We start from the raw sequence: 57,671 nt of genomic DNA, 5'->3' as shown, positions 1-57,671 counted from the left end.
ACTTCTCGTGCTTTTTTCTCATCTTTAACAACGGTTGCTTCATCACCCGCTTGTGGAACACCAGACAAACCTAAAACTTCAACTGGAATAGACGGACCAGCAGATTCGATTGGATTACCATTCTCATCACGCATTGCTCGAACACGTCCGTATTCAAGACCACAAAGTACGATATCACCCTGTTTCAGTTCGCCTTGCTGTACTAGAATAGATGCAACTGGGCCACGACCTTTATCAAGACGAGATTCAATAACAACACCAGATGCAGGACCCGTTGAAACAGCTGACAAATCTAACATTTCAGCTTGTAGTAAGATGCTATCTAATAATTCATCAACACCAGTACCTACTTTCGCAGATACGAATGAGAAGATATTTTCACCACCCCATTCTTCAGAAATAACATCGTGTTGAGAAAGTTCAGTTTTAACACGGTCAAAATCTGCACCTTCTTTATCGATTTTATTCACTGCAACCATTAGCGGAACACCCGCAGCTTTGGCATGTTGAATCGCTTCGATAGTTTGTGGCATAACACCATCATCCGCCGCTACTACTAGTACAACGATATCCGTTGCTTTAGCACCACGAGAACGCATCGACGTAAACGCCGCATGTCCAGGAGTATCTAGGAATGAAATCATACCTTTATCAGTATCTACATGGTAAGCACCGATATGCTGTGTAATACCACCTGCTTCACCGTCAGCAACTTTAGCGCGACGAATGTAATCTAGTAATGAAGTTTTACCGTGGTCAACGTGCCCCATGATAGTAACAACTGGCGCACGAGATGTTTTCTCACCACCTTGTTGTGCTTCAGCTAGTACTGATTCTTCTAACTCATTTTCTTTCGTTAGGATAACTTTGTGACCCATTTCTTCAGCTACAATAGTCGCTGTTTCTTGGTCGATAACTTGGTTGATAGTTGCCATAGCACCCATCTTCATCATTACCTTGATCACTTCAGTTGCTTTAACAGCCATTTTACTTGCTAGTTCTGCAACCGTAATCGTTTCACCAATTTTAACGTCACGTTCAACTTTAGCGGCTGGTTTTTCAAACGCTTGTTGTAATGCAGATGGCGTTGCTGTTGCACCTTTTTTACCACGACGATTATTACGGTTATTACGACGTGAGTAAGGTGTTTCAAGTGGTTTATCAGCAACCGCTTTCTTTTTCTTTTTACGGTGTGTTGGACCTTCCGCTTTAGCATCAACTGAATCTTCTGCAGCACGCGCTTCTGATGATGTAGTTACATGGTAATCTGCACCTTCAGCGGCTTTACGGTCTGCTTCTTCTTTAGCCCAACGTGCAGCATTTTCTTCAGCTAGTTTTTTAGCATTCTCAGCTTGTAGTACCGCTTCTTTTTCAATTTTAGCTAGCGCTTCTGTTTCTGCTTTCTTCTGCAGATCAGCTTCTTCTTTTTCAAGTTGCAGCTGTTCATCTGTTTTAGTTGACTTAGCAGCGGCTTGTTTTTGCTTATTTGCTACTGCAGCAGCTTTTGCTTTTGCTTCGGCTTCTTTCTTAGCTGCCATTTTTTCAGCTAATACTTTTTCAGCTTGTTCTTTTTTAGCATCAAGTTCAGCTTGAATTTTAGCTTCAGCCTCTACTTTTAATGCTTGCTCAGCAGCTCTTTCAGCTTGAATTTCTTCATCACTACGCTTTACAAAAGTACGTTTTTTGCGCACTTCAACATTGACAGCGTTTGATTGACCTTTAACATTTAACGTTGTTTTTGTTTTACGTTGTAAAGTCATTTTTTGTTTTTGTTCGCCACCGTGTTGCTTTTGCAAATAAGTAGTTAATTTTTCTTTTTCTTCAACACTCACTGAATCACTTGCTTTTTTAGTTATACCTGCATCGGCAAACTGTTTAACTAAAGTATCTTCAGATTTATTTAAGTCTTTAGCGAGGTCTTTTAATAGAATTTCTGACATTATTTATTTCTCCATACTGACGCTATTAAGCATCTTCACTAAACCAACAGATATTACGTGCAGCCATAATTAGCTCTGCTGCTTTTTCTGCATCTAGTTTTTCAATCTCTAGTAGATCATCAACAGCTTGCTCTGCTAAGTCTTCTAACGTAATTACACCTTTACTTGCTAATACAAATGCAAGGTGCGGCTCTAAGCCTTCAAGTGCTAATAAATCATCAGCTGGTTTTGCACCTTCTAAACTTTCTTCTTCAGCAAGTGCTTTTGTCGCTAATACATCTTTAGCTCGAGTACGTAACTCTTCAACCATCTCTTCATCAAAACCGTCAATCGCTAGTAACTCATCAGCTGGAACATAGGCAATTTCTTCTAGAGAACTAAAACCTTCTTCAACTAATACACCAGCAAAGTCTTCATCAACCTCTAATGCTGACGTAAATAATGAAATTACGCCATCCGCTTCAGCTTGATGCTTAGTTTTTAATTCCGCTACAGTCATTACATTTAATACCCAACCAGTCAGTTGTGATGCTAAACGAATATTTTGACCATTACGGCCAATTGCTTGTGCTAAGTTTTCTTCTTCTACAGCAATATCCATGCTGTGTGTATCTTCATCAACAACAATTGATGCTACTTCAGCCGGCGCCATTGCATTGATTGCAAATTGTGCTGGATTCTCATCCCAAAGGATAATATCAACACGCTCTCCGCCTAGCTCATTTGAAACCGCTTGTACACGTGCGCCACGCATACCTACGCAAGCACCGATTGGGTCGATACGTTGGTCATTTGATTTCACTGCAATTTTTGCACGTGAACCAGGATCGCGAGCAGCACCCATTAAGTCGATCATCTCTTCCGCAATTTCTGGCACTTCTAAGCGGAACAACTCAACTAATACTTCAGGTTGTGTACGTGTCATAAACAATTGAGCGCCACGAGCTTCAGGGCGAACAGCAAACAACAAACCACGTAAACGGTCACCTGGACGGAAATTTTCACGAGGTAGCATTTCATCACGGAAAATAACCGCTTCTGCATTGTTACCAAGATCTAATAAGATGCTATCACGTGTCATACGTTTAACAACACCAGTGATTAATTCACCTTCTTTTTCTGCATATTGTGCAACAACTTGTGCACGCTCAGCTTCACGTACTTTTTGTACGATAACTTGTTTTGCAGTTTGTGTTGTAATTCGGTCAAAAGTAACAGAATCAATTTCATCTTCAATAAATTCGCCAACTTGGATCTCAGGGCTATCATATTGAGCAGCTTCAAAAGTCATCTCTTTTGCGGGATTTTCCATTTCAGCATCTGACTCTAATACTAACCAACGACGGAAAGTATCAAAATGTCCAGTTTCACGATCAATGTCAACACGCACTTCAATTTCTAATTCGTACTTCTTCTTTGTTGCAATAGCCAGTGCACTTTCCAATGCTTCAAAAATCGCTTCTCTTGGTAAGCCTTTTTCATTTGAAACAGCTTCAACAACCAATAAAATTTCTTTATTATTCATTTTTAACGCCTTAATTAATCAAATTTCGGAACTATGTTCGCTTTTTGGATATTACTCAGCGCAAAACGCTCTTCTTTACCCTCTACTGCAATACAAATGATTTCACCATCGACATTGCTGATCACACCTTTCCATCTACGACGATTTTGAATCGGCATACGTAGTTGTATTTTTACTTCTTCACCTAAAAACGCAGCATATTGTGCCGCATTAAATAGTGGTCTTTCTAATCCCGGAGAAGATACTTCTAGTGTGTATTCGTTAGTGATTGGATCTTCAACATCCATAATAGCACTGACTTGGCGGCTTACAGCTGCACAGTCATCTACTAAAATACCTTCTTCTTGGTCAATATAAACACGTAATGTGGAGTGTTTACCCGCACGAACGTATTCAATGCCCACTAACTCATAGCCAAGATCTTCAACACTTGGCGCTAACATTTCAGTTAGACGCTCTTCTAAACTTGCCAAATCTATCCCCTTTCAGAAACAAAAAAAGGGCATATAGCCCTATTTCAAATAACAACTTATGTTTATTTTTGATAAACATAAGTTGTCAGTTAAACGTATTAAATACAAAATCAAATACGCAAATAACAAAAAAGCCCCAATAAATTGGAGCTTCATTCGTTTTGTTTGATTGAATCAAACAGATATTGCGATAGGAAACTACAATATCGAATGTGGTTCAGGGAGTTCAATTTAACAACTACGACCTTCGCCAGTGTTTTATTAAGAGTTGAGCCCGACGAGCTTTCCTTAAAACATACACTAAAATGTGGTTGCGAGAGCAGGATTTGAACCTACAAACTTCGCCAGTGTTTTATTAAGAGTTGAGCCCGATGAGCTTCTCTTAAAACATACACTAAAATGTGGTTGCGAGAGCAGGATTTGAACCTACGACCTTCGCCAGTGTTTTATTAAGAGTTGAGCCCGATGAGCTTTCCTTAAAACATACACTAAAATGTGGTTGCGAGAGCAGGATTTGAACCTACGACCTTCGGGTTATGAGCCCGACGAGCTACCAGACTGCTCCATCTCGCGTCCGAACTGATATTTAAATGTTTAATTAACATTTAAACTAAAACTTTATCTAAGTGAGAACACTTGTTACGAGAGCAGGATTTGAACCTACGACCTTCGCCTTTTCTTATAAAGAAGGAGCCCGACGAGCCAAATGACAGCTCCATCTCGCGTCCGAACTATTATTTAAATGTTTAATTAACATCTAAACTAAAACTTTATCTAAGTAAGAATACTTTTTATTTTCTATCACTCTGAAAACGAGGTCATTATATATAAAGTGTGATCTCAGTGCAATCTAAAATCTAATGTTTGGTGCGGATAGAGAGACTTGAACTCTCACGGCCTAAGCCACAGCCCCCTCAAGGCTGCGTGTCTACCAATTCCACCATATCCGCTTTAAAAATATTACTCAGGAATCTGAGTCGAGGTATCTACTTCAACAGGTACTTCTACAACTTCTTCAACAGCTAGGTTTGAAAAGTCATCATTTACAGATACTTTATGCGTAGAAAGGTTACCTAGTACTAAGCTTAATACAAAAAATGCTAATGCTAAGATACCCGTAGTACGGGTCATGAAGTTACCAGAACCACCTGCACCAAATACTGTATTAGAAGCGCCAGAGCCAAATGATGCACCCATGCCAGCTCCCTTACCTTGTTGGATTAAAACAAAACCAACTAAAATAATTGAAACAATTAAATAAACAACTAACAGTATTTCATACATATTTATATTACCTAATTTATCTTATTAAAACTTTATGCTCTCACAAAGAAGCGGACGAATACTACCCAATGCAAGTGCGGATCACAAGTGAATATTAATACAAATTAATAACTGTTGGTGCTTCTTTACAAAACCGCATAAAAAAGCATCAACATTTTCTATTTTAACAGTATTTAAAACAGACTTTATTATTTTGAGTTGTGTATACCCACTTAAATTTTTACTTTACTCGCTAATGATTTTGCATAAGCGATAACTTGCTCTTCACTTTCATCGGCTTCAACCATAACTCTAAATACAGGCTCGGTACCTGACTTTCTCAATAAGACACGACCACGGTTGCCTAATAACCCTTTGATACGAGACAGTTCTTCTAACACGTCTTTATCCTGTAACGGATCTATTTGATTATTATAGCGAACACTCTCAACAATCTGAGGATATTTACGTATACCTTGTCGTAAATCATGCAAATTCATTCGGCTACCTTGCATCGCACTGATCACTTGTAAACCAGAAACAATACCATCACCTGTTGCTAAATAATCGGCGCAAATAACATGACCTGATATTTCTGAACCAATACTCCAACCATTTTTTTTCATGAGTTCCATGACATGGCGATCACCCACATCAGAACGATCGAAAGGAATACCTAATGTTTTTAATGCTTGCTCCAAACCAAGGTTGGACATTATTGTGCCCACTGCCCCACCATTTAAAGTACCTTTACGTAATTTATCGCGTGCGATAATGTACAATATCTCATCGCCGTCAAGTACATACCCAGTATGGTCAACCATCATCACACGATCGCCGTCACCATCAAATGCGATACCAAAATCAGCTTTTTCGTTGATCACACGTTCAGCAATTGCAGCCATACTAGTAGCACCGCAATTTAAATTAATATTAATACCATTTGGCTGAACGCCCATGGTAATCACTTCTGCACCTAATTCACTGATCACTAACGGAGCAATATGATAGGTTGCGCCATTAGCACAATCGACAACAATTTTAAGACCACTTAAATCATACTGAGAAGGAAAAGTACTTTTACAAAACTCAATATAGCGACCTGCCGCATCATTAATACGATAAGCCTTCCCCATTTCGCTACAATCGACGCAAATTAATTCTTTATCAATTTCAGCTTCAATTTCTAACTCTACTTTTTCAGATAATTTAAGTCCTTCCTCAGAGAAGAATTTAATACCGTTATCATAATATGGATTATGAGAAGCACTAATTACGATGCCAGCAGTAGCACGGAAAGTATGTGTTAAGTAAGCAACAGCTGGGGTAGGCATCGGCCCCATTAAAACAGGAATAACACCTGCAGAAGTAAGCCCTGCTTGGAGTGCGGCTTCGAGCATATAACCTGAAATTCGCGGATCTTTACCAATTAATACTTTTTTATTACCAGATTTAGCTAAGACTCGGCCAACAGCCCAACCTAGCTTTAATGCAAATTCAGGGGTAATTAAAGATTCACCAACTTTGCCGCGAATACCATCAGTACCAAAATATTTTTTCTTCATTGAAAAGCTCTTATTATAATAAGTAATAGTAATTGCATCTTGAATTCAAGTAATAAGCACTCTAACTTTTTGCATTAAAAGTCTTAGTTTAAGGTGTAAACTGATACAAATGATTGAGTCACTTGTAAAACTTACAACCAAATCAAGTAATGTTAGTCAGTAAAATAGAGCATTTAATCGGTGTCATTGGCTAATACCAATAAGTTAATTAAAAGTATTTATCTGCTTTAATACTTTCATAACATCAACCGTCTCAGCAACATCATGAACCCGAATTATTTTTGAACCCTGCTGCATGGCAATCATTGCCCCAGCTAAGCTTCCTGCTAATCGCCCATTTATATCACGATTTAAAAGCTGTCCAAACATTGATTTACGAGAAACGCCTGTCAACACAGGAAAACCTAGCGCCATAAATTCCTGCGTAGCATTTAACAATTCAAAATTATGCTGTAAAGACTTTCCAAAACCAAAACCTAAATCGAGAATAATATTTTCAGCCTTAATACCAGCGTCAATACAGGTCTTGCTGCGGTCCATTAAAAATGTTTTTACTTCAGCAACTACATCTTGATAATCAGGTGCTGTTTGCATACTTCTTGGTTGTCCTTGCATATGCATTAAGCAAACAGGCACTCCAGCATCAACGGCAGCTTTTAACGCTCCCTCTTCTCGTAATGCCCGTATATCGTTGATGATATCAGCGCCCGCTTGGACAGCTTCCGTCATCACTTTTGCTTTGCTAGTATCAACAGAAATCCAGCAATTAAGTTCTTTTTTAATGGCATCAATGACAGGAATAACCCGTTCTAGCTCTTCATTTAATAAAACATCACTTGCACCAGGACGCGTTGATTCGCCGCCGATATCAATAATCGTTGCCCCCTGCTCAATCATCTCTTTAGCACGAGAAACAGCTTGTTCAATATGAGCATACTGTCCACCATCGGAAAATGAATCCGGTGTGACATTCAAAATACCCATTATTTGGGGGTATTCAAGGTTAAGTATTTTTTTACCGTTAGTTAATATCATTACAGTGTACTTTTATTAGCCAGAATTAAGATTAAAAAAAACCTAAGCAAGCTTAGGTTTTTTTAGAGAAATGAGACAATAAATACTTTATTTATTGTCTTTATCCTGATCAGTTACCGTGTCAGTTGTTTCCACCGTTTCTGGTTTTTCAACATCTGCAGGTTTTTCAAGATCAACATCTTTTTCAGTATCTACTTTCTTTTTCTCAGGTCTAACCATATTGATATTAGATTTTTCAGACTTATCCATATCAATTGTCGATTTCTCTGGTTTAACCATATCGATAGTCGATTTTTTCTCTTTAAGTGACTCAACTTCTTTTTCATCATCCCAATCACTTGGAGGACGAACAGTTACACGCGCCATTAAGTCATCAACTTGATTGGCATCGATAGTCTCATATTTCATTAATGCTTCTTTCATTGCATGTAAAATATCAATATTGTCACTTAATAACTTGAAAGCGCGTTTATAGTTAGTATCGATAAATAGTTTTACTTCATCATCAATCACTTTACCCGTTTCATGTGAGACAACATTAGAACGTAAGCTACCTTGTTCACCTGTTAATAGAATAGGTCCTAATTTCTCAGAGAAACCCCACTCCGTAACCATTGCTCGTGCAATAGCAGAGGCTTGTTTAATATCCTGTGACGCACCCGTTGATACTTTTTGTGCGCCATAAATAAGCTCTTCAGCAATACGACCACCATAGGCAACCGAAATACTACTTTCTAACTCATCTTTGTTTTGAGAAATTTGATCGCCTTCAGGCAAGAACTGAGTTACCCCTAAAGCACGTCCACGAGGAATAATCGTTACTTTATGAATTGGATGATGCTGTGGTACTAATTTAGCCACGATTGCATGTCCCGCTTCATGATAAGCAGTTGACTCTTTATCTTTAACTGTCATCACCAAACTACGACGTTCAGAGCCCATTAATATTTTATCACGCGCTTGTTCAAAGTCTTCTTTTGACACAGTGCGTTTGTTACCACGTGCAGCAAACAATGCAGCTTCATTAACTAAGTTAGCTAAATCGGCACCAGAGAAACCAGGTGTACCACGCGCTAAGACGGTTGCTTTCACATCTTCATCCAGCGGTATTTTACGCATATGCACTTTTAGAATTTGTTCACGACCACGTACATCTGGTAAACCAACAACAACTTGACGGTCAAAACGACCCGGACGTAATAAAGCTGCATCGAGTACATCTGGACGGTTCGTCGCAGCAACCACAATAATACCTTCATTACCTTCGAAACCATCCATTTCAACTAGCATTTGGTTTAATGTTTGCTCACGTTCATCATTACCACCACCCATACCAGCACCACGAGCACGACCGACTGCATCAATTTCATCGATAAAGATGATACAAGGTGCTGATTTTTTAGCTTGTTCAAACATGTCACGCACACGAGATGCACCAACACCGACAAACATTTCAACAAAATCAGAACCTGAGATTGAGAAGAATGGTACTTTAGCTTCACCAGCAATCGCTTTAGCTAAAAGTGTTTTACCTGTACCAGGAGGACCAACTAATAAAACCCCAGTTGGAATACGTCCGCCTAATTTTTGGAATTTAGTTGAATCTTTTAAGTAATCGACCAGCTCCACAACATCTTCTTTGGCTTCATCACAACCAGCGACATCAGCAAATGTTGTTTTAATTTGGTCTTCGCTCATCAATTTAGCTTTACTCTTACCAAATGACATTGCGCCGCCTTTACCGCCACCTTGCATGTTGCGCATAAAGAAGATCCAAACACCAATTAATAACAGCATAGGGAACCACGAAACAAAAATAGACGCTAAGAAACTAGTTTCTTCTGGAGGTGTTCCTTCTACTTTTACATCATTTTTAATAAGGTAATTCATTAAGTCTAAATCTGGCGCAGGAATATAAGTAACAAACGGAGTTTGGTTACTTTTTAAACCTTTAATTTCTTGTCCATTAATTTGTACTTGTTGGATCTGCCCTTGGCTTACTTCTTTATTAAAAGTGGTGTAGTCGATTTGTGATTTTTTTGTTTCGTCTGATCCAAAGCCTTGGAATAAAGACATTAAGACTACTGCGATGACTAACCACAATATCAGGTTTTTTGCCATATCGTTCAAGATGTAAACCTCATGTTAAAAATGAAAAGAATATAATATTAAATCAGATTACTACAGTTTAAAACCAGTCGCCACTAAATAAACTTCTCGCGATCTTGCTCTTGAAGAATCTGGTTTTCTTGTTTTGACGGATTTAAATAGTTTTCGCACTTCGTTAATATAGAATTCATACTCTGCTCCCATAAATACTTTAACGATAAAACTACCGTCTTTCACAAGTACATCACGGCACATTTCTAATGCTAGCTCAACTAAATACATCGATTTTGGTTGATCAATACCAGTGTTACCACTCATATTTGGTGCCATATCCGATAACACCACATCAACTTTATTATCACCAATACGTTCTAGCAATGCATTTAAGACCACTTCTTCACGAAAATCGCCTTGTAAAAAATCAACACCTGCAATTGAATCCATTGGTAATATATCACAGGCAATTACTTTTCCCTTTGAACCCACTTTATCTACGGCCCATTGTGACCAACTTCCCGGCGCTGCGCCTAAATCGACCACAGTCATACCAGAGCGGATAAGTTTGTCTTTACCGTTAATTTCATCCAATTTAAAAACAGCACGTGAACGTAAACCTTGTTTATTAGCTTCTTTCACATAAAAATCATTTACATGCTCATGCATCCATCTCTTTGAACTGCCCGATGCACTCTTTTTAAGACGATTTGTACTGTCTGGTTTTGCCACAATTACTTCCTTTAGTGGATGAATAGTTAGGATAAATAATAATCTAAATAGTAAAGGTTAATATTTAAGGGTAGAATGAACCGTTTTCAACCCTTAATGAAAGATATTTGCATGAAATTATCAAACAAACAGAAACAATTTTTAAAAGGTTTAGCTCATCCTTTAAAACCAGTTGTATTACTGGGACAAAATGGCTTAACCGAAGGTGTATTAGCTGAGATTGAAAACGCTATTAGCCACCATGAATTAATTAAAGTAAAAATAGCGACCGATGATCGTGAAACTAAACAACTTATTATCGATGCGATTGTACGTGAAACAGAATCACTAGCGATTGCTAAAATTGGACATATAGTTGTTTTATTCCGCCCAAGTGAAGCTAAGAAAATAGAATTACCACGTAAATAATTTACGTTTAATACTATTTTTCTAATAAAAAGCCCAGATAATCTGGGCTTTTTATTATCTATTACAAAGCAATATAATCAACTTTGATAATATCATAATCAATCACACCACCCGGTGTTGTAATTGATATTTCATCATCCACACTTTTTCCAATTAAACCACGTGCAATCGGTGAGTTGATTGAAATTAAGTTCTTTTTAATATCAGATTCATCATCACCAACGATTTGATACGTAACTTCTTCGTCTGTTTCTGCATTAACAATCGTTACCGTTGCACCAAAAATAACTTTACCATTGTTGGCAATTTTACTTACATCAATAATTTGTGCATTTGATAACTTTGCTTCGATATCTTGAATGCGGCCCTCACAAAACCCTTGTTGCTCACGCGCAGCATGGTATTCAGCATTCTCTTTTAAATCACCATGTTCACGGGCTTCAGCAATAGCGTGAACAATTTCAGGACGTTTTACTGTTTTTAATTGCTCTAATTCAGCACGCAAAATATCAGCGCCTTTTGCTGTCATTGGATATTGAGTCATTAACCATCACCTTATTCTGGAAACAATGTTTCACTAACTGTATTTAGAAAAGCGGCTATTTTACGCTAGTTAGTAGCATTAGTCATCGTCTATAGAGAAAATGCTTAAGGTGTTATTATAAAGTTGGTGTTCAAGCACGCTTGCTGACTCTTCACGTAGTTCACAAAGTGCATTAAAGATGATCGGTAAATTAGCAGGGGAGTTATTTGTCGCAATTTGTTGATATACAGGCATATCAGGGGCATCTGTTTCTAATATTAGGCTTGAAAGAGGCAATTGTTGTAATGCACTTCTGGTTTTTTTAGCACTCGGATAAGTGATCACACCTCCGATACCTAACTTAAAACCTAATTTAATGAACTCTTTGGCTATTTCCGCGCTCCCTGAAAATGCATGGTAAACCCCTCCATAACTAAAATTTACCTGTTTCAATAGGTCCAGTACTCGGGATTGTGTTTTTACGACGTGTAAAATAACCGGAAGCTTTAATGACTGGGCAATGGCAAGTTGCGCTAAGAACACGCTTTCTTGTAAGGCTAAATCGCTATCAATGAGCTTATCTAGACCAATTTCACCTAGGGCAACACATTTACTTCCTGATTGTTGACACGTTTTAGTTAATAGGTGTTCAAGTTGTATAAGTTGTTGTGGTTCGAAATCAGTTAAAAAATGAGGATGAAGCCCTAACGCAAAATATAACCCCTCATATTGCTCAGTTAATTGGATAATTTCAGGCCAACGTTGCGCATCTGTACCAGGAATAACGAGTTTATTAATGTGAGCATTATTAAGTGCAAACATAAGTAATTTACGATTAACTTTAAAGTGTTCAAAATTAAAGTGACAATGACTATCAATAAACATATTCCACCTTGCTGTAAGGGCCTACAATGATTGATCATGGCATTATTCTATAATACGTCGAGATATAAACTCAGAAAAGAAAATTTATATAAAAATAACGACACCGTCTACAGAAGGGCTGGGTAAGGATATTTAAAAGGGAGATAAACAACATATGAAGGGAGGAATAAAAAGAAAAAAGCGCCCTGAGACGCTTTATTTTTGTGACTATTAGCTGTTTATCTGCATCAGTTTATCTGCATCAGTTTATCTGCATCAGTTTATCTAGAATAAAACCTTTTCAGTTTTGCCAAAGCAATTAGCTAATTAACAATACCTAATGAAGAAGGCCTAATAAACAATATTAAATAAACGTATCTAATACACAATATCTAATTAGTGTTCACGTGTTTTACGGAAACGCACATCCGGATAACGTTCAATCGCTAAATTTAAGTTGACCATTGTTGGTGCAACGTAAGTTAAATTATTACTGCCATCTAATGCTAAGTTATCGAATGCTTTTTTCTCGAATTCAGCCATTTTAATTGGATTTTCGCAATCCACCCATAATGCGGTGGCAACACTAATACCTTCGTAAATAGCATCCACTTTATATTCTGATTTTAAGCGCTGTACAACCACTTCGAACTGCAATACTCCAACAGCACCAACGATCAAATCATTACTACGTAATGGACGGAACACTTGAACAGCACCCTCTTCAGATAATTGCATTAATCCTTTCAACAATTGTTTTTGTTTTAAAGGATCTTTTAAACGGATGCGACGGAACATTTCAGGCGCGAAGTTTGGAATACCAGTAAATTTAAGATCTTCACCAGTGGTAAATGTATCGCCAATTTGAATGGTACCGTGGTTATGTAAACCAATAATATCACCAGAAAATGATTCTTCCGCTGCAGCTCGGTCACCGGCCATAAAGGTTACCGCATCTGAAATGCTGACCATTTTACCGGTACGCACGTGGTGCATTTTCATGCCTTTCTCATATTTACCGGAGCAAATACGCATAAATGCAATACGGTCACGATGCTTCGGATCCATATTAGCTTGAATTTTAAAGATAAAACCGGAAAACGCTTCTTCCGTAGGCTCTACAACACGTTGCACTGTTTCTCTTGGCAATGGCTTGGGAGCCCATTCAACTAAACCATCTAAGACATGATCGACACCAAAGTTACCTAATGCCGTACCAAAATATACAGGAGTTAATTCACCAGATAAGAACAGAGCCTGATCAAATTCATTCGATGCCCCTATTACTAACTCCATCTCTTCACGCAAATCATCAGCATGGTTAGGTATTGCTTTATCCACTTCAGGGTTATTCAACCCTTTAATGATACGAACATCTTGGATAGTATGGCCTTGCCCTGATTCATATAAAATAACTTCATCACGTAATATATGGTAAACACCTTTAAATTCTTTACCCATGCCAATTGGCCAAGTAATAGGTGCACAGGCAATATTAAGTACGTCTTCAACCTCATCCATTAAATCAACGGGATCACGTGTATCACGGTCACATTTATTCATGAAAGTGATAATTGGTGTATCACGTAAACGGGTTACTTCCATTAATTTAATAGTACGTTGCTCAACACCTTTTGCGGCATCAATAACCATTAAACATGAGTCAACTGCTGTTAGCGTACGGTAAGTATCTTCAGAGAAATCTTCATGCCCAGGCGTATCAAGTAAGTTAACTAAGCCACCGCCATAGGGAAACTGCATTACCGATGTAGTGATAGAAATACCGCGGTCTTTTTCCATCTCCATCCAGTCAGATTTTGCATGTTGTCCAGACTTTTTACCTTTAACTGTTCCTGCTTTTTGTAACGCATTTCCGAATAAAAGTACTTTTTCTGTGATCGTTGTTTTACCAGCATCAGGGTGAGATATGATTGCGAATGTGCGTCTACAGTTGACGGCTTCTAAGAACTTAGCGTCTGCCATTTTTAGTTTTCTCTTAATATGTAGATAACTACATGCACAGTTACGCGCATAGCTATGTACATAATTATATTTTGCGAAAATGAGTGATTTGTAAATTTCGCTGAACTATAGCAAATTGAGAAAACTAATTCATTTCCTATTACGTTCAATTTTACAACAAAAGGACACTTTTAATCGCTCAATTACACAAAACATTACCCCTCACAGATAAGCAGTTGCAATAAACACCTTATATGAATCGCGGCTAAAACACTTTTAGCCGCCCTTACTCTATAACAGCAATACCGCCATAAAGATAAACTGCATAATTAATGGCTTAACCAGCTACTTTAACTAACTTATCAGCAACATGAGGACGGTTTTTTATCAATAACCAAAGCCCTCCCCCTGTCAGGCCAATAATTAATTGAATTAAGCCTAGATTTTCGATCAATGACTCAGGTCGTAGCGATACTAATGTCATTCCCAATGCACCAAAGATCATGCTTAAAAATTGTATAATAGCGACAACCGAGCCAGTATCGCTATCATGTTGATCTAACATAAGATTAGTACCAGGTATTCTCATCATGATCACAGATAACGTGGCAGGTCCCGCTAAGAAAGCAAATAACCAGGGTGAAGTATATCCGTAGGTGTAAGTTACACAGCCACAAACTGTTAATAGTAAAAAACAACCTGTAATGATTTTTTGTACGTTAATGACTTTTGATAACTTGATATAAATAACCGGTCCAAATGAAGCAAAAAAGGCATTAAAGGCAAATGCATAACTAAATTCCTGCTCAGTTAGTCCAAAGTCATTAATATAGATGTAAGAACCAGCGGCTAAAAAAGCCATTAGAGCCATTGGTACAATCGAAAAAATGGCTAACAATGAAATAAATTGAGGATTTTTTAATACTGTTCCCAAACGCCCCCATGAACGCAATACAGAGCCAGTATATCGAGTGGCAAGTGTTTCGCGATAACATAATGCAAAAAACGTAGCAAACACACCAAATGCAGCAAGCGTATAAAACATCATGTGCCAAGATGCAACTTTTAATAAAAATGCCCCCAAAACTGGAGCAACCATGGGAGCTATAATCACTAATGACATAATCGTTGCCATTATTTTCTCGCGCTCTCTACCATCATAAAGATCTTTAATAATCGCGGTAGCGACCACTGTGATAGCACTACCACCAAAAGCTTGGACAATACGAGAAAAAATTAAATGTTCAACTGAAACCGACAAACCACAGAACACACTGGCAATAATATAAATAATGATACCGGTTAATAGGATCGGTTTACGGCCAAATTTTTCACTTAAAGGCCCCCAAAAGAGTAACCCTATTGCATAGGTAACAAAATAGGCACTTAACGTTAAATTGACCATCGATTGATTAGTATTTAATACCTCGACCATCTGCGGTAATGCGGGCAGATATAGGTCCATCGTTAGCGGAGGGAAAGCACTAATGATGACTAAAAATAGCAATGTGCCTTTACGCCCTAAAATTGGCTGTACTTGTTTCAATTTTTTCTCCACTTGAATTTTTATTAAAGATAATTGGGTATTTTGATAAGGTGTAATCTGTTTGTAAAAAGTGCTCAAATAATACCGTTAAGTCGGCTTTCAATCTCAATTGAAATAACCTCAACAGTACATAAGTGAAGCAATACAGCACAGTGAAGCTGTAAACTTAACTGCTTGCTATAATCACGACTTTCATTTCTATTATTCTGATCTGGTGTCCACCATTATAATCTTTGCAAGGTTAACTTAGGGTTAATATGTATTTTTATTATGCCTACAGTTAGTTCAATAAAAACGTTTTTTCATCCTGGAACATCGAAATAATAGCGCCTGTGATAAAAGGTAAATATCAACAAAAAATTCAGCCATTCTGCACGTAGACTCACCTAACAGGTGCATTGTCGAACAATAAAATGTTTATTACTTGAATCATCTATTTCAACTAATAAAATTGATCACACGAAATGAATACGCACCTTTTTATTACATCCTTTTATTAAAAATAGCCTATAAGCTTTATTCATTACGCTTTAATCAGCAATCGATTTAACTTCCTGCTAAAATAAGAGAAATTATCCAATTAAGTGAGTTCCAATGAAATTATTAGTCCGTAATCTAGCAAAAGCCACCACCGAAGAAAAACTACTGTCCCTGTTTAAAGAGCACGGTAATATACAATCTTGTAATCTGGTATTAGATAAAGAAACAGGTGCTTCAAAGGGGTTTGCTTTTGTTGAAATGCCTAAAGTAGGTGAAGCAAAAGCTGCTATTAAACAATTAAATGGATATAAATTAGCGGGTAATATAATACGAGTTAAAAAAGCAGAAGTAAAAAAAGAATCTGAAGAAACGCCTGCAATTGAAGCCGTAAAAGTAAAACCAAAACAAAAGAAAGCAACTGAGTCTGCCGAGCAAAAATCAACAATGGTTGATCCTGCGGCTGTCTGGGGTGAAGTTAAAGAAGAGTAAAGTAAGTAAGTTAATTATACAGGCAAAATATCTACTGACAGCTAATAATTATTGACTGTCTTAATATCAGCCTTACTCTTCACTTTATTGTTCAGATAATTTTATTTGATAATGCTGACGAGAAACAGGATCAAACCTATTTGAGCAGAGCTGGAGCATACTAGCGCTGCTCACTTTCCTTAATAGAGAGAGTGCTTTAGCTCTTTCTTTTTCAATTACCTGCAATTTACCTTCAGTGTAGCCTTGATATTCAAGATCACTTAACTGATGCATTTGCGCATAATAAAAACCCATCACTGGGTCATTGTTTTGTTTTGCTAATAACTCACAGACTTCATAATTGGCAAGTGTATACCCCACTGTTCTTAACTCTGCATCGGAATTACTTTCCTTTGCAATAACGCCAACGGAGGGGAATAACAAACTTAAGCCAAAAACAATAAAATGCATCATTACTATTAATCCGAACATACAAAAAAGAGGCCGTAACCTCTTTTTTATGACTGTTAATTATGCCAATGCTTGTTCAAAGTCAGCAATCAAGTCAGCTGTATTTTCAATGCCAATTGAACAGCGGATCATATTCTCACTGATCCCCATTTGTTGACGAAGCGCGAGTCCCATTTCAAAGTATATAGTTGGAGCAACGGGTAATGCTAAGGTACGATTATCGCCTAGATGTGTTGCACTAATGACTAGATTTAATTTATTCAAAAAATCACAACAATCAATACCATCAATTAAATCAAAGCTTAATAGCGCACCATATCCATTAAATAATGTTTTAGCGCGTTGATGTTGAGGATGATTTTCTAAGCCAGGGTAATACACTTTAGCCACTTTAGGGTGTGCATCTAACAATTTAGCTAGCGCCATTGTATTAATAGCTTGGCGATCCATGCGCAACTCCATGGTTTCACTGCCAACTGAAATAAGGTGTGCGCCCTGCGAGCTTAAACAAGCTCCCATATCACGTAATCCTTTTTTCTTAATTTGACTGATCCCCCACATTTTAGAATCACCTTTTCGATAACCCTCATAAATATTTGGATAGTTTTCCCAATTAAATAAACCAGTATCTGTAACAGAGCCCCCCATTGCATTGCCATGGCCAGCAACGTATTTAGATAATGAAGTGACAATTAAACTTGCTTTCACGGTAGTCGCATCGAATAAATAACTTGAAGTGATTGTATTATCAATAACATACACGAGGCCATTTTCTTCACACAAATCGCCAATTTCAGCTAACGCACTCACTTGGGTTACTGGATTAGCGATCGTTTCTACAAAAACCATTTTAGTATTACTGTTTAGCGCATCAGTGACATCATTGATATCTGTTGCATCAACTAATGTTACATCGATACCATAGTCCTGTAACGTCCCTAAAAGTGACGTTGTATTGCCAAATAAAAATCGACTACAAATTAGATGATCACCAGATTTTAAAAGTGTCAAAAAAGTAGCCACTATAGCTGACATACCACAGGAAAAAACAGCCGTTGCTATACCATTATCTATTTTTTGAATTTTTTTACATAAAGCATCTAAAGTGGGTGTTGAAGAGCGAGCATAAGCATGACCAGGCTGACCTTGAAATACGTCAATTAACCCTTGAACATCTTTAAAACCAAATGGTACTGAGTTATGTATTGGAGCATGGACGGCACCTGCTTCTAATCCTAATTGATGATCTGCATGTACTATTTTTGTAGTAAAACCTAACGCTGTCATTTAAATTCCTTGCCTTTAATCTCAATAATGATCGCTTTGATCTCAAAATCTATAAATTTAACGTATTATGCCTAATCTAGAGTGATTTAGCATTAGATGGTTTAAGGAAATAAATTGAAGTCAAATATTTACTGTGTTTTTGTTTTTTTAATTGGATTAAGTATTTCATACTTTATTTCTGCACAACTTATTAAAGAAGAAATCAAAGTACAACAAAACAATATTGAAGTGGAAGGTAAAAGTATTAGTTTTAATATTCGAGGGGCAATTGAAAATAATGCTGAAATAATTCAATTAGTCACCAACCGGTGGTTGACTCTTGAAGACCTTAATCAACACTGGCAAAGTGATACGAATGCATTAAAACGAATCAACCGCACGATTAAAAAAATACAATTATTCCCACTGGTTGAACAAAATCAATTTTCGTTACCGCCCGGAGACCTGATTGAGCACTCAGATCCTATGCTTAGAAAGCAGCAATTACGTGCTCGTAGCCATCTCCCTATGGAAAAAGAAAAGGTTATTTCAACATTTGTTTATACTAGCCGCTCAAGCTATTCCGAAGATAATAAATTAGAACTTAATTTACAATTTCCCCTTATCATAGAACAGGCGCTGGTTGGTTATATCGAAGTATCATTAAATATAGATATGTTAATGAGGCATAAAATAGATACCTATCAGATAACCAAACCTTTTGCCTTATCAGAAAATGGCATTACATTATTTAGTTCTTTGCCTGAAAAAACGCACATTAATGATATTACCAATCAACTAACAATCACTTTGTATGGGCATCAATGGCAACTTATGATTTGGTCGCATATCTCAGCTCCAAATGGTGATTTATTCCTTATTTTTTCATTACTTATTTCATTGTTAGCTGCAATTACGGTCAAGTTATTAACTTTATATTACAGCATGAATAAAAAACATATTAAGGACAAAGAACAATATAAGCGCATTAATGATGAATGGAAAAATAGTCAAGCCAAGCTTATTCAGTCAAACAAGTTGGCCTCATTAGGCGAGATAGCTGCAGGTATTGCACATGAAATAAATCAACCTTTACAGGTTATCTGTATACACACCGATATGTGTCTAGATAATTTACATAATGGGAATTACCATTTAGTTGAAAAAAGCTGTAAAGCGATCGTAGAACAAAGTGATCGAATAGAAAAAATAGTTAAACAAGTAGGTAGTTTTGGACGAGATAGTGAATTAGATAATTACCAGAATGAAATACCAAACACTATTTTCAGTAATGTTATTGGCATAGTTATTAATCAATACAATCAGGATAATGTTGAATTAAGGCAAGTGATTCCCCCTTCACTACCTGCTTTATTTTGTAACAAAACACAAATTGAACAGGTACTTATTAATTTATTAATAAATGCAAAAGATTCCGTTGAAACCTCTCAAAATAAAGTTGTTTTCTTCAAATCTCATGTACAAGAGAACAACTTATACATTCAAGTATCAGACTCAGGATCTGGTATTGATCCTAATAAAATCAACGATATATTTACTCCATTTTATACAACAAAAGCACTAGGTAAAGGAACTGGCTTAGGGCTATCAATCAGCTATTCAATTATTCACCAACATAATGGAGAGATTAAAGTTAGTAGTGAAATAGGTAAAGGTTCTATATTCACCGTCATATTACCCTTTGAAAAACGAAAATTAATACGTCATTAATAGCTGTAGTTTAAGGCTTCTAATCAAAAATAGCTTAGTAGCCTATTGTAACCATTGAAACCTCTTGTCGTATGTGATCGTCGTCTAAGCTAATTACCATTCAAGATGTAGAAATAAGTAGATGGCAGTGAACAAAGCCTAAATATAAAGATCAATAGCTGACGAACTAGAACGAACTTATGGCTATTTATAAGAGCTTAAAACAGCAATGATAAGAATTACCGTCTTTAATCGCACGAAAGGTCCTGTTTTATAATTTTAACGTAATAGCTCGAGTAGCGGTTGAATAATGTGTGTTGATTGATAACAGCTATAAGAAGCAGTTTTTTTGATAAAATTTATTGATGAAAATAGTCACAATATACGAAATATTTTAACTAGCCACGACTAAAAATGGAATTGAAAGAATAATAATAAAGAGGTTTAACAATAAGAAAGTAGCAAGGTTGATTGTATAGGATATTTTCTTTCAGGTATAAAAAAAGGCAAGTCAGTAACCTACCTTTTTTTCAATCAGAATGAGCGGTAAACGCTCATCGAAGCAATATTAAAGAGCTACGATGTTTTCTGCTTGAGGACCTTTTTGACCTTGAGTAACAGTGAACTGTACTTTTTGGCCTTCAGCAAGAGTTTTAAAACCAGTGCTTGCGATAGCAGAGAAATGTGCGAAAACGTCAGGACCGTTTTCTTGCTCGATGAAACCAAAACCTTTAGATTCGTTGAACCATTTAACTGTACCAGTAGTAGTAGACATGTGTATATCCTAATATATTTGAGTAATTTAACCTTAAAAAAATCAAGGCAGTTGGCTAGAAGTGTTGCTATTACTTATGATGTATAGGATTCGGTACATTAATACGGAACAAAGTACATAAATATAAAACGAACTTTCAAGCTAAAAAAGATTATATATAGGTTTAAAAAGGTGTCAATAGCTATTTAATTAAAATATAAAAAAAACATTAAATAAATTCGTAACAATAAATAAAAACGCATATTTATCAACACACTAAAATACAAAAAAAGAATGTGAATTAATATTATTTAGTAGAAAAGTAAGAAACAAGTAATACCTTCATTTGTAAAAAATAAGCCCTGACTTCTCTTTTTAACTATTAAACTAGTTTAAATGAGTGTGCATATTCCCCCTTAAACTAATTTAAAATAACTCCGCTTATTATGCGAATCTAGGAGAGAAAGCTTTCTTCAATATCATCAACAACACTTTTAACAATACATTCATAACATTATTAAAAACTTCATTATCAAAGCCATCACCATGATGAATATTTCGATAACACCGGTAATGTCCAAAAAAGAAAAGTAAATTTAATGCTCTAAAAATAATGAATTTTATATAGCTAACCAGCACCACAACAAAACCACACTAACCAATTGATATTTAATTAAATTATAATTTAATCGTTAAATAATGAATGAAATATAATGATTAATTAATAATAGATTTTTTGTTATATTTAAGCTTTAAAAATCAAGGAATAACTATGACAATTTGGATTGATGCAGATGCTTGTCCAGTATCTGTAAGAGAAATGGTATTAAGAGCAAGCATAAGAACACAGACCGAACTTATCTTTGTTGCAAACTCCCCCCTTCCTGTAAAAAGGACCGCTTTAGTAAAAACAGTTCAAGTATCACAGGGTTTTGACGTTGCGGATAACTACATTAGTCAGCATGTCGCCTTAAAAGATCTAGTGATCACTCAAGATATTCCATTAGCCGCTGAATTAGTTGAAAAAGGCATCATTGCATTAAACCCACGCGGAGAGCTATACACAGCTGATAATGTCAGACAACGACTCGCAATGCGGAATCTGGCAGAAGAACTACGTAGTGTTGGTCAAATCAGTGGAGGGCCTAATAAATTTTCAGACAAAGATAAACAAAACTTTGCGAACTCACTAGATAGGTGGTTACAAAAAGCAAAAAGGTAACATTATCTATTACTTAATACCGCCATTTAATGGCGCACAAGCATAGAAATACTACCTTTTGAAGTAAATGTAAAAGAAGATTATAGAATACGAGTTTCAGCTTGTAGCTTTAACGTACGGGCTTCTTCTGCTTCTTTCTTTTTACGATTATCACAAGGTTCAGGACAATCACATTCTTTATCGATACCAACAGAGGCTAAACCACCACAGCTCCCACCAATTGTTTTTTGGTTAACTATATAACCAATTGCCATCGCAACAATAACCAATAAAAAAACAACAAACGTGGCAATAAAATAGATCATGTTTATTCCTTTACAAAAAAGGGTTCAAATTCAGGCGTATAAGATTCAACAAATCCATCGCCTTGTTTAGTTAGTAAAAAAACGGGTTGATGAAGCTTATTTGCAAATTTTAACCCATTTTCAGGTCCTAATACAGTAATAGCCGTCGCTAATGCATCGGCGACCATACTACTCTTATCAATCACTGTCACAGACACTAACTTGTGATTAATCGGACGACCAGTAGTTGGATCAATAGTATGAGAATAACGAATACCATCAAACTCAAAATAATTACGATAGTCACCAGAGGTGGCAATTGCATTATCGCCGATATGCAATAGGCGCTGCACATTTTGACCGAATTCAGGACGCTCTACTGCTAATGTCCATGGCGCTTTATTAAGCTTAGTACCGCTTGCTCGCAATTCACCGCCAATGTCTACTAAATAGTTTGTGATACCCTGTTTAGTTAAAAACTCAGCAATTACATCAACACCGTAGCCTTTAGCAATGGAAGACAGATCAACATAGAGATCCGGCTTAGCTTTTACTAATTGGTTACCTTCGATAGAAAGATATTGGCTACCTATTTTTTGTTTAGTTTGTTCAATTAATTCAGCACTAGGTACTTTATTTGGTTTTTTATCTGGACCAAAGCCCCACAAATTGACCAATGGACCAACCGTAACATCAAACGCACCGCCACTTTGCTGATAAACCTTAAGAGCACGTTTAACGACCTTAATCGTCGCATCAGAAACCTCATAAGCATGTTTACTTTGGTTAAATAATGACAACTCAGATTGTGGACGATAGGTAGACATTTGATCATTTACCAACTCTAATTGTTGATCAATTAATGTCTGTAAGTGATTAGTTAAAAGTTGCTTATCTTTAGACTGTTCGCTAGAAAGCGCATAAGAAACTTGATAATAGGTGCCCATGGTTTGTCCCTGAATATGCAATAATTGCGCTTCAGGTTTTGAGCACGAAGATATAAAAAAGGCCAGCCCTATTAAGGCTAGCCATTTAATTGATGAGTTAATCATCAGGGTTAACCGCCGAAGTCATCAAGTAAGATGTTTTCGTCTTCTACGCCTAAATCTTTAAGCATAGCAATAACCGCAGCATTCATAACTGGTGGACCACACATGTAGAACTCACAATCTTCTGGAGCTTCATGGTCTTTAAGGTAGTTTTCAAACAATACATTATGAATGAAACCAGTGTAACCATCCCAGTTATCTTCAGGTTGTGGGTCACTTAATGCGACATGCCATTCGAAGTTTTCATTTTCAGCTGCAATCGCATCAAAATCTTCAACGTAGAACATTTCACGCTTAGAACGCGCGCCGTACCAAAAACTTGCTTTACGCGTTGTTTTTAAGCGACGGAATTGGTCGAAAATATGTGAACGCATTGGCGCCATACCAGCACCACCACCGATAAATACCATTTCATTTTCAGTTTCTTTGGCAAAGAACTCACCAAATGGACCAGAAATAGTTACTTTATCACCAGCTTTTAAGCTAAAGATGAATGATGACATTTTACCACAAGGTAATGACAGATCACGTGGCGGAGGCGTAGCGATACGCACGTTCAACATGATAATGCCTTCTTCGCCAGGGTAGTTAGCCATTGAGTAAGCACGAATCGTTTCTTCGTCAACTTTTGACTCTAAATCAAAGAATTTAAAGTGTTCCCAGTCACCACGGTACTGTTCTTCAATATCAAAATCTTTATATTTGATATGGTGAGCAGGCGCTTCAATTTGAATATAACCACCGGCTTTAAACGGTACAGATTCACCATCAGGAATTTGTAATTTAAGCTCTTTGATAAATGTTGCTTCGTTACCATTAGAGATAACCGTACATTCCCATTTCTTAACACCAAAGATCTCTTCTGGTAGTTCAATGCTCATGTCTTCTTTAACATTTACCTGACATGATAAACGTTCGCCATCTTTTGCTTCACGTTTAGTGATGTGATCAAGCTCAGTGGGTAGAATATCACCACCACCTGATTTAATTTTCACGCGACACTGGCCACAAGTACCACCACCACCACACGCAGAAGAAACAAATACACCAGCATTTGCTAATGCACCTAATAACTTACCACCCGCTTGGGTATGGATACTTTTGTCCGCATCATCATTAATAGAAATTGTAATATCACCTGTGCTTACAAGTTTTGCTTTTGCCGATAAAATAATAACGACCAATGCTAAAACGATAATTGTAAACATGGCAACGCCGAGAAAGATTTCCATCGACTTTTTCCTTGTTTTGAGAGGGAATAAATTCCCTCGAATTCATCTAAGCTAAAACAGCAACGATTACAGCTGGATACCAGAGAATGACATGAAACCTAATGCCATTAATCCAGCCGTTACAAATGTAATACCTAAACCACGTAAACCATCGGGTACGTCAGAGTATTTCATTTTTTCACGGATGCCCGCTAGAGCAACAATCGCAAGCGTCCAACCTACACCACTACCAATACCATAAACTGCTGATTCTAGTAAGTTATACTCACGTTGAACCATAAATGATACACCACCGAAGATGGCGCAGTTAACAGTAATAAGTGGTAAGAATATACCTAATGCTTGATACAAAGCTGGGAAGTATTTATCCAATACCATTTCCAAAATTTGTACTAAAGCAGCAATCACACCGATAAACGTAATAAAGCCTAAAAAGCTTAAATCCGCATCAGGGAAACCCGCCCAATCAAGTGCACCAGGTGCTAATAGGTTAAAGTAGATAATTTGGTTAGCAGGTACAGAAATACCTAATACTACAATTACTGCTACGCCTAGACCCATTGATGTTTTAACTTTCTTAGAAACAGCAAGGAAAGTACACATGCCTAAGAAGAAAGCGAGTGCCATATTTTCAATGAAAATAGAACGCACAAATAAACTAAGATAATGTTCCATTCAAATTACTCCTTTGGCTCAACTTGTTCTGGTTTAATTACTCGAATTGCCCAGATAATGCCACCTATGATAAAGAAGGCACTAGGAGGTAGAAGTAATAAACCATTACTTTGATACCAGCCGCCATTTGAAATTAACGGTAATATTTCAATACCGAACAGAGCACCTGAACCAAATAGTTCACGAACAGCACCAACTAAAACAAGGATTAAGCCGTAACCTAAACCATTACCCACACCATCCATAAAACTTGGGAAAGGTTTGTTTTTCATTGCAAATGCTTCAGCACGTCCCATTACAATACAGTTTGTAATGATCAGACCAACATAAACAGATAACTGTTTAGAGATACCAAAAGCAAATGCTTTTAGCGCTTGGTCTACTACTATTACTAACGAAGCAATAATCGCCATCTGTACGATAATACGTACACTGTTAGGAATATAGTTACGTATTGACGAAATAAATAAGTTAGAGAAAGCCGTTACAAACAATACCGCTAAGGTCATTACTACTGCGTTTTGTAAGGTGGCTGTTACTGCTAATGCAGAACAAACACCTAATACTTGCAGCGCAATTGGGTTATTGCTTACTACCGGAGAAGTTAATACTTCTTTTAATTCACTTGATTTAGCCATTGTTTAGCGCTCCTTTACGAACTTTGCTAAGAAATGGACCAAACCCTTGCTCACCTAACCAGAAAGTAAAGGTATGCTCTACGCCAACACTGGTTAGTGTCGCCCCAGATAAACCATCAATTTCATGTTTAGAACCAGCAGCAGCTTGTCCTTTAACAATTTTAATAGCAGGGTTGCCGTCAGCATCGAATAATTCTTTACCAACAAACAGTCCACGCCAGCGAGGATTTTCAACTTCACCACCTAGTCCAGGCGTTTCGCCCTGTTCATAGTAAGTGATAGCATCAATCGTATTACCATCTGGTTGTACAGCAACAAAGGCATACATAGTTGACCATAAACCAGCACCGTGCACAGGCAGGATAATACGTTGCAATTGACCGTTATCATCAGACACTAAATACACAGTCGCTAAATTAGCACGACGATTTATTTTAGCGACATTTTGATCAGCAGTTAATTTAACACTTTTCTCTGGATCTTTTGATGCTTTACGTTGGTCATATTTAGCAACTTCTTCTTTACTAAGATCAGTTACAAATTCACCCGTCGCTATATCAACTAATTTAGTTTCAATATTTGATGCAAAAATTTCTTTAGTTGATTTATTGGTCGTTAAACCAGCAACAGCCAGAATATTATTTTGCTTATCGATCTCTTTATTAGCGATTTGCATTGGACGTAAGCCAACTGCAGCACCAGCAACAATAATTGAACAGACTAGACAAACTGCCAGTACTACAATAATCGTTCTGCCAAATGTTTCTTGTTGATTAGACATTACGTGCGAGCCTCCGTTTGATATTGCCTTGCACCACAAAGTAATCGAATAACGGTGCAAATAAGTTAGCGAATAAAATAGCTAACATCATACCTTCAGGGAAGGCTGGATTTACAACACGAATTAATACCACCATCAAACCAATTAGAATACCGTAGTACCATTTACCTTTGTTAGTAAATGATGCTGATACTGGATCGGTTGCCATAAAGATCATACCAAAGGCAAAACCACCCATGACTAAATGCCAGTACCAAGGTAATTGGAACATATGGTTTGTATCACTGCCAATCACATTAAATAATAATGAAGTCGCAATCATACCTATCATAACGCCTGAAATAATACGCCATGAAGCTATACGCGTGATCACAATAAAGGCACCACCGATCAAAATAGCCAGTGTAGAAACTTCACCAATACTACCTTGCATATTACCAAGGAAAGCATCCATCCAAGATAGGTTAGATTGAACAGCTTCTAAGCCGCCTTGAGACATTACACTTAACGATGTTGCGCCCGAGAAACCATCAACAGCAGTCCAAACCGCATCGCCTGAAATATCCGTTGGGTAAGCAAAGAATAAGAATGCACGGCCCGCAAGAGCTGGGTTTAAGAAGTTACGGCCAGTACCACCAAAGATCTCTTTAGCAACAACAACACCAAAGGTAATACCTAAAGCAACTTGCCATAGAGGAATGGTTGCCGGTACGATCAATGCAAATAACACAGAAGAAACAAAGAAACCTTCATTTACTTCATGCTTACGCACACTCGCAAATAACACTTCCCAGAAGCCACCAACTATAAAAGTAACAGCATAAATAGGTAAGAAATAAGCGGCACCAAACAGGAAGTTATCAAATAAACCAGCACCAGAGCCAAGTGTGACTCCTAGCATATCTAATAATGCAACACGCCAATCTTCCAAAGCAGAGTAACCTGCAACGATTGCTTCATTAGCTTGTACACCAGTGTTGTACATGCCGTAAAACATTGCAGGGAATGTTGCTAACCAAACAAAAATCATCATGCGTTTAAGGTCAATACTATCGCGAACGTGAGTAATACCTTTGGTCACATGACCAGGTGTATAAAAAAATGTTGCTGCGGCTTCATACAGTGCGTACCATTTTTCATAACGGCCCCCTGCTTCGAAATGCGGTTCCATTTTTTCAATTAAGTTCTTAAGACTCATTATTAGCCTTCCTTCTCAATTTTACTTAGACATGAGCGCAAGATTGAACCGTATTCATATTTGCCAGGGCAAGCATAAGTACATAGTGCTAAATCTTCTTCATCTAATTCTAGGCAGCCTAATGTTTGTGCGCCATCTGTATCACCAACGATCAAGTCACGTAATAATACTGTTGGTAAAATATCTAATGGCATCACACGTTCATATTGACCGATTGGTACCATCGCACGCTTACTACCGCCAGTAGTGGTAGTAAATGCAAATTTCTTCGCACTATTTAATGCTGATAAGAATGCACTAGATACAGAGTGTTTATTAAAACCAGGAACACCCCAGCCAAATAGCTCTTTCTCATAACCTTCAATCAATGCTGATATTTGGTTATGGTAGCGACCTAAGTAGCCATGTGGGCCCGCTGCTGTAACACCACATAACACTGATCCAGAAATCACACGAACTTGACCTGTGATTAACTCGCCAGCAGTTAGTTCAGATACCGATGCGCCAAGCAATGTACGTACTAAACGAGGCTTTGTAACAGCAGGGCCAGCGACAGAAATCACTTTTTCACTGTATAATTCACCGGTAGTAAATAACTGGCCAAATGCAATTACATCTTGGTAGTTAATTGACCAAACTTGTTTAGTAGCGGAAACAGGATCAATAAAGTGAATATGTGTACCGGCTAAACCAGCAGGATGAACACCGGTGAAGATTTTTTCTTCCACGGTTGCCACTGCGCTTTTAGGCAATGCAGCTTCACCTTTACAAACATACACTTTACCCGATGTTAAATGCGATAAAATCGCTAGTCCATCGGTAAAGGCTTGTTGATTTTCATTAATGATAATCGTTGCATCTGCTGCTAATGGATTAGTATCCATTGCCGTCACAAAAATAGAAGCGGGTTGAGCATCAATAGCAGGTACTTTGCTGAATGGGCGAGTACGTAATGCAGTCCACGCGCCAGATTCAACTAAGTTTGCAATTATTTTGCTGCGTTCAAGGTTTGCTAATTGTTTACTTTCATACTTAGCAAATTGCACACACTCATTGCCTTGTATAGAGATAACAACAGATTGCAGTACACGTTTAGCACCACGGTTTATTTCTTTCACTACACCAGACGCTGGAGCGGTAAAAAGAACACCTTCATTTTTCTTATCAGAAAATAAAACTTGCCCTTTTTTTACGCTGTCGCCGACTTTAACAGCCATTGACGGACGCATACCAACGTATTCTTCACCCAGTATAGCAACTTCAGAAATGGCTGGGCCATTTTGAATGACTTGCTCTGGCGCTCCTGATATAGGGAGGTCCAGTCCTTTTTTTATAGTAATCATATTCTCTTGCACTATGTTACGGGAGGAAAGTTAGATGCCTTTCGGCAATAAAACATTACATGCAATCGTTTGCTATTAACAAACAATTAACACGTACGCTAAAAATTTCTCGCAAATATTAACATTAGAGAGGGGCTAATTGCTATATCAAATAAAAAGCTAACCGTAGTAAGTTCAAATTTAATAGAAAAAGTGTAACAAAATGTAGAGAGTCCATTAACACTTTGGCAATTTAGCTTTTCTCTCGCGTTTTATAGAAAAGCAATACTACGCTTTTATTTACCACCACCTAAACATTGTGCCGAATTAGGTGAGACTTGATTTTTTTCTGCCCATTGAGAAGGTGTGTAAGTATGTATTGCTAATGCATGTACCGGTCCTGCAAGTTCTTCAGCAAGTAATTCATTAACCAAGCGATGACGCATGATCAAACGTACCCCTTCAAACTCTTCACAAACAAGCGTGACTTTAAAATGAGTTTCGGAGTTAGGTGGGACAGAATGATTATTGCTTTCATTTTCTACTTGTAAATAATCAGCTTGAAAGCGTTTTTTTAGCTTATCTTGAATGGTTTGGTGGACGGTCATAAGGCCTCACATATTAATTTATGGCTGGAAGTTGGGCTGACGTTTATCGATAATACAGAAAACAGTTTATGTTACATGCTTAAGAAAAAATAGTTAACCTTTGCATTCATTGCCAAGGTAAAAATTTTTATTAACAAGCAAAAGTTGATGTAAGATGTTGGCATAGTTGTTTAATTTTAGATATCCACAATGAATACTATAGTCAGATTCACATAATAAAATTATCTATTTTACGATACACTGAAGTAAGTTTGAATTAAATAAAGACAGGGTTAAAATTTTGTTTATCCTAGACATACAGAAAGTTATCCAACCAATACTTAATCATATTAAAAAATAAGGATAAAATTCACCATGTCTAATGCTTCTGATCTTCGAGTAGGTTTAACCGCTGCTTTTGCTTGTTCCTATTTAGCCGATAAAGAAGAACAGCTCATTATGCTGGTTGATCCTGAAGTTCATGCAAAACAACATTATCCTGCTTTAATGTTGATAGGTTTTAGGCGTAGTGGTGATCAAGTGTATCGGCCACATTGCCCAGAATGTAATGGCTGCGAATCATTACGTGTGAATAGTCAAAATTTCAAGTTATCCAAAAGCCAAAAACGCTTAGTAAACAAAAATAAACATTTCACGACGTTGATAAGCACTACCCCTAAAGCATCCTACTACCCTCTATACGAACGCTACATTAATCAGGTTCATAAAGAAGGTGTCATGTATCCTGCTAACTCAGAACAATTTGAAGCTTTTTTAGCATGTAGTTGGGGAGATATGCTATTTATTGAAGTGTATGATGCTGAACAGTTAATATCAGTCAGTGTTACAGACCAACTATGTACAGACTCAGCAACCGATTGGAGTGCTTTTTATTGCTTTTATGATCCTGATTATAGTGAACATTCATTAGGAAAATATGCCGTTTTACAACAGCTAGATTTAGCAAAACAAAAAAACATAACGTTTCTGTATTTAGGTTATTACATTCACAACTGTCAAAAAATGAATTACAAAAATCAGTTTAATCCACATCAGCGCTTTATAAACCAACAATGGAAGTCCTTTGATTAGGGTTTCATTCACTATTTAGTTTGATTAATGAGCAACAATCCTTTACCACTCCCGATTATTCTGGCATTATGCGCCGATTGAAAGTAGCACAACTTACCTATACGAAGGATCCATCGCCAATGGCAAAAGAAGACAGTATTGAAATGCAAGGCACTATCTTAGATACTCTGCCTAATACAATGTTCCGTGTGGAATTAGAAAACGGTCACGTTGTTACTGCACATATCTCAGGAAAAATGCGTAAAAACTACATCCGTATTCTAACTGGCGATAAAGTGACAGTTCAATTGACCCCTTACGATCTATCAAAAGGTCGTATTGTTTTCCGTGCTCGTTAATTAGCCGGAAACCAAGTCAGGCTTTAAATAGTCATAAAAAAACCAGCTTTATCGCTGGTTTTTTTATGACTAAAATTTGTAACTACAATTGAAGTACGTAATAAACAAAAAAAAAGTTAGCAAATAAATGATTAATTACTCATTTCCACTTCTTTCTCAGTCTTTTTATCATAGACAAACTCAACACCATCCGCCGTTTCGTTTAAACGCACTGAGACACTACCACCCTCTTGTAATCCACCAAATAAGATTTCGTTCGCGAGTGGTTTTTTAAGTTTCTCTTGAATTAAACGTCCCATTGGTCTCGCCCCCATCGCTTTATCATAACCATGCTCAGCTAACCAATTACGAGCTTTGCTATCTACTTCAAGTGAAACTTGTTTTTTATCTAATTGCACCTGTAACTGCACTATAAACTTATCAACCACTTGGCTGATCACTTTTAAGTCTAAATGATTAAACCAAATAATATTATCAAGACGGTTTCTGAATTCAGGAGAAAAAATCTTATTGATTTCATCCATCGCTTTTGCACCTTCTTTCTGCTCTTTAAAGCCAATGGATTGTTTAACCGTTTCTTGCACGCCTGCATTAGTTGTCATCACCAAGATAACATTTCTAAAATCAACTTTGCGACCATTGCTATCAGTTAATGTTGCATGATCCATTACCTGCAATAAAATATTATAAACATCAGAATGTGCTTTTTCTATTTCATCTAACAGCACCACAGAATAGGGATGTTTAACTACCGCATCGGTTAACAAACCTGCTTGTTCATATCCAACGTAACCAGGTGGAGCACCAATCAATCTTGATACCGTGTGTTTCTCCATGTATTCGGACATATCAAAACGTAACAACTCTACGCCTAATGCTTTGGCTAATTGCTGTGTAACTTCCGTTTTACCCACCCCAGTTGGACCAGCAAACAAAAAAGATCCCACAGGTTTTAATTCATCAGATAAACCAGAACGATTCAAATGAATAGCATCAGTTAATGCATCAATAGCTGTATCTTGGCCAAAAACCGTCATTTTCAAACGGTCATGTAATTTTTCTAGTGCGTCTTTGTCTGAGCTAGACACGGACTTTTCTGGAATACGTGCGATTTTAGCAATAATGGTTTCAATTTCTGCCACACCAATGGTTTTTTTGCGTTTGCTGACAGGCAATAAACGCATTTGAGAACCCGCTTCATCTATCACATCAATCGCTTTATCAGGCAACTGGCGATCATTAATGTATTTAGCGCTTAATTCAGCCGCGGCCATCAATGCTTTGTTGGTATAACGAATATTATGGTGTTCTTCGTAACGCGAACGTAAACCGAGAAGAATTTGGCTAGTTTCTTTAACCGAAGGTTCAAGTACATCTATTTTTTGGAAACGTCTCGCCAGGGCATGTTCTTTTTCAAAAACCTGACCAAACTCTTTATAGGTTGTGGAACCAATACAACGAAGTTTGCCCCCCGTTAATAAAGGTTTTAATAGATTAGCAGCATCTAGTTGGCCACCCGTGGCCGCTCCTGCACCAATAATAGTATGGATTTCATCAATAAATAAAATCGCATTTTTTTGATCTTGTAGTTTTTTTAATACAGTTTTGAAACGTTGTTCAAACTCACCTCGGTATTTTGTACCTGCTAATAATGCCCCCATATCTAAAGAGTAGATAATATGGTCATCAATCACTTCCGGCACATCATTATGAACAATGCGATATGCAAGTCCTTCTGCGATTGCGGTTTTACCAACTCCGGACTCTCCAACTAACAATGGATTGTTTTTGCGGCGACGACACAGTATTTGCACGCAACGCTCTAATTCTTTTTCGCGACCAATTAATGGGTCGATAACACCAGCAACCACTTGCTCATTAAGATTAATGGTAAAGGGCATTTCATCGTTTTCTTCGACTTTAGATTCAATCTGCTCAGGCTCATGAAAGATCACCGTATCAGGGTGTTTTTCAACGCCATGGGAAAGGTAATTAACTACATCTAAGCGCGATACATTGGACTTTTTAAGGAAGTAAGCCGCTTGTGATTCTTGTTCACTAAAAATAGCCACCAGCACGTTAGCAGCACTAACTTCTGTTTTTCCCGATGATTGCACATGAAAAATAGCACGTTGCAGTACACGCTCAAAAGCGATCGTAGGTTGTATTTCTAGCTTTTGATTTTTAACCTCTGACAAACTGGGATTAGTATCTAAAAACTCTGTTAATTCAAGATGCAGGGAAACAATATCAACCGAACAAGCTAGCAAAATTTTCTTTATTTCTTCATTTTCCAATAAAGCTAATAATAGATGCTCTAATGTCATAAATTCATGGTATTTTTCATACGCAATTCGGAAAGCTAAATCGAGGCTATGTTCTAAAGGTTTATCTAGCATGGAGACTCCTTAGGAGAGTGGAAATAAAAAATGGCTTGGTTAACTCTCTTTTTCCATCGTACATTTCAATGGATGTTCATTTTCTTTTGCATAATTATTAACTTGCATTACCTTTGTTTCTGCAATTTCAGCACTAAATGTACCGCAAACACCGACACCTTTGTAGTGTACATTTAACATTACTTCCGTAGCAGCTTCATGATCTAATCGAAAGAAGCGTTGTAATACATCAATCACAAAATCCATTGGTGAATAATCATCGTTGTGTAATAACACACTATAAAGTGACGGCGGCACTAGCTTTGTTTCTTGGGATTCGATTGTTGCCGACTCATTTCCCGTTTGTGGAGAATTTTGTTCACTCATGTTTTAGTCTAGTCTTCATTATTAAAGTTATTGAAATAGTTAATATTATTAAAGCGATTTACGTTACCAGCATCTCATTTTTAATATTCTACTGAGTATAAACCTGTTTATAAAAGCCATTGATTCGGTAATCAACGCTGCAATTAAAAGCTAGAGTAAAGCTTAAGCAGATAATGTGCAATCGCGTAAAGACAAAAAGCGGTAGTGATGTGAAGTAGTCATAACTACATTTATTAATTTGCTCGTTTAACCAACAATTTTGATTATTCGCTTAATTTTGCTTTTAAACGTTGCTGCACTAACTCTACCAATAAGTCAGGCTGAAACTTAGAGAGAAATTCATTGCAGCCTACCTTTTTTACCATAGCTTTATTAAAGTCACCACTTAAGGAAGTATTAAGCACCACAAATAAGTCCGACATACGCGGATCATTGCGGATCTCAGAAGTTAATTTATAACCATCCATTGCAGGCATCTCAGCATCGGTGATCAGCATTAATATTTCATCTTCAATTTTTTTACCTTGGTCTGCCCAACCTTTTAAAATGTTCAATGCCTCTAAACCATTTTTAGCCGGAATAATCTCGACCCCTAATTGCTCTAAGGTACTAGCAACCTGATTTCTAGCTGTTGGTGAGTCATCTGCATGTAAAATTTTGCGACCAACGAATTCAGATATAATGCTCTCGTCCAACACTCCATCAGAAATATCCACTTTATAAACGAGTATTTCAGCGAGTACCTTTTCTACATCGATAATTTCAACTAACTCTTCAGTATCATTTCTTTTAAGCTTTGTTATCGCAGTTAAATAGTGCCCTCTACCTACCGTAGTCGGCGGCTCCATGATCTCACCCCAGGTCATATTAACAATATGATCAACTGGCCCAACTAAAAAGCCCTGAACACTTCGGTTATATTCGGTAATAATTAAATTTGATTGCTCATCGGGCACCAAGGGTTTCAGGCCGATAGCCGCCTTCAAATTGATAACGGGAATAGATTCCCCTCGAATAGTAGCAACACCATCGATATGAGGATGAGAGTTGGGTAATTTATTAAGGTAAGGTAATTTCACCACTTCTTTTACTTTAAAAACGTTTAAAGCAAACAGTTGACGACCTAAAAGATGAAATAACAATAATTCTAACCGATTTTCACCGACCAAATTGGTACGTTGATCAACCGTATCCATTAAGTTCGCCATACAAAATATCCTTTAAAAACAAATTTAAGAGTTGCTAAGTCTAGTTCGCTTTACAGAAAAGATATTGCGGATTAACAAAAAATGAGCAAAGTTTTAGAAACACAAATGAATTAATTGAATGTAAACCAAGTTATTAGCTATTAAAAAGTAGAGTTACAAACATAATCAATGGCTTATTCGCCCTCTGCAGTAGCTATTACGTCTTCGTCAGAACCTGTTACAAGCGCGTTTAATAGGAAAGATAAACGCTGTATTTTTTGATTGGATAATTGCCGATAATCAAAATAAGGGCAAACAATAACTGCGTGTTCAAAATTAATAGCAAATTCTTCATCTAACCACAGTAAGTCGACGCTCAGTTGCCCATCATTAATCATTTTTTTCGCATAAGTTCGGCCACAAATTATATGCACGGTATTATTTTTTATTTTATGAATTCTAACCTTACTCTTTTCAGCATTTGTATTTTCAACATGGCTACATTCAATAAGCTTATTTTCAATCTCGCTATTATCAAGATATCTATTTTCAACATAACTGCTTTCAATATTATTTAAACAAGGTGGAGTAAATATCAATGCGGTAGCGCTATCTTTTTGTAATAGAAATTGATCACGATATTGTTGCCACGTAGGCGCAAGTTCAGAAAAGTGAAAGTGATTTTTGTCTAAGGCATATAAAAGCTTGGCATAAACATTAAATACTTTACGCCAACCATTACCACAGGCTTTACCAATTGAATCAATTTCCCCTAGCTGTAAAGGCATTATATGTTTCAGAGATTCGTATTCAGGCATCTTTGGTTGATTGGCAATATACACAGCAAAGGTAAATTGAGTATCACCTAAAGCAACAACTTTATTTTTTATATGATTGTTCATTTTTTGTTTATCATTTTTTAAGTGGAGACTGTTTCATTGTTGACGCATTGATACTGTAATAAAAACGGTGTAACCGCGTTATTGAAACATGCTTTATCAGCACTACTTATGAATGATTAACAGCCTTTATGCAAATAATGAATCACTTGGTTACTACTACCTCGCCATGCTAAAGCAGGATCAGCTAAACTTTGTTCAAATTTACCATCAATGAGCACATCGATTAAATCAATTATTTTTTGTTGCTCTTGGTTTAGTGCTTCAAGCAAGTATCCAGTCCAAACCCAAATATCTTTACCTTGACACTCTCGCTTTACACGCTGGACTAGTTTAAACACTTGCTCAACATTAGCGGGATGCAGTGGATCTCCACCGGATAACGTTAATCCCTGTTTTTTTATCCGTTGATCATTAAGATCCTGAATAATTTGATCAGCAAGTTGATCGGTAAATAACTCACCGGCATTAGGCGACCAAGTTGATTGGTTATAACAACCTTTACATTGATGAATACAACCGGACACAAAAAGAGTACAACGCGTGCCTTCGCCGTTTAATACATCAATTGGGTAATATTTTGAGTAATTCATAACGAGCTCTTATTTGCTTAGTATTAGTTTTTTAATATTAGTTGTTTAATATTAGTTTCTTAATGTCAGTCAGTTGCTTAATATTCAGTTCGTCTGTGCCCACCAAAGCATTAAATGAAACCTTACCCTGGAGTCCGCTTTATCAGAGTGTTCATTTTTCTTATACAAACAAAAAAGTCGCTCCTAATAATTTATCAGCACAGACAAATCAAACCAAACCAAACAACTAAAGCGACCAATAAACCACAAGCTATAGATGCTTGACACGGCGTTTCACTTCTTCTTGTTTACCTTCATTAAACGGTCGTGCATCTGGGCTTCCTAAATACCCACAAACTCGGCGTGTTACAGCCACCTTATCAGGATCTGAATTACCGCAACTCGGGCATACAAAGCCCTTACTAGTACAATCAAACTCACCAGTAAATTTACATTCATAACATTCATCAATGGGGGTGTTAGTACCGTAATAAGGCACTCGACTGTAGCTATAGTCCCAAACGTCCTCTAACGCTTTAAGATTATGCTGCATGTTTGGATATTCGCCGTAACAAATAAAGCCGCCACTAGCGATCGGTGGATAGGCCATTTCAAAGTCTAACTTATCGTAGGGATTAACCGCTTTTTCAACATCTAAATGGAAGGAATTAGTGTAATAACCTTTATCCGTCACCCCTTCTAGCACACCGAAGCGTTTAGCATCTAAGCGACAAAAACGGTCACATAAATTTTCAGAGGGTGTGGAATACAAACTGAATGCATAACCAGATTGTTCGCTCCAAGCTTGAGTTGCTTGTTTTAAACGAGTGATGATTTGTAGCGCTTTTTGTTGCTTGGTGACACAATCAAAAATATGATCTTGATGACCATACAAAGCATTTACCGTTTCATGTAAGCCAATGTAACCTAATGAGATTGAGGCGCGGCCATCTTTAAAAATCTCAGCGATACAATCATCTGCTTTCAAGCGCACGCCACAGGCGCCTTCCATATATAAAATAGGAGCAACACTCGCTTTAACCTCACTTAATCTTTCAATACGCGTATCCAATGCTTTTTTAGCCAATAATAAGCGCGTATTTAATAATTCATCAAAACGTGCTTCATTACCATCAGCCTCTAATGCAATACGCGGTAGATTAATGCTCACCACACCAAGATTATTTCGACCATCATGAATTAATTCGCCCTGGTTTTTCCCCTCTTTTTGGTAATAAACATCTAAAAAGCTGCGGCATCCCATTGGGGTTTTAAATGACCCTGTGACCTCCACGACCTTATCGTAGTTTAAAATATCAGGGTACATACGTTTTGAAGCACAGGTTAAAGCTAACTGTTTAATATCATAATTTGGATCATCTGCTTGATGATTTAAGCCATCTTTAATCGCAAAAACTAATTTAGGAAAAATAGCTGTTTTACGGTTTTTACCAAGACCCGCTATACGGTTTTTAAGAATCGACTGTTGAATTAAGCGTGACTGCCAATCATTTCCTAAACCAAAACCAAAGGTAACAAAAGGTGTTTGTCCGTTTGCAGTGTGCAGCGTATTCACTTCATACTCTAAAGATTGAAAAGCGTTGTAACACTCTATTTCCGTTTGTTCAGTTGCATAGGCATGCACATCTTTAATACTCCAATGTTGTGCTGTTTTTAAATGCTTCTCAAAACTTTTGGTTACATAGGGAGCAAGTATAGTGTCGATACCATTAATGGTAGTGCCACCGTAAATGTGGCTGGCGACCTGTGCAATAATTTGTGCTGTTACTGCGGTTGCGGTTGAAATTGACTTAGGCTCTTCAATTTCTGCATTACCCATTTTAAAACCATCCGTAAACATGCCTTTAATATCAATCAACATACAATTAAACATCGGGAAAAAAGGTGCATAATCTAAATCATGGTAATGAATTTCACCCGCTTCGTGTGCTCGCACGACATCACGAGGCAAAATATGCGACTTGGCATAATGCTTAGCAACAATACCAGCCAATAAATCGCGTTGCGTAGGGATCACCTTGCCATCTTTATTGGCATTTTCATTTAATAATGACGCATTACTTTGTTCAATTAATCCATCTATTTCGCTGTTTAAATGACTTTTTCGTTCTCGTGCAATATCTCTATCGTGACGATACTCAATATATATGCGAGCCAGTTCAATATGATTACTTTTCATCAAACAGGCTTCAACAGCATCTTGAATATAATGGATATCTACTTGGTCTTGTCCTGCTAAGCTTGCTTCAACTTCAGCGGCAATCGCAAAAGCATCCACACCTTTACAACGAGCAGCGCCAGAGGCTTTTAAAACCGCTTCTGCAATGCGTAAAGCATTAAAAGGGACTTGACTACCATCTCGTTTGATCACAACAGGTTTCATTTACAGCTCCAATAATTAATTCACAAGACACAATATATAGTGTCCGTGAACTATACCTAGCACAATATGTAGCATATTGATGTAAATCAACTTTGAAAACACCATGCTCAATTTGAACTTTAAATATTCAACTGAATGAAATAAATAAACCCTATAATATTTTTTAAAAGATCTCGGTTTATGATGAAAATGAGCAACAAAAAATAAGTAAAAAGTTAAATAACTACGTAAACTCTCATTAATTAATACTTATCAACATGACACCTTCACCATAGTTATCCTTTTAAAGTTACCCTATTAAAATCTCAATTAATTGGGTGCTTTAATTGATTACAACAGCAAATAACTAGATCGCTAAAATTGATAATACTTTTACGCTGAACTTATCAACTTTTATTGTTATAATGCGCGTCATTTTCAACGCATCAAATCACCTACGAAAGTAGTGGAATTATTATTTATGAGCGATTATTTTTTACTCTTTTTTGGCACAGTGTTAGTTAATAACTTTGTGTTAGTGAAATTCTTAGGATTATGCCCTTTCATGGGCGTTTCAAATAAAATTGAAACAGCTGTTGGTATGTCATTGGCGACTACTTTTGTATTGACCTTAACGGCTGCGCTTTCTTATATTGTAAATAATTATTTATTAGAGCCTTTAGGATTACACTACTTACAAACTTTAAGCTTTATTTTAGTGATTGCCGTGGTGGTACAATTCACTGAAATGGTCATGCATAAAACCAGCCCAACTTTGTACCGTTTGCTAGGTATATTTTTACCATTAATAACCACTAACTGTGCAATTCTTGGTTTAGCCTTACTAAATTTAACTGAGCAACATAATTTTGCTCAGTCTGTTATTTATGGGCTAGGTGCCGGTGCAGGTTTTTCATTAGTATTGGTATTATTTTCATCAATACGTGAACGTTTAAGTGCCGCTGATGTGCCATTACCCTTTAAAGGCGCATCTATCGCGATGATCACTGCAGGTTTAATGTCGTTAGCATTTATGGGCTTTACTGGGTTAATTAAATGATCATTAGTATTATTGTTGCGATTTTAACGCTAGGTATTTTAGGGCTTATTTTTGGCTCTTTATTAGGTTACTCGTCTATTCGATTTAAAGTTAAAGAAGATCCAATAGTTGAAGAACTTGATGCGATGCTACCGCAAACGCAATGCGGTCAATGCGGTTACCCGGGTTGTAAACCTTATGCCAAAGCCATCGCTGAAGGTGATGACATTAATAAATGCCCACCCGGCGGTGAAGCTGTAATGTTACAGTTAGCAGAGCGTATGGGGATTGAGCCTAAAAAACTAGAAGGTGAAGAAAAGCCAAAGGCGGTTGCCTTTATCCGTGAAGACGAATGTATTGGCTGCACCAAATGTATTCAAGCTTGTCCCGTTGATGCCATTTTAGGTGCAACAAGACAAATGCACACGGTGATCACCGATGAGTGTACCGGCTGTGAACTATGTGTCGCACCTTGTCCAACCGATTGCATCGACATGCTACCGATCAAAATAACGACCCAAAATTGGCAGTGGAACTTACAAACAATTCCAACTAAAACAATTCCAACTGAAAGCAATGACGAGCCGTAACATGACCCAGCCTAATTATTTATTAAGTGACAAAAAATTAGAACAAATTGCTGCCGGTAAGATGTGGGATTTTCATGGTGGTGTGCACCCTGTTCAAAACAAACAGCAGAGTAATCAAAGTGCCATTACCGATGCGGGTATTCCCGAAGAATTAATTATTGCCGTTGAACAAAAAGGGCATATCCCAGAGCTATTAGTAAAGGTTGGCGATAACGTATTAAAAGGTCAGCCTTTAACCAAAGTTTATGGCGCATTAGTGGTTCAACATGCCAGTAGTTCAGGCACAATAAAAGCGATTGAACCTAGAACCGATTGTCACCCATCAGGTTTACCAGTGTTATCTATTGTTATTGCCACTGATGGCTTAGACAGAATTTATCCATATCAAGGCTTTGAAAATTATCGTAATGAAAACCCTGCAACCTTAGTTGAAGCAGTTCAACAAGCGGGCATCATAGGATTAGGTGGCGCTGGTTTTGCTACGCATTTAAAGTTAGCACACAGTGAAAACCGCTTATTAATTATTAATGCCATTGAGTGTGAACCTTACATCACTTCTGATGATCGTTTGATTCAAGAGCATGCCGATGAGATTATCGAAGGCATTGAAATAATGCAGTATATGCTGCAACCTAAACTAACTATTTTTGCGGTTGAAGATAACAAACCAGAAGCCATTGCAGCTTTTACTAAATCATTACAAGCATTACCTGACAGCATCAGAGAAAAAATATTACTCAGAGTGATCCCAACACGCTATCCGTCTGGTAGTGCTAAACAGTTAATTGAAGTATTAACTGGCGAGCAAACACCGGCTCACAAACATTCTTCAGAACTTGGCATCGTGATGCTTAATGTCGGTACTATATTTGCGGTAAAAGAAGCCATCATTAATGGTAAACCTCTGGTATCGAGAATAGTCACAGTCACTGGAGACGCTTTTGTTAAAAAAGGTAATGCACGGGTACGTATCGGGACACCGATCCAGCATCTCCTAGATACTTATTGGTTAAATGAATTAGACCATCAGAAGCTTATTATCGGCGGTCCTATGATGGGATTTACCGTTAGCGATCCTGAAATGCCAGTAAGTAAAATTTGTAACTGCCTATTAGCACCAACGATTAAAGAACTACCAGAGCCCAAAGAGGAAATGAGCTGTATTCGCTGCAGTGAATGTGCAGAGGCTTGCCCCGTTGAGTTATTACCACAACAATTACTTTGGTACTCACAAAGTGAAGACCATAAAAAATTAGAAGAGTATGACCTATCAGCTTGTATTGAATGTGGAGCCTGCGCTTATGTTTGTCCAAGCCATATACCATTAGTGGAATATTACCGCGTCTCTAAAGCACAAATTAAAACTGAAAAAGTTGAAGCAGAAAAAGCTGCAATTGCACGCCAACGCCATGAAGACAGAGAGTTACGTTTAGAAAACGAGAAAAAACAGCGACAACTCAAACATAAACAAGCCGCTGAAAAACGTAAACAACAAATGAAAGACAATAATAATGGCGAAGACCTTGTTGCAGCAGCATTAGCACGTGCCAAAGCGAAAAAACAAGCTAATGCAAATTTAGACATCAGCAAAGAGGCTGATACAGCTAATGTAGAGAAACCAAGTTCTCAAAATAGCCAAGTAGCCGCAGCGATTGCTCGCGCAAAAGCAAAAAAATTAGCAGCTGCAGAAACAGCGACTGAACCAACAACTCAGCAAGCTGATCCTAAAAAAGCAGCCGTCGCAGCCGCTATTGCCCGTGCAAAAGCGAAAAAACAAGCTGCTGCAAATACAGACTCAGAGTTAGAGACCGCTACTGAACCAACAATTCAGCAAGCAGATCCTAAAAAAGCAGCTGTAGCAGCGGCTATCGCCCGTGCAAAAGCAAAAAAATTAGCTGTCGAAAATGCAGAGCCAGAGACAGCCAGTGAATCAGCGACTGAGCCAACAACTCAACAGGCGGATCCTAAAAAAGCAGCCGTTGCAGCCGCTATTGCCCGTGCAAAAGCGAAAAAATTAGCTGCAGCAAATGCTGACTCAGAGACAACTACTGAATCAGCGACTGAACCAACAATTCAGCAAGCAGATCCTAAAAAAGCAGCCGTTGCAGCCGCTATTGCACGAGCAAAAGCGAAAAAATTAGCTGCTGCAAATGCTGAATCAGAGACAACCAGTGAATCAGCGACTGAACCCACAACTCAACAAGCTGATCCTAAAAAAGCAGCCGTTGCAGCCGCTATCAAACGCGCCAAGGAAAAAAAATTAGCTGCTGCAAATACAGACTCAGGAACAACTATTGAATCAGCGACTGAACCAACAATTCAACAAGCAGATCCTAAAAAAGCCGCCGTTGCAGCCGCTATCAAACGCGCCAAGGAAAAGAAATTAGCAAAAGAGGCTGAGACGGATCAAACAAACAATCCATCAGAGCCTGATAATACAGAAGTGATCAAACAACGCGCTATACGAAAAGAGCAAGCTCGTTTGCATAAAAAACAATTGGAAGAAGCGCAACAATCGACACAAGAAATGCCAAAAATGAGTGTTCAAGAAACACAACCAGAAACGAACAACGAAGACGATACTCAACAGGCTCAAGTAATAGCATCTAATGAGTCTGTCAGTGATAATAATCAAGATGATAGAAAAGCCAAAATAGCGGCTGTCATTGCCAAAGCAAAAGCCAAAAAACTGGCACAGAAGGATCAATAACCCATGGCACTTTTTAGTTCGACCTCGCCACACCAACGTATCAAAAGACGTACACCCGAAATAATGAAAATGGTTATTTTAGGGTTAACGCCGGGGATTATTGTACATAGCTACTTATTTGGTTTAGCTATTTATGTACAGATAGTATTAGCTGTCATTACCGCTGTTGCAGTTGAAGCAATATTTATGACCCTGCGCAAACGCCCTGTGATGACTAGTATTGGTGATTATAGTGCCGTGCTTACTGCGATTTTATTAGCTATTGCGATCCCGTCTATTGCACCATGGTGGGTGATTGTAATTGGTACCCTGTTTGCAATCCTTATTGTTAAACATCTTTATGGCGGGCTAGGGCAAAATATCTTCAACCCTGCAATGGCCGGTTATGTATTGTTATTAATATCTTTTCCTGTGCAAATGACAGCATGGTTGCCAATACAATCCATGCAAGCTTTTCCTGTCACGTTTATTGATACCTTAAGCCTGATTTTTACAGGCTTCAGTGTTGATGGTTATAGTGTCACGCAAATTAAAACGTCTATCGATGGTTTCACTTTGGCAACGCCATTGGAAACCATTCGAAATGCGCTGCACGTCGGTGAAACAATATCTGAAACATTGAAAACAACCTTATTCAGTTTGGATTCACTTCAAGGTAGCCAATGGGTTAATTTAGCGTACTTAGCCGGTGGACTTCTATTACTGAAAAAACAAGTCATCATGTGGTATATCCCAGTGGCTTTCATCGTAGGTGTCACTGTTTTCTCGTTTATTCCCTTTGCAAGTGATCCCGATTTATATTCATCTCCTCTTTACCATCTATTTTCAGGTGCCACTATGCTTGGCGCTTTCTTTATTCTAACTGACCCTGTCACGGCAAGTACCACGGTGAAGGGACGCATAATCTATGGTTTATTATGTGCTTTATTAGTTGTGGTGATCCGCAATGTCGGTGGTTATCCGGATGCCGTTGCTTTTGCAGTATTGCTTGCCAATATGTGTGTGCCATTAATCGATTATTATAGCAAACCCAAGGTTTACGGGAGAAAACGCACATGATGCTACCCATTATCAGTCGTAATGCTTTCTTACTAGCAACCTTTGCCGTTGTTTGTACTGGCGCAATCGCATTAATTAACGTGTTAACACAACCGATTATTTTGCAACAGGAGCAAATTGCACTGCAAAATAATATTAATGAACTGATTGAACCTGACCAATATGACAACCAAATTATAAACAGTTGTTTCACCGTAATTGACTCAGAATTATTAGGTGACCAAACACCTAAACAAGTCTTTATAGCAACCAAAAATAAACAGCCGATCGCCGCGTTGATCCAAACCAGCACCTTTAAGGGTTACTCTGGCGAAATTAAACTACTGGTTGGCATTTATACCGATGGTAAAATTGCAGGTGTTCGTATTAATAGCCATACAGAGACACCAGGGTTAGGTGATAAAATCCAAACCAATAAATCTGATTGGATTTATTCTTTTGATGGTAAAAGATATCAAGAAAGTACTGCTAGCAAGTGGGAAGTGAAAAAGGACGGTGGTAGTTTTGATGCATTTACTGGTGCAACTATTACACCAAGAGCCGTTGTGCATGCTGTTAAAGATACGCTTGTTTACTTTCAAAAAAACAAAACGCAGTTATTTAACACCCCTGCAAATTGTGGAGATAAATAATGACGCAAGAAACAGTACACAACACGGCAAATAATGCAGATCTCGAAAGTGATATAGCGGCAGATGAAGTGGACCTTACAGCCAGCGAAGACCTTCAAATCTATAAGGACTTAAGCTGGCAAGGGTTATGGAAAAACAATCCAGGCATAGTGCAGTTACTCGGGTTATGTCCATTATTAGCAGTAACTAATACTTTAACCAATGCATTAGGGTTAGGTTTGGCAACATTATTTGTTGTTATTGCCTCTAATATCTTGATCTCGTTAATTCGACATCATGTACCTAAAGCGATACGTATTCCTGTCTTTGTGATGATCATCGCTTCCTTGGTTAGCTGTATACAATTGCTGATGAATGCCTATACCTATCAACTTTATTTATCACTCGGTATCTTCATTCCATTGATCGTAACCAACTGTATGATAATAGGTCGAGCAGAAGCATTCGCCTCTAAAAACAATGTAAAACACTCCGCATTTGACGGTTTAATGATGGGCTTAGGTTTTACCGCAGTATTAGTATTATTAGGAGCTGGCCGAGAAATTTTAGCGCAAGGTACCTTATTTGATGGTATTGAAACATTATTAGGCGATTGGGCAAGTTTTATGACCATCACCCTTTACAATACCGACACCAGCTTTTTACTTGCGGCGTTACCACCGGGCGCATTTATTCTGATGGGCTTAATCATTGCCCTTAAAAACTTTATCGACCATAAAATAGTGAACAAATGAATACAGTAAAGCGCAGAGAAATATTAACCCGTTTAAGGGATAACAATCCACACCCAGAAACTGAGTTGAATTTCAGCTCCCCTTTTGAGTTATTAGTGGCGGTAACACTATCAGCACAGGCAACCGATGTGAGTGTTAATAAGGCCACAGATAAGCTATTTCCTGTCGCTAATACTCCTGAAGCTATTTACGCCCTAGGTGTTGATGGATTAAAAGAATACATTCGCACCATCGGCTTATATAACAGTAAAGCTGAAAACGTCATCAAAGCTTGTAAAATGTTGATCGAGCTTCATAACAGCGAAGTGCCACAAGACAGAGATGCCTTGGTAGCATTGCCAGGTGTGGGCAGAAAAACCGCCAACGTAGTGTTAAATACAGCCTTCGGTTGGCCAACCATTGCCGTTGATACTCATATTTTCCGTGTATCTAATCGTACTAAATTAGCCATGGGTAAAAATGTTGACGATGTAGAACAAAAGCTATTAAAAGTAGTACCTGCGGAGTTTAAAGTGGATGTTCATCATTGGTTGATCTTACACGGCCGTTATACTTGTATTGCCAGAAAACCACGCTGTGGTTCATGTTTAATAGAAGATCTCTGTGAGTTCAAAGAAAAAACCAGCGATTAACACATTCACCTTGATACAATATCAATAAGTTTTAATAGCCTTTTAGCGTTCGCTTAGCTCTCAAGCAGCATAACGAACAAAGTACTTATTGTTGCTATAAAGAAATAAAAGAATAATTGAACATATAGATACCCTGTATGCTTGATATCAAATCAAACCATATAAAAAGTTGAAATTTATGCCTTTTCATTATCTACAGTACACACTATTTTTATTGCTCGGCTCCGTCACTTTAGGGCTGTCCGCAGCTAGCATTGGCACGGTTACACTTGATAACGGTGCCATAATATCATTCCACGATGATTACACTTGGGAATATGTCGCCATTAGTGCTGATGCTACAGATCAAGTGAATAATACTATTTCATCAAACAACATTAATTCAAATGTAGTCAGCCCTGCTAATTCTGAGCAAGCTTTAAAAAATAGATCTTCACTGCTACGCTCGGGTTTATTGAATACTAGCGTTAAAAATGACGTAAAAGTAACCTATAGCGATTCAATTTGGCGGGACCAATCCCTTGGTTTAAAGTTTATACTATCCAGTGATAATACTGATGGCGTTGTTATTGTTAAGGTGACCATCAGTTTTTATGATGATAAAACCAATAAAATAACAGAACAAACCGTTAATGTTTGGCAAGCAAGCTATCGATTACCTGAAACATACTTACGAAAAGGTGATACACGAAACAGTCGAATCATTTGGATTGATGGCATCGACAAAACGAGTTGGACAAGTAAATTATTAAGTTTGAAGGTGATTGAAGTAGAAACTCGCTAATTTTTATATGGTTGGTAGAAATAATAGGATAGAAATAATAGGACAAGCAACCTTTTCAAAATTGTTTACTCAACCCTGCATTGAACTGTTCATCTACATGCATAGCAAATGATAGTGATTAGGTATAATCGCATAGGGTGCATAGGCGTAGATAACAACTTTAACAATCGGGGCATAGCTGTAATGATTAGTATTCAAAGTTTATGTGTCCAAGACTTTTATGAATTTTTAACGCTCGTTTTATCTCAGTAACGAGATAATGAACTAAGTCGCTTTCCCTCCCTTTGCGCCGTACAACCCCTCTGTTCAGCTCCCTCAATGAATAAAATCCATAATAAAGAAAACATGATCATTTAAGCATTTGGTCTTTTAAAAGAAGCAAAATGAGAATATGATATAAATTACAAATTAATCAGCTTGTTGTGACTATTTAAAGTTTGTGCTTTTAAAGTTAATTTAGATAGGTTTACTGTTTTTTTAGGTATTTCATCGTTATTTTATAATGAAGCGATTATTTTCCGATAAAAATAGCTATTTACCATAATAGTCATTTTACGTATAAGCGTATATTTAGGTTTTTATTATTTATCGTACTTTTGTATGAATCATTTCCTATATGTAAAATTATGACAAATCAATAATGAAAAGGTAATGATAATGAGTAAAGTTGTTCAAACACAAATGAAATTTGTACCAAATTCGCCATTATTACTGAATAATAATTCCGGTAACACTATGAGTTACCAATTAGACTTTGGCGAATATGGAAATATAGAGATTGATATTATTGCTGGCTCAACGGTAACTATTAATCAAGGTACTAAACCTTGTGTGATAAATATTCTTGAGACAAAGCAGCAGCCTGGTATATCCGGGATTGTTAAAAATAAAGTCTAATAAGATACTATGGATCATTTATAAGGAATAAATCATGTTCAAACATGTATTGTTAATTTTGTTACTGTCTTCTTTAGCTGGCTGTGTCCGTACTTCTGTTATGGCCGAATTTGATGATGGCACGGAAGCTCTCATCGGAGATTCCCTAGGAACCCTTGTATCAGGTACTTTTGAAGTTTCAAATCTTGATGGATTAACCTGTAACGGTACATATAACCCGTACACTCAATCTCCAACATTAAAAACTGAAATGACGTGTAGCGATGGTCGTTATGGTCATGCATCTGTTATTAGAACTGGCGGAAGTCTGACCAATGGTTCTGGCATAGGAAAGTTAAATGATGGCACAAAAGTCAGGATATTACTTGGGGATATGGTTCACTATAAAAATGCTCAAGGTATTTGGGACAAGGCTGATGTTGATTGAAACCTAACTCATAAATATAGGGTTTTAGAGTAATAAGAAATCACTTATTTCAGACTATATAAATTTATCAAAGTTATTTTTTTGGAGTTTAAATGGATACTTATGACTTAGTTAAACAAGCAACTTCATTGGCTAAATTGAAAAAATATGATGAAGCTATTTATTTATTAAATGAATTACGAGTGAACCATAAAATTTCATACTCTGAAAAAATTATACCTTATTATCAAAAAGCGGGCCGCTATAACGAATTAGAAAAATATTGTATTGAATTCTTAATACCAATGGATAGTAGGGCTGCTCAAGATGATTTTTCTCACAAATGTAAAGAGTTACAGCGTGCATTTATAAGTTTAAGTGTTTATAAAATTTATAATAAGCTTGCTCTATGTGCTAAAAGAGAGAAATTAAAAACTGATGAATCAAAGTTTTTAAAAGAAGCCTCATCATATTACCACCTATACGAAACTAATTTAGCTTTGGGTGAGAGAATTGAATTGGATCTAGAATTCAGAGAAGCCAAGGAAATATGGGGAGCCAATTATTCTGAATGGCCCACAAGTTATAAAGATAGGTTTTCAAATTATATATTATAAATAGGGTTTATTTTATTTATCATAACACCCGTTTTACTCATTAGTTTGAGGTCACCTAAAAATGGTGGCCTTTTTTATGGCTGAATATAAATGACTATCTTGGTTTCCACCCCAAAGAACTTTAGAAAACTCAGTCCCTGCAGCATCGTGTTTAAACTAACTGAGCGAGCATCATCTGGCTGTTTAGCCAATACGACTACATTTCCGTGGTGTTATTCAATTGAGCCGTAATTGCTTGTAAACAGACCTTAACACTCAGTGGCATTTGGTTATTAAAGGGATGCAGTGCATAGACAGTATTCAATGGTAATTGATGTTCCGGAAACACTTCATGCAGTTCTGTCACTAAATTTTTCAAATGAAAATCAGGTATAATTCCTATCCCCGATGCAGATTTAATTAATGCTAAGCAAGTATAAAAAGAGTTTGAAATACAATGGGTATTAGTATTGTAAATAAAACCATCCATTTTTTGATCTCCTTGCTTAACTTTTGGTGCTTTAGAAGTAACAGATTGATACTTTGCATGATGATTAAACTGATGGCGTATTTGATGTCCTTGCCAAGTATTACCAATATACGCTAACTCTTGCCACGGCTTAGAAGCAATATATTCAGGTCTCCCACAAAGTACATCTCGAAACTCACCAATGCGTTTTTGCTTTAGCCCGCTTTCTTGGGATTGCCCTACTCTTATTGCTAAATCGATATCTTCCGATATGAGATCCAAGTGATGATCATGACTAATTAACTCTGGGTTTAATAACGGATATTGTGCTAATAAATCTGCGATAGCGGGCGTGACTAAGGTTTCCATTAGCGCATTGGGAGCGGTGATCCTAATTCTTCCTTGCGGGATAGCTTTCATTTGTTGAGCATCATTCCATGCGTCACTGGCCACTTGATTAAGGGTTTTACACTGTTGATAAAACTGTTGCCCAGCGACGGTCAATATTTGTTTACGCGTCGTACGTTTTAACAACATGATGCCTAATTCAGTCTCTAGAGACTTGAGGTGCTGACTCACCACAGACTTGGATAATGTGAGTAATTCAGCAGCTGCGGTGATTGATCCTGTTTCCACTATATGTGCAAAAACCGACATTTGACGTAATCTAATCATGGTCATTGTTAACTTTTATTAAATAGTGTTTATGAATATAGCTGTTTTTCTTCAGTAATTATAGCGCTATTGTTCGTCTCAGCTATTGTTCATTTCAATCAGGGCACTACTTCTATCAAGGATAATTATATGACTAATGCAACAGCAGACAACATAACATTAATCGCATGTAAAAAAGGTATTTCAGCTTGGCAAACTGCTTTCAACAATTCAGATGCTAAAGGGTGCGCAGCACAATACCAAGAACATTGCGTAATGACAGCGAGACCATTCGGCGTCTTTGAGGGGCGTCAGGCAATTCAAGACTTTTGGCAAGGTATAATGGATCAAGGTTTTAAAGATGTGGATTACACACAAGTCACTTGGGAAGCTGAAGATGAAGGTTATATTTTAACATCACATTGGACCATGAATAATGCATTCGGGGTTGTGCATCGTGAGCGCTGGGTCTTAGAAGCAGATGGCCAGGCTAGACTTGCTAGTGATGACTTTGAAGTACAAGGTGAACGCTAAAAGGAATATCAATGCAGATAACTCAACACCGTTTACAAATCAGTAATCCTGAAAAGTCATTAACCTTTTATCTAGATATTATGGGTATGCAGTTGATTCATCATTATGAATCAACGCAAGGCATTCATTATATTCTTGGATATTGTTATGACCAAAGAGGCTGCAGTGATGAAACAATAAATAAGACTCTCCATGCTCAACTTGAGCTGGTTTTCAATCCACAACAAAAATTTGCAGTACCCGCTCAGCCTAATCGACAATCAGGTTATTGGAAATTCACTATCGCGGTTGGTCACTTAGCGACTGCACATCAGAAATTATTAGATAATGGTATTAAAGTCAGCTTATGTACGGTCATTCCTAATTTAGCTTATTTATGCCATCTAACGGATCCCGATGGTTATTGTATTGAATTAATTCAAACTCATTTAATTGAAAATACACAAGATGATTTGATCAAAACAGACTCGATGACTTTTCCCTTGGGCTCTGCAGCCCACATGAATTTATCAACCTTAAGAATCAAAGATCTGAAACATAGCTTACCCTTCTATCAACGATTAGGCTTTGAACTGGTTTATACCTACCGCTCCGATGAACGCGCGATGACATTGTACTTTTTAGCAAATAAGCAGTCTGATTCATTTAATGAAATAAAATATTCAGAGAATATTGTAGAAACATTATGGCAATACTCTGACACCCTATTAGAATTTCAACAATTTGATGGGACACAAGAGGATGTTAATTTTAGCTATAACACTGATATTAAAAATGGTTTTTTAGGTTTAACGATCACTAATAACAAAAACCCCAGACAAAGTAATCTGCCCTCAACTCAAGCTAGTGAACTGAACCTTCAAACAAAGAGTCATTTAATTGATCCTGATGGGTATCTCATAATTAATGATGAATGATGAATGATGAATGATGAATGATGAATTCTCACCTAAACGACTTTAATACACAACTTACAGCACCCTAATCACTTTCCCATGAGCCCTTTAAAAAAGGTTCAGGGAGGTCAGATTCTGCCTTTTCTTTATGAGAGAGTATCAATATAAATAGGGTAACCACAGTCAACTGCCCGGTGTTAATGCATAAACCCATCGTAATAATCGAGTTTACTTCGATCTAATTATTTATATCTGAACCAATCAAAACGCTTACCTGTGACCATAGTATGAAATAATTTTTGAGGGTTAGGGTAGATTAACGATTGGGATTTAAGGTAGATTAATTATGATGACATATTAATTTATTCTATTCCTAGATTTGCATAATAAATACCATAAAATCATAACTAACGCTTTCGGAGTGCTTTTGTACAAGATAAAAAAATCATACAACGGATTTTACAACATAAAATTTTTTATACTCCTATTGATGAGCCTTACCTTATTTGTCCCGTTTGGATTTGCACAGCAAAATAGTCTCGATAAAAAAATAGTTAACGAAATAGAACGTTTAGATAAAAACACCGAATTACTTGATGAACAAAAAAAACCAATTCTCACGACACTAGAAGATGCTCGAAAAATACTTACCAAAGCAGACGAGCAAACAAAGTTAGCTAATACCTTCAGTGAAAAAGCCGCTACCGCACCTCAAAAAATATTAGCGATTCAAAATGAAAATAATCGCTTAAAAAATCAAACAATAACAATCGCCCCCGATCAATCGACTGATAAATTAGAAAACCAACTATTAATAGACCTTGCGGAACAAGAAAACCGTTTGAGGGCACAGGCTGAAAAGCAGACAGAGCAAGATAACTTGAGTGTTCGCGCGAGTGAAATCGCAAATGAACTGAGTGCAGCCCTAGCAGATAAAAAAGCAATTAGTGATACGATCACCAAACAGCCAAACCAAGATACAAGTCCTGATGAGCGAGCTGATTTTTATAAAAAAAGTGCAACTATTGAGAAGCTTGCGGCAACAATAAAAGCACTTGAACGAGAAATAGCCACCATCCCTGTAAGAGAAGCATTAGTAGATGCAGAACTTATGCAGATGCAGTTACAAAGTGAACTTTCTGAAAAGAAAATTTTGGGGGTACAAAATTATTTATCGCAAAGCCGTAATGTAGAAGTAGAGAATACCTTAAAACAAAGCAAAGAAATGCTGAGTCAACTTGAACTAAAGCCAACGCTTTCTGTTATTGCGAAAGAAAACTTGTCGCTTGCAGAGCTACTCGCCAACAAGCAGGCCAATTCATCTGATAACAAAAAAAACATAAGTGCTTTACGTAGCCAAAAACGAGAAGTTGAACAATCATCTGAAACCATCGAGCGCGTATTGGCAACAGGAAGAGTAACCGATGAACTAGGGGAATTATTACGTAGATTACGAACGTCTTTACCCAACGAAGCGCGTATTGAGAAACGTAAATATAAAATTGAAGAAGATGCTGTTCGTAACCAACTTGACGTCATATTGTGGCAAGAAAGTTTACGCAATACAGCTCAAATTGAAGTTGCCGCTAAACAATTTCTGACCGATGCACGTCAAGAAAATAAAGACAATTTAGTAAAAGAAAAAAGTGATATCGATATTGAATTCACAAACGCTGATATAGAAGTGGCTAAAAATCTGGTGCAAGCGCGTCGTGAGTTATTGACCCTTTTAATTGAAGTATCAAGTGAACAATCTGATAGCATAGCAGAAGAAAAATTACTGATTAACCAGTTGTTGTTATCAAGTGCCGAGCTGAGAGAACTCCTAGATCGAAGACTTATTTGGTTACCTTCAAACTCAGAAAAATCAGGTGATCTGCTCATTAATTTCGTTAATAATATTGAGTGGTATACATCGCCCAGTTCTTGGTGGAAATTAATAAATATCGTGTATGCTGGTCTATTAACGGTACCTGCTTTACTTTTACTCACCCTCCCCATTACAATTTTGCTGCTACAATCTAGAATTAAAGGTGTTTTACGGTCATTGGTTGAACAAGTTGGTAAGGTAGGAAAAGATACTTATCTTACAACCCCTCTTGCTCTAGTATTAACCTTTATCTTAGCCTTCCCCCTGCCCATTTTTTTATTCACGATTGCAGGAATTATCTTCAATAATGCTGAACCTAGCAGCTTTTCAACAGGCATTGCCACAGGCCTTGCATCAATGGCATCTGTAAGTTTGATTTTACTATTTTTTCACTCAATGTGCCGTGAAGATGGCATATTTGATAAACATTTTGGTTGGAGTGATATTGCACGGGATAAACTTCGAAAAATGTTAACGTGGTTTGTGTGGATACAGTCTTTGGTAACCTTTATCTTCGCAAGTGCCATCGCCAGTGAGGAACCAGACTTGCGATATGGTATCGCTATTGTTGCATTCATCATTGGGTCTATTTTTATTACAATATTTAGTTATCAGTTCTTTCAACCTAAAAGCGGTGTAGCAACCAGTGTCGAAGGACGTACCGCAGCCAGCACCTTAGCTATTTTATCTTTTCCAATTGTTGTTATTTCTCCGTTCGCAATTGGCTTACTTCCATTGTTTGGCTTTTTTGATACGGCAGTTGAATTGCAATCAAAATTATTTTTATCAGGTATCTTACTGGTGCTGGCCGCGGTGGTATATGGCATTATGTTGCGTACCTTTTTGGTTACTTTTCGACGTTATATAGTAAGAAAGAAACGCTTAGAAGCATTAGAAGCGAAACTTCAGCAAGAAGAATCTGCAGCACAGAACAGTGATGATTTAATCCCACCACCGACCATAAATAACAATATAAATAAAGACGAAGTTGTTCACCAAAGCAGAGCAGTTATACACTGGGTCACCAGATTACTGTTTATAGTTTGCTTATGGTTTGTCTGGAAACCCTTATTGCCCGCATTAGGCATTGTTGAAGACATTGTGCTTTGGCAACAAACTACCATTGTCGATGGCGTAGAGTTATCTAGCGGTGTGACATTGTGGCAAGTTATTCTAGGAATTGGTTTTATGGTTGGAGGCGTGGTTGCGGCCAGAAATATTCGCGGCGTCATTGAAATTGGATTCTTTGAACGGTTTGCTATGGATAACGGTGCGCGTTATGCAATAGTGACTATTTTAGGCTATGTATTAATAGGGACGGGTGTTGTTGTTGGCTTCTCTTTATTAGGTATAGATTGGTCAAAATTACAATGGATTGTTGCCGCTTTGGGTGTCGGTTTAGGTTTTGGTTTACAAGAAATTGTGGCTAACTTTGTTTCGGGTATCATCATCTTATTTGAGAGGCCGATTAGAGTCGGTGATTTAGTTACCATTGGCGATCAATCGGGCACTGTCACTAATATTGCTATTAGAGCGACAACACTAACTGATTTCGACAACCGTGAGGTTCTGCTTCCAAATAAGTCGATTATCACTGAGAACGTGACTAATTGGACCTTAAATGATGCTATTACGCGCGTAGTGATTAAAATAGGCGTTGCTTATGGCTCTGATGTGGATCAAGTGCGAGACCTGTTGATGCAAGTGCTTACGGATAAAGAAGATATATTAACTCAACCTGCGCCACAGGTTTTCTTTTTAGAACATGGGGATAGTTCGCTTAATTTTGAAGCGCGAGTCTTTGTTGAAAGAACTGAGCATCGTCTACCAATGACGCATGCTATTAACACTGGTTTTAATCGAATCCTTTCAGAGCACAATATATCGATACCTTTCCCACAGCGAGACCTACATATTGTTTCAGGACAAATAGACGAACAAGGTGAGACATAATAAATTTCTTTTAAATTTAAAAGAAATTTAATTATTAGTTAAAAGCACCTTATCAAAAAACTCAATCCAACCTAGTTGAATTGAGTTTTAAATCTTAATTTTCTCCCATTAGATTTGTTAATTTTTTAAGTATTCAATAAATTCCTGACTTTGAGCTTGTGCGCCAAAAATACCACCTTCATGCTCAAGGCTAGCAATCAATGAATAATGCAAATCGCTGGTTGCCGCACCGCAACAATCCTCTAGCAACAAACAATCAAATCCACGATCGTTTGCTTCTCTCATCGTTGCTGATACGCACACATCCGACGTCACTCCAAGAATCACCAAATGGCGTATCTGTTGTACCCTTAATATATGCTCTAAGTCAGTAGCATAAAATGCACTATTACCAGGTTTATCAATAGTGATTTCTCCTGGCTCAGGCACAAAGCCATCATAAAAATCACAGCCTTTCTCACCTCGTACAAGCAAACGTCCTAACGGTCCCTGTTTACCTATCGCAGCGCCTTGGCTAGCAGCTTTTAAGCCTTTATTAGCAGTAACATCAACCAATTCAGGACGATGGCTTTCACGCGTATGCAATACTAAAAAATCGTGCTTTCTCACCGCTTTGAGTAATTTTTTTGCAGGTTCAATGGTGCGTTGTAAATGGCTTACATCTTCTCCTAGACTACTAAAATAGCCAAGTGGATCTAGAAAATCTCGCTGCATATCAATCACAATCACAGCTGTATTACTACTATCCCAACAACCAGACAAAGGCCAAGAATAAGGAATCGAAAATTCAAGTGCTGAAAATTGGCTCATTATATTTACTCCTTAACCAAAGCAGGCGTATTAAATTTATCAGCCCAAGGAGAGATCCATGTATCTGAAAAACGTAGTTTAATATTGTTGCTGTTACCAATCAGTGTTCCATCACCAGCTTCCATTCCGATATATCCCGCATCAGGTACATTGTCACCAAGTAAGCCATGCGCGAAAGCAAAAGTAGAGATATCCTTTAAAGATTGCTTAAAAGAGTTACTTTTAATATAAGTTTGCGCAGTTTTAGGATTAAAAAAATCTATTGTAGATAACTGAGAATTAAAACTGTCGAGATCCGTATTGAGCGCATTACTCATATAAGCCATGATTTCTTTATGTTTAGGGTGGTTTGGTTCGAGCATTGCAATGGTTTCATACCATGCCCCTAAAATTGCTTTACCCAGATTAGGTTCTTTTTTTAATAAGGCAGTATGCACGATTAATTGATCAACTATTTCACCCGCAATATCTGAAGAATCAAACACTAATGTTGTGTCTGGAAATTGTGTTAAAATCTCACTTAATTGAGGCTTCCATGTAGCAACAGCCTCTGCACTACTATCAAAAAATATCGAACCTATATCACTATCTGATGTATTAATAATCTTAACATCACGTTCGCTCAAGCCTACTGTATCCAAAGCACGTGCTAACATATAATGCGAGCCAGATAGCTCAACTAAATTAATTGATTTCCCCTTTAAGTCTGCAACGGTTTTTCCTTTACCACGGAGCACGATACCGTCACTTCCCATTGAGGTGCTTAATGGTGCTAACACGGTTGTATCAACACCAGAGCCTGCAGGTATTGTTAATGCATCAAGCGTGATAGCAACCGAGCCAGCAAAACTACCTGCGGTAAATTGAGTTTGTGCTTCAATGTAATCATTGAGTTGTACAGCTTCTAAATTAAATCCGAACTTATCACCCCACTTCTTTAATATTTGATGATCTTGTGCATAACCAAGGGGCATAGTGCCTGCATAAATAGTCCAGGCTATCTTATAAGTTTCTTTAGCATGGGCATTAAAAGAAAGGCTTGTTGCAAGTAACACGCCTGATGCTAGGGTGCATAATTTGGATAAAGTCATCAT

52 protein-coding genes, 2 tRNA genes and 2 pseudogenes (1 of these 56 only partly in view) are annotated in these 57,671 nt (G+C 37.4%); 20 read left to right on the top strand and 36 right to left on the bottom strand.

Going from position 1 to position 57,671, the window contains the following annotated elements:
- From infB to rlmE, 11 genes and pseudogenes are all read right to left on the bottom strand, one after another.
- Positions 1–1,940 carry the 5' portion of a translation initiation factor IF-2 gene (infB, locus tag MT390_RS10585; RefSeq protein ID WP_166371611.1) on the bottom strand. The gene continues 712 nt to the left of window position 1, outside the view, so 1,940 of the gene's 2,652 nt are visible here — the first part of the coding sequence; the start codon lies at positions 1,938–1,940; the stop codon falls past the left edge of the window.
- A gap of 25 nt (positions 1,941–1,965) precedes the next feature.
- Positions 1,966–3,465, bottom strand: a complete 1,500-nt coding sequence (gene nusA, locus MT390_RS10580) for a transcription termination factor NusA (RefSeq protein WP_166371610.1) — start codon at positions 3,463–3,465, stop codon at positions 1,966–1,968.
- A gap of 14 nt (positions 3,466–3,479) precedes the next feature.
- Positions 3,480–3,938, bottom strand: coding sequence for a ribosome maturation factor RimP (gene rimP / locus MT390_RS10575; RefSeq protein WP_166371609.1), 459 nt, complete (start codon positions 3,936–3,938; stop codon positions 3,480–3,482).
- 496 nt (positions 3,939–4,434) lie between these two features.
- Positions 4,435–4,511, bottom strand: a tRNA-Met gene (locus tag MT390_RS10570).
- A 66-nt stretch (positions 4,512–4,577) separates the two neighbouring features.
- Positions 4,578–4,663, bottom strand: a pseudogene (locus MT390_RS10565).
- A gap of 140 nt (positions 4,664–4,803) precedes the next feature.
- Positions 4,804–4,888, bottom strand: a tRNA-Leu gene (locus MT390_RS10560).
- 10 nt (positions 4,889–4,898) lie between these two features.
- A complete protein-coding gene (gene secG, locus MT390_RS10555) occupies positions 4,899–5,222 on the bottom strand; it encodes a preprotein translocase subunit SecG (protein WP_166371608.1) in 324 nt (107 codons plus the stop codon).
- Positions 5,223–5,434: 212 nt separating this feature from the next.
- Entirely contained in the window at positions 5,435–6,766 is a 1,332-nt protein-coding gene (glmM, locus tag MT390_RS10550) for a phosphoglucosamine mutase (protein WP_499441034.1), read from the bottom strand.
- A gap of 204 nt (positions 6,767–6,970) precedes the next feature.
- Positions 6,971–7,801, bottom strand: a complete 831-nt coding sequence (folP, locus tag MT390_RS10545; protein ID WP_166371606.1) for a dihydropteroate synthase — start codon at positions 7,799–7,801, stop codon at positions 6,971–6,973.
- A gap of 87 nt (positions 7,802–7,888) precedes the next feature.
- Complete coding sequence (gene ftsH / locus MT390_RS10540; RefSeq protein ID WP_166371668.1) at positions 7,889–9,922, bottom strand: ATP-dependent zinc metalloprotease FtsH; 2,034 nt, start codon at positions 9,920–9,922, stop codon at positions 7,889–7,891.
- A gap of 60 nt (positions 9,923–9,982) precedes the next feature.
- Positions 9,983–10,636: a 23S rRNA (uridine(2552)-2'-O)-methyltransferase RlmE gene (gene rlmE / locus MT390_RS10535; protein ID WP_166371605.1), complete on the bottom strand. Its 654-nt coding sequence runs from the start codon at positions 10,634–10,636 to the stop codon at positions 9,983–9,985.
- A gap of 111 nt (positions 10,637–10,747) precedes the next feature.
- Here rlmE and yhbY point away from each other — a divergent pair, with 111 nt between their 5' ends.
- A complete protein-coding gene (yhbY, locus tag MT390_RS10530; protein ID WP_028867984.1) occupies positions 10,748–11,044 on the top strand; it encodes a ribosome assembly RNA-binding protein YhbY in 297 nt (98 codons plus the stop codon).
- Positions 11,045–11,105: 61 nt separating this feature from the next.
- Here the strand turns inward: yhbY and greA are convergent, their stop codons facing one another.
- The 4 genes from greA to MT390_RS10510 form a co-directional block, all read right to left on the bottom strand.
- Positions 11,106–11,588 carry a transcription elongation factor GreA gene (gene greA, locus MT390_RS10525; protein WP_028867983.1) on the bottom strand — a complete coding sequence of 161 codons (483 nt, stop codon included), beginning with the start codon at positions 11,586–11,588 and terminating at the stop codon, positions 11,106–11,108.
- A gap of 78 nt (positions 11,589–11,666) precedes the next feature.
- Complete coding sequence (locus MT390_RS10520) at positions 11,667–12,452, bottom strand: TatD family hydrolase (protein ID WP_499441032.1); 786 nt, start codon at positions 12,450–12,452, stop codon at positions 11,667–11,669.
- Positions 12,453–12,827: 375 nt separating this feature from the next.
- Positions 12,828–14,414: a peptide chain release factor 3 gene (gene prfC, locus MT390_RS10515; RefSeq protein ID WP_299665277.1), complete on the bottom strand. Its 1,587-nt coding sequence runs from the start codon at positions 14,412–14,414 to the stop codon at positions 12,828–12,830.
- Positions 14,415–14,730: 316 nt separating this feature from the next.
- Positions 14,731–15,939 carry a multidrug effflux MFS transporter gene (locus MT390_RS10510; protein WP_499441030.1) on the bottom strand — a complete coding sequence of 403 codons (1,209 nt, stop codon included), beginning with the start codon at positions 15,937–15,939 and terminating at the stop codon, positions 14,731–14,733.
- A gap of 594 nt (positions 15,940–16,533) precedes the next feature.
- On the opposite strand from MT390_RS10510, the pseudogene MT390_RS10505 reads away from it, so the two are divergent.
- A pseudogene (locus MT390_RS10505) lies at positions 16,534–16,764 on the top strand (RNA recognition motif domain-containing protein); the annotation flags it as partial.
- A gap of 228 nt (positions 16,765–16,992) precedes the next feature.
- Here MT390_RS10505 and MT390_RS10500 read toward each other — a convergent pair.
- On the bottom strand, positions 16,993–17,361 hold the full coding sequence (locus tag MT390_RS10500; RefSeq protein WP_499441029.1) for a hypothetical protein: 369 nt from the start codon (positions 17,359–17,361) through the stop codon (positions 16,993–16,995).
- 57 nt (positions 17,362–17,418) lie between these two features.
- Entirely contained in the window at positions 17,419–18,645 is a 1,227-nt protein-coding gene (locus MT390_RS10495; protein WP_499441027.1) for a cystathionine gamma-synthase family protein, read from the bottom strand.
- Between the two features lie 114 nt (positions 18,646–18,759).
- Here MT390_RS10495 and MT390_RS10490 point away from each other — a divergent pair, with 114 nt between their 5' ends.
- Positions 18,760–20,355: a sensor histidine kinase gene (locus tag MT390_RS10490; RefSeq protein ID WP_499441025.1), complete on the top strand. Its 1,596-nt coding sequence runs from the start codon at positions 18,760–18,762 to the stop codon at positions 20,353–20,355.
- Between the two features lie 547 nt (positions 20,356–20,902).
- On the opposite strand, the gene cspE is transcribed toward MT390_RS10490, so the two are convergent.
- Positions 20,903–21,109, bottom strand: a complete 207-nt coding sequence (cspE, locus tag MT390_RS10485; RefSeq protein WP_019613006.1) for a transcription antiterminator/RNA stability regulator CspE — start codon at positions 21,107–21,109, stop codon at positions 20,903–20,905.
- A 751-nt stretch (positions 21,110–21,860) separates the two neighbouring features.
- Here cspE and MT390_RS10480 point away from each other — a divergent pair.
- Positions 21,861–22,310, top strand: coding sequence for a YaiI/YqxD family protein (locus MT390_RS10480; protein ID WP_166371597.1), 450 nt, complete (start codon positions 21,861–21,863; stop codon positions 22,308–22,310).
- 80 nt (positions 22,311–22,390) lie between these two features.
- Here the strand turns inward: MT390_RS10480 and nqrM are convergent, their stop codons facing one another.
- From nqrM to MT390_RS10435, 9 genes are all read right to left on the bottom strand, one after another.
- Positions 22,391–22,615, bottom strand: a complete 225-nt coding sequence (nqrM, locus tag MT390_RS10475) for a (Na+)-NQR maturation NqrM (RefSeq protein WP_166371596.1) — start codon at positions 22,613–22,615, stop codon at positions 22,391–22,393.
- Between the two features lie 2 nt (positions 22,616–22,617).
- A complete protein-coding gene (locus tag MT390_RS10470) occupies positions 22,618–23,646 on the bottom strand; it encodes an FAD:protein FMN transferase (protein ID WP_166371595.1) in 1,029 nt (342 codons plus the stop codon).
- Positions 23,647–23,651: 5 nt separating this feature from the next.
- A complete protein-coding gene (nqrF, locus tag MT390_RS10465; protein ID WP_166371594.1) occupies positions 23,652–24,875 on the bottom strand; it encodes an NADH:ubiquinone reductase (Na(+)-transporting) subunit F in 1,224 nt (407 codons plus the stop codon).
- A gap of 66 nt (positions 24,876–24,941) precedes the next feature.
- Positions 24,942–25,550, bottom strand: a complete 609-nt coding sequence (nqrE, locus tag MT390_RS10460; protein WP_166371593.1) for an NADH:ubiquinone reductase (Na(+)-transporting) subunit E — start codon at positions 25,548–25,550, stop codon at positions 24,942–24,944.
- A 5-nt stretch (positions 25,551–25,555) separates the two neighbouring features.
- Positions 25,556–26,188, bottom strand: coding sequence for an NADH:ubiquinone reductase (Na(+)-transporting) subunit D (locus tag MT390_RS10455; protein WP_166371592.1), 633 nt, complete (start codon positions 26,186–26,188; stop codon positions 25,556–25,558).
- Positions 26,181–26,969 carry a Na(+)-translocating NADH-quinone reductase subunit C gene (locus tag MT390_RS10450; protein ID WP_499441021.1) on the bottom strand — a complete coding sequence of 263 codons (789 nt, stop codon included), beginning with the start codon at positions 26,967–26,969 and terminating at the stop codon, positions 26,181–26,183. The genes MT390_RS10455 and MT390_RS10450 overlap by 8 nt, the downstream gene beginning before the upstream one ends.
- Positions 26,962–28,167 carry an NADH:ubiquinone reductase (Na(+)-transporting) subunit B gene (locus MT390_RS10445; protein ID WP_499441020.1) on the bottom strand — a complete coding sequence of 402 codons (1,206 nt, stop codon included), beginning with the start codon at positions 28,165–28,167 and terminating at the stop codon, positions 26,962–26,964. Before MT390_RS10445 ends, MT390_RS10450 begins: the two co-directional genes overlap by 8 nt.
- A gap of 2 nt (positions 28,168–28,169) precedes the next feature.
- Positions 28,170–29,510, bottom strand: coding sequence for a Na(+)-translocating NADH-quinone reductase subunit A (locus tag MT390_RS10440; RefSeq protein ID WP_499441018.1), 1,341 nt, complete (start codon positions 29,508–29,510; stop codon positions 28,170–28,172).
- Positions 29,511–29,785: 275 nt separating this feature from the next.
- Complete coding sequence (locus tag MT390_RS10435) at positions 29,786–30,097, bottom strand: BolA family protein (RefSeq protein WP_166371588.1); 312 nt, start codon at positions 30,095–30,097, stop codon at positions 29,786–29,788.
- A gap of 354 nt (positions 30,098–30,451) precedes the next feature.
- On the opposite strand from MT390_RS10435, the gene MT390_RS10430 reads away from it, so the two are divergent.
- Together MT390_RS10430 and infA are read left to right on the top strand one after the other, a co-directional pair.
- Entirely contained in the window at positions 30,452–31,168 is a 717-nt protein-coding gene (locus MT390_RS10430) for an arginyltransferase (RefSeq protein ID WP_499441016.1), read from the top strand.
- Positions 31,169–31,287: 119 nt separating this feature from the next.
- On the top strand, positions 31,288–31,506 hold the full coding sequence (infA, locus tag MT390_RS10425) for a translation initiation factor IF-1 (RefSeq protein ID WP_007419779.1): 219 nt from the start codon (positions 31,288–31,290) through the stop codon (positions 31,504–31,506).
- Between the two features lie 131 nt (positions 31,507–31,637).
- On the opposite strand, the gene clpA is transcribed toward infA, so the two are convergent.
- The 6 genes from clpA to nrdD form a co-directional block, all read right to left on the bottom strand.
- Positions 31,638–33,905, bottom strand: a complete 2,268-nt coding sequence (gene clpA, locus MT390_RS10420; RefSeq protein ID WP_499441014.1) for an ATP-dependent Clp protease ATP-binding subunit ClpA — start codon at positions 33,903–33,905, stop codon at positions 31,638–31,640.
- Positions 33,906–33,944: 39 nt separating this feature from the next.
- A complete protein-coding gene (clpS, locus tag MT390_RS10415) occupies positions 33,945–34,271 on the bottom strand; it encodes an ATP-dependent Clp protease adapter ClpS (protein ID WP_166371585.1) in 327 nt (108 codons plus the stop codon).
- Between the two features lie 263 nt (positions 34,272–34,534).
- Positions 34,535–35,479 (bottom strand): chemotaxis protein CheV, encoded by a 945-nt coding sequence (locus MT390_RS10410; RefSeq protein WP_499441012.1) that lies wholly within the window; start codon positions 35,477–35,479, stop codon positions 34,535–34,537.
- 173 nt (positions 35,480–35,652) lie between these two features.
- Positions 35,653–36,360, bottom strand: coding sequence for a DUF6942 family protein (locus tag MT390_RS10405; RefSeq protein ID WP_499441010.1), 708 nt, complete (start codon positions 36,358–36,360; stop codon positions 35,653–35,655).
- A gap of 116 nt (positions 36,361–36,476) precedes the next feature.
- Complete coding sequence (gene nrdG / locus MT390_RS10400; protein ID WP_499441009.1) at positions 36,477–36,950, bottom strand: anaerobic ribonucleoside-triphosphate reductase-activating protein; 474 nt, start codon at positions 36,948–36,950, stop codon at positions 36,477–36,479.
- 250 nt (positions 36,951–37,200) lie between these two features.
- Positions 37,201–39,333, bottom strand: a complete 2,133-nt coding sequence (gene nrdD, locus MT390_RS10395) for an anaerobic ribonucleoside-triphosphate reductase (protein WP_499441007.1) — start codon at positions 39,331–39,333, stop codon at positions 37,201–37,203.
- 460 nt (positions 39,334–39,793) lie between these two features.
- On the opposite strand from nrdD, the gene rsxA reads away from it, so the two are divergent.
- From rsxA to MT390_RS10340, 11 genes are all read left to right on the top strand, one after another.
- Entirely contained in the window at positions 39,794–40,372 is a 579-nt protein-coding gene (rsxA, locus tag MT390_RS10390) for an electron transport complex subunit RsxA (protein WP_028870201.1), read from the top strand.
- The gene (rsxB, locus tag MT390_RS10385; protein ID WP_166371581.1) at positions 40,369–40,941 is read left to right on the top strand and encodes an electron transport complex subunit RsxB; all 573 of its coding nucleotides are present in this window, start codon (positions 40,369–40,371) and stop codon (positions 40,939–40,941) included. Before rsxA ends, rsxB begins: the two co-directional genes overlap by 4 nt.
- A 1-nt stretch (position 40,942) precedes the next feature.
- Positions 40,943–43,651 carry an electron transport complex subunit RsxC gene (gene rsxC / locus MT390_RS10380; protein WP_499441005.1) on the top strand — a complete coding sequence of 903 codons (2,709 nt, stop codon included), beginning with the start codon at positions 40,943–40,945 and terminating at the stop codon, positions 43,649–43,651.
- A gap of 3 nt (positions 43,652–43,654) precedes the next feature.
- Positions 43,655–44,710: an electron transport complex subunit RsxD gene (rsxD, locus tag MT390_RS10375; protein WP_499441003.1), complete on the top strand. Its 1,056-nt coding sequence runs from the start codon at positions 43,655–43,657 to the stop codon at positions 44,708–44,710.
- Complete coding sequence (gene rsxG, locus MT390_RS10370; protein WP_240923609.1) at positions 44,707–45,342, top strand: electron transport complex subunit RsxG; 636 nt, start codon at positions 44,707–44,709, stop codon at positions 45,340–45,342. The genes rsxD and rsxG overlap by 4 nt, the downstream gene beginning before the upstream one ends.
- Positions 45,342–46,076: an electron transport complex subunit E gene (locus MT390_RS10365; RefSeq protein ID WP_499441001.1), complete on the top strand. Its 735-nt coding sequence runs from the start codon at positions 45,342–45,344 to the stop codon at positions 46,074–46,076. Before rsxG ends, MT390_RS10365 begins: the two co-directional genes overlap by 1 nt.
- Complete coding sequence (gene nth, locus MT390_RS10360) at positions 46,073–46,708, top strand: endonuclease III (RefSeq protein WP_499441000.1); 636 nt, start codon at positions 46,073–46,075, stop codon at positions 46,706–46,708. Before MT390_RS10365 ends, nth begins: the two co-directional genes overlap by 4 nt.
- 178 nt (positions 46,709–46,886) lie before the next feature.
- Positions 46,887–47,492 (top strand): DUF3157 family protein, encoded by a 606-nt coding sequence (locus tag MT390_RS10355; protein WP_499440998.1) that lies wholly within the window; start codon positions 46,887–46,889, stop codon positions 47,490–47,492.
- Between the two features lie 657 nt (positions 47,493–48,149).
- Positions 48,150–48,389 (top strand): hypothetical protein, encoded by a 240-nt coding sequence (locus tag MT390_RS10350; RefSeq protein ID WP_499440997.1) that lies wholly within the window; start codon positions 48,150–48,152, stop codon positions 48,387–48,389.
- A gap of 34 nt (positions 48,390–48,423) precedes the next feature.
- Complete coding sequence (locus MT390_RS10345; protein ID WP_499440996.1) at positions 48,424–48,816, top strand: hypothetical protein; 393 nt, start codon at positions 48,424–48,426, stop codon at positions 48,814–48,816.
- Between the two features lie 92 nt (positions 48,817–48,908).
- Positions 48,909–49,412, top strand: a complete 504-nt coding sequence (locus MT390_RS10340; protein ID WP_499440995.1) for a hypothetical protein — start codon at positions 48,909–48,911, stop codon at positions 49,410–49,412.
- Positions 49,413–49,608: 196 nt separating this feature from the next.
- On the opposite strand, the gene MT390_RS10335 is transcribed toward MT390_RS10340, so the two are convergent.
- Complete coding sequence (locus MT390_RS10335; protein WP_499440994.1) at positions 49,609–50,535, bottom strand: LysR family transcriptional regulator; 927 nt, start codon at positions 50,533–50,535, stop codon at positions 49,609–49,611.
- A gap of 129 nt (positions 50,536–50,664) precedes the next feature.
- Between MT390_RS10335 and MT390_RS10330 the strand changes: the two genes are divergently transcribed.
- From MT390_RS10330 to MT390_RS10320, 3 genes are all read left to right on the top strand, one after another.
- Complete coding sequence (locus tag MT390_RS10330; protein WP_166371565.1) at positions 50,665–51,048, top strand: YybH family protein; 384 nt, start codon at positions 50,665–50,667, stop codon at positions 51,046–51,048.
- Between the two features lie 11 nt (positions 51,049–51,059).
- Positions 51,060–51,965 (top strand): VOC family protein, encoded by a 906-nt coding sequence (locus MT390_RS10325; RefSeq protein WP_499440992.1) that lies wholly within the window; start codon positions 51,060–51,062, stop codon positions 51,963–51,965.
- 469 nt (positions 51,966–52,434) lie between these two features.
- Complete coding sequence (locus tag MT390_RS10320) at positions 52,435–55,767, top strand: mechanosensitive ion channel domain-containing protein (RefSeq protein WP_499440991.1); 3,333 nt, start codon at positions 52,435–52,437, stop codon at positions 55,765–55,767.
- A gap of 117 nt (positions 55,768–55,884) precedes the next feature.
- On the opposite strand, the gene MT390_RS10315 is transcribed toward MT390_RS10320, so the two are convergent.
- Both MT390_RS10315 and MT390_RS10310 read right to left on the bottom strand, forming a co-directional pair.
- Complete coding sequence (locus MT390_RS10315; protein ID WP_499440989.1) at positions 55,885–56,577, bottom strand: cysteine hydrolase family protein; 693 nt, start codon at positions 56,575–56,577, stop codon at positions 55,885–55,887.
- Positions 56,578–56,582: 5 nt separating this feature from the next.
- Positions 56,583–57,671: a putative urea ABC transporter substrate-binding protein gene (locus MT390_RS10310; protein WP_499440988.1), complete on the bottom strand. Its 1,089-nt coding sequence runs from the start codon at positions 57,669–57,671 to the stop codon at positions 56,583–56,585.

Source organism: Vibrio sp. 2-Bac 85, assembly GCF_037546705.1.
GTDB lineage: Bacteria > Pseudomonadota > Gammaproteobacteria > Enterobacterales > Psychromonadaceae > Psychromonas.
The sequence above is the reverse complement of the archived record's forward strand: the minus strand, read 5'-3'. Positions and strand labels throughout refer to the sequence as shown.

Bases quoted from the DNA above. Each gene is read 5' to 3' on its own strand.
- nusA (WP_166371610.1), bottom strand. From the start codon at position 3,465: ATGAATAATAAAGAAATTTTATTGGTTGTTGAAGCTGTTTCAAATGAA.
- secG (WP_166371608.1), bottom strand. From the start codon at position 5,222: ATGTATGAAATACTGTTAGTTGTTTATTTAATTGTTTCAATTATTTTA.
- glmM (WP_499441034.1), bottom strand. From the start codon at position 6,766: ATGAAGAAAAAATATTTTGGTACTGATGGTATTCGCGGCAAAGTTGGT.
- folP (WP_166371606.1), bottom strand. From the start codon at position 7,801: ATGATATTAACTAACGGTAAAAAAATACTTAACCTTGAATACCCCCAA.
- ftsH (WP_166371668.1), bottom strand. From the start codon at position 9,922: ATGGCAAAAAACCTGATATTGTGGTTAGTCATCGCAGTAGTCTTAATG.
- yhbY (WP_028867984.1), top strand. From the start codon at position 10,748: ATGAAATTATCAAACAAACAGAAACAATTTTTAAAAGGTTTAGCTCAT.
- greA (WP_028867983.1), bottom strand. From the start codon at position 11,588: ATGACTCAATATCCAATGACAGCAAAAGGCGCTGATATTTTGCGTGCT.
- MT390_RS10520 (WP_499441032.1), bottom strand. From the start codon at position 12,452: ATGTTTATTGATAGTCATTGTCACTTTAATTTTGAACACTTTAAAGTT.
- prfC (WP_299665277.1), bottom strand. From the start codon at position 14,414: ATGGCAGACGCTAAGTTCTTAGAAGCCGTCAACTGTAGACGCACATTC.
- MT390_RS10500 (WP_499441029.1), bottom strand. From the start codon at position 17,361: ATGATGCATTTTATTGTTTTTGGCTTAAGTTTGTTATTCCCCTCCGTT.
- MT390_RS10495 (WP_499441027.1), bottom strand. From the start codon at position 18,645: ATGACAGCGTTAGGTTTTACTACAAAAATAGTACATGCAGATCATCAA.
- cspE (WP_019613006.1), bottom strand. From the start codon at position 21,109: ATGTCTACTACTACTGGTACAGTTAAATGGTTCAACGAATCTAAAGGT.
- MT390_RS10480 (WP_166371597.1), top strand. From the start codon at position 21,861: ATGACAATTTGGATTGATGCAGATGCTTGTCCAGTATCTGTAAGAGAA.
- nqrM (WP_166371596.1), bottom strand. From the start codon at position 22,615: ATGATCTATTTTATTGCCACGTTTGTTGTTTTTTTATTGGTTATTGTT.
- MT390_RS10470 (WP_166371595.1), bottom strand. From the start codon at position 23,646: ATGATTAACTCATCAATTAAATGGCTAGCCTTAATAGGGCTGGCCTTT.
- nqrF (WP_166371594.1), bottom strand. From the start codon at position 24,875: ATGGAAATCTTTCTCGGCGTTGCCATGTTTACAATTATCGTTTTAGCA.
- nqrE (WP_166371593.1), bottom strand. From the start codon at position 25,550: ATGGAACATTATCTTAGTTTATTTGTGCGTTCTATTTTCATTGAAAAT.
- MT390_RS10455 (WP_166371592.1), bottom strand. From the start codon at position 26,188: ATGGCTAAATCAAGTGAATTAAAAGAAGTATTAACTTCTCCGGTAGTA.
- MT390_RS10450 (WP_499441021.1), bottom strand. From the start codon at position 26,969: ATGTCTAATCAACAAGAAACATTTGGCAGAACGATTATTGTAGTACTG.
- MT390_RS10445 (WP_499441020.1), bottom strand. From the start codon at position 28,167: ATGAGTCTTAAGAACTTAATTGAAAAAATGGAACCGCATTTCGAAGCA.
- MT390_RS10440 (WP_499441018.1), bottom strand. From the start codon at position 29,510: ATGATTACTATAAAAAAAGGACTGGACCTCCCTATATCAGGAGCGCCA.
- MT390_RS10435 (WP_166371588.1), bottom strand. From the start codon at position 30,097: ATGACCGTCCACCAAACCATTCAAGATAAGCTAAAAAAACGCTTTCAA.
- MT390_RS10430 (WP_499441016.1), top strand. From the start codon at position 30,452: ATGTCTAATGCTTCTGATCTTCGAGTAGGTTTAACCGCTGCTTTTGCT.
- infA (WP_007419779.1), top strand. From the start codon at position 31,288: ATGGCAAAAGAAGACAGTATTGAAATGCAAGGCACTATCTTAGATACT.
- clpA (WP_499441014.1), bottom strand. From the start codon at position 33,905: ATGCTAGATAAACCTTTAGAACATAGCCTCGATTTAGCTTTCCGAATT.
- clpS (WP_166371585.1), bottom strand. From the start codon at position 34,271: ATGAGTGAACAAAATTCTCCACAAACGGGAAATGAGTCGGCAACAATC.
- MT390_RS10410 (WP_499441012.1), bottom strand. From the start codon at position 35,479: ATGGCGAACTTAATGGATACGGTTGATCAACGTACCAATTTGGTCGGT.
- MT390_RS10405 (WP_499441010.1), bottom strand. From the start codon at position 36,360: ATGAACAATCATATAAAAAATAAAGTTGTTGCTTTAGGTGATACTCAA.
- nrdG (WP_499441009.1), bottom strand. From the start codon at position 36,950: ATGAATTACTCAAAATATTACCCAATTGATGTATTAAACGGCGAAGGC.
- nrdD (WP_499441007.1), bottom strand. From the start codon at position 39,333: ATGAAACCTGTTGTGATCAAACGAGATGGTAGTCAAGTCCCTTTTAAT.
- rsxA (WP_028870201.1), top strand. From the start codon at position 39,794: ATGAGCGATTATTTTTTACTCTTTTTTGGCACAGTGTTAGTTAATAAC.
- rsxB (WP_166371581.1), top strand. From the start codon at position 40,369: ATGATCATTAGTATTATTGTTGCGATTTTAACGCTAGGTATTTTAGGG.
- rsxC (WP_499441005.1), top strand. From the start codon at position 40,943: ATGACCCAGCCTAATTATTTATTAAGTGACAAAAAATTAGAACAAATT.
- rsxD (WP_499441003.1), top strand. From the start codon at position 43,655: ATGGCACTTTTTAGTTCGACCTCGCCACACCAACGTATCAAAAGACGT.
- rsxG (WP_240923609.1), top strand. From the start codon at position 44,707: ATGATGCTACCCATTATCAGTCGTAATGCTTTCTTACTAGCAACCTTT.
- MT390_RS10365 (WP_499441001.1), top strand. From the start codon at position 45,342: ATGACGCAAGAAACAGTACACAACACGGCAAATAATGCAGATCTCGAA.
- nth (WP_499441000.1), top strand. From the start codon at position 46,073: ATGAATACAGTAAAGCGCAGAGAAATATTAACCCGTTTAAGGGATAAC.
- MT390_RS10355 (WP_499440998.1), top strand. From the start codon at position 46,887: ATGCCTTTTCATTATCTACAGTACACACTATTTTTATTGCTCGGCTCC.
- MT390_RS10350 (WP_499440997.1), top strand. From the start codon at position 48,150: ATGAGTAAAGTTGTTCAAACACAAATGAAATTTGTACCAAATTCGCCA.
- MT390_RS10345 (WP_499440996.1), top strand. From the start codon at position 48,424: ATGTTCAAACATGTATTGTTAATTTTGTTACTGTCTTCTTTAGCTGGC.
- MT390_RS10340 (WP_499440995.1), top strand. From the start codon at position 48,909: ATGGATACTTATGACTTAGTTAAACAAGCAACTTCATTGGCTAAATTG.
- MT390_RS10335 (WP_499440994.1), bottom strand. From the start codon at position 50,535: ATGATTAGATTACGTCAAATGTCGGTTTTTGCACATATAGTGGAAACA.
- MT390_RS10330 (WP_166371565.1), top strand. From the start codon at position 50,665: ATGACTAATGCAACAGCAGACAACATAACATTAATCGCATGTAAAAAA.
- MT390_RS10325 (WP_499440992.1), top strand. From the start codon at position 51,060: ATGCAGATAACTCAACACCGTTTACAAATCAGTAATCCTGAAAAGTCA.
- MT390_RS10320 (WP_499440991.1), top strand. From the start codon at position 52,435: ATGAGCCTTACCTTATTTGTCCCGTTTGGATTTGCACAGCAAAATAGT.
- MT390_RS10315 (WP_499440989.1), bottom strand. From the start codon at position 56,577: ATGAGCCAATTTTCAGCACTTGAATTTTCGATTCCTTATTCTTGGCCT.
- MT390_RS10310 (WP_499440988.1), bottom strand. From the start codon at position 57,671: ATGATGACTTTATCCAAATTATGCACCCTAGCATCAGGCGTGTTACTT.